Below are 54,150 nucleotides of genomic sequence, written 5' to 3' on the forward strand. Positions count from 1 at the left end.
TGGTGCCGTAGTTATCGTCGTGGCCTTGTACCGCGAGTAAAGGTTGGTTGATGGCAGCTAGTTCATCGACGATGCGCCATTCCCGGAACGCGGGATTCAACCAGATGTCGTTCCAGCCATAAAACGCGGAATCGACGTCGGCGTGATAGCGGGCTAGCTTGCTGCGTAGATCGGTGGTTTCGTACAGCTTCTTGGTCTGCGCAATGCTTTCCACAGAAACGTCTTCGACGAATACATGCGGTGCGATGGCTACCGCACCCGCCAACTCATCCGGATGCAACGCCGCATAGAGCAGCGTGATCGAACCGCCGTCGCTATGGCCGATCAGCCACATGCGCTTGCGCTCGTGCATGCCGATATCGAGCGCATCGAGCAAAGCGGGCAGGATATCGCGCGCTTGCGCGGTCATGAAATCGACCGGCCATTTGACGTCATGCTCACGCGGTGTGGACAGTCCATAGCCGGGCCGGGAATAGACGAGGCCACGCATGCCGAGGCGTTCGCACAAGACTCGCGGCCAGTCGCGCCACATTGCAATCGAACCGAGTCCTTCATGCAGGAAGACGGCGATCGGCGCATTTCCCGCAGTTTCATTCACCCAACGATATTCGATGCGCAACGGCCCATGCGAGGCCGTAGCGGGCACTTCTGCGAATTCGCTAACAACGGTTGCGGTTGCGGGGTTCTGCATGGATCACCTTACGACTGCTCGCGCAGTTTGAAGCGTTGAATCTTGCCGGTAGCGGTTTTTGGCAAATCGTCGACGAACAGGATATCGCGCGGATACTTGTGCGGCGCGAGCCGTCCCTTGACGAAAGCCTTCAATTCATCCGCGAGTATCTCAGACGGCGCGAATTCACGCTTCAACACCACGAACGCGCGGGTCTTGACGAGGCCGCCGTGATCGACGCCAACCACGGCCGCTTCCAGCACCGCGTCGTGTTGCACCAGAACCATTTCCACTTCGACGGGGGAAACATACTGACCGCTCACTTTCAGCATGTCGTCGCTGCGGCCCGCATACACATAGCAGCCATTCGGCAACCGGCAGTATTTATCGCCGCTGCGAATCCACTCGCCGAGGAACGTCGCGCGCGACTTCTCGCGATTGCTCCAGTACATGAGCGCCGCACTCGGCCCCTTGATATACAGATCGCCGACTTCGTCGTCGGGCACCGCATGTCCCGCTTCGTCGCGTAGTTCGACTTCATAGCCGGGAACGGGGCGGCCCGTGGTGCCGTATTCAACTTCACCCGCGCGATTCGACAGGAAGATATGCAGCATTTCAGTCGAGCCGATCCCGTCGAGAATGTCGCAGCCGAAGTGCGCATTGAAGCGCTCGCCAATCTCGCGCGGCAGGGCTTCGCCGGCCGACGTGCACACGCGCATCGCGACATCGGCGCGCGCAGGCAGGTTGGGTGAGACGAGCATGCTCGCGTAGAGCGTCGGCACGCCGTAGAAAATGGTCGGGCGATGCCGGACGAGGCGCGTGAAAATCGCGTCGGCGGTGGGGCGCTCGGCCATGAGTACAGCCGTAGCGCCAACCGAAAGCGGGAACGTCAACCCATTACCCAGACCATACGCAAAGAATAGCTTGGCCGCGGAGAAAACCACATCGCTTTCGACGATGCCAAGAATCGGCTTCGCATACAACTCGGCGGTCCAGTACAGATTTGCGTGCGTATGGACGGTGCCTTTCGGTTTGCCCGTCGAGCCGGACGAATAAAGCCAGAACGCGATATCGTCGCAGCCGGTCGTGGGCGCCTTGATGGCCGGCGTGGCGGCGTCGATCAGATCTTTAAGCAACGGCGCCGTCAAAGGGATGCCCTCAGGCGGCTGCGAGACGATCAACTGACAACCGTCGTGTTCGGCGGCATCCATCGCCTGCGTGACATTCGGCAGCACTGCGCCGGATGCGATCACGGCGCGCGCGTGGCTGTGCGTCAGCATGTAGACGTAATCGGCTGCGGTGAGCAGCGTGTTCGCGACGACCGGCACGACGCCCGCATAGAGCGCACCGAGAAAGGCGACCGGCAGTTCGATGGTATCGAGCATCACCAGCAGCACGCGTTCTTCCGGGTGCACGCCGAGTGTGCGCAATGCGCTTGCGAAGCGCCGGGCCCGCTCTTCGAGTTCGCCGTAAGTCGTCGTGCCGACGTCGTCGATATAGGCGGTTTTGGCGGCGCGGGCTTCATTCAGCCGGAACAGGTAGGCCGCGAAATTGAATACCGCGGGCGGCGGTTCGACAGTCGGGGCGGGCCGACTCGCCGCCGTTTCCAGCAGGGCTTCCATATGTCTCCTCCATCGGGTGGGGGGCGGTCCGGCGCTTATGTGCTCTTGATCCGCTCGATGCTTACTGTCTGATTGTCTGAGGCCTGTCTCGTGCCACTACGCTGCGGGCAAATGCGTGGCGTGCGTCAATGTATCGATTGCAGCACTCGATGCCTGAACGGCCGAGCGCCTGTGATAGAAACCCAATGCACGTAGCCCGCCGAGTTCTTCGCCCCCTCCCGCGCGGCCCGGTCCACCATGCAGCGACATCGGCATCACGTTGCCGTGGCCGGTTTGACTCTGCTGGACGGAAGGGGAGATCGCATGGACGCGCCCGTGCGAATCGGCGAGTTCCAGTGCGAGCGTGCCGAGGTGCGCGTCGTCGTTCGAATAGATCGAGGCGACGAGCGAGCCCTGGCCGCGCCGCGCGAGGGCGACGGCGTGCGCTTCGGGAAGGCCGCCATTTGCTGCGCTGGTGACGCGATAGGGCGCCACGGTTGCCACCGGTCCAAACACTTCGACGTCGTGCAGCAGCGTTGCGCGATCAGGATCATTGACCACGAATAAATGCGGCGCGACGCAAGCCGCAATTGTCGCGTCCGCATCGATAAGCGCTGCGGACGAGCCGTCGTATGCGAGCACCGCTTCCTCGCGCAACGCGGCGATGCCGGCCAGTACGTTTTCGTATTGCTCACGGCTCACGAGCGAACCCATCCGCACGGTGTCGTTGCGCGGATTGCCGATGGTGATTTTTGCGAGCTTTGCTTTGAGTGCATCGAGCACCGCTTCGAGCGAGGCCTCAGGCACGAACGCGCGCCGGATCGCCGTGCATTTCTGACCGGACTTCACGGTCATTTCGCGCACCACCTCCTTGATGAACAGTTCAAAGGCCGGCGTATCCGGTGTCGCGTCGGCACAGAGAATTGCGCTATTGAGGCTGTCGGCTTCGACATTCAGCCGTGCGCCATGTTCGACGAAAGCCGGATGCGCGCGCAGTATTGCGGCGGTTTCCGCGGAGCCGGTGAACGACACCACGTCGAATGCCTGAATCTGATCGAGCAGACCCGCGGAACCGCCGCAGATGACGGACAACGCGCCGGGCGGCAGAATGCCTGCGTCGACCACATCGGCAACCATGCGTTGTGTGAGCCATGCCGTCGCCGTGGCGGGCTTGATGATGACCGGCACGCCGGATAGCAAAGCGGGCGCGGCTTTTTCCCACAAGCCCCACGAGGGGAAATTGAACGCGTTGATGAAGAGCGCGATACCGCGCGTTGGCGTGAGCACATGCTGCACGCTGAACGATTGGTCTTTGCTCAACGATACGACGTTGCCGTCGCGCAGGGCATGCACGTCGCCGAGCGAGGCACCGAGTTTCGCGTAATACGACAGCGTGAATAGGCCGCCGTCAATGTCGACTGCCGAATCATTGCGCGTGGTGCCCGAGTTTGCAGTCGCGATCGCATAGTAGTCGTCGCGCTTCGTCTGCAGCAGTTTGACGATCTCGGCGAGCCGGGCGGCGCGCTGCGCATAGGTCAGCGCACGCAAGGCAGCACCGCCTTCCTCCCGGGCAAAACCCAATGCACGCTTGAGATCCAGGCCCTGACTCGACACGCGTACGAGCGCCTCGCCGGTGATCGGGTCGGTTAGCGTCATGCCTTCGCCGCCGCCCGCGACCCACTGGCCGGCAACGTAGTTTTTCAATAATTCGGTCATGGCGAGTCTCAGGCGGAAGGTGAAGTTGCGGTGAATTCGATCGCGCCTTGCGGCAGCAGATACAGCACCAGCGCCTGCCCGTTCGCAACAGTCGGGCGGTGCGCGCTACCGGCGCCGTATACGCACCAGCCGGCGGGATGACCGTCGAACGTGGCGCCTTCGGTGAGCGGCATGATCAGATCGATTTCGCCGTTTGGGTGAACGTGATGCGGGCCGGCAATATCTTTCATATCGACCACGTCGACGGAAAAGCCGTGGGTCTCCGGCAACGCCTTGAAGATGCGGCCATAGCGAATGCCACCGCCTTCGCGGTTGCACAGCCAGCCTTCGGCCACGCCGGTGCGGCAGGCATCGGCCAACTCGCGGAAGGCCGCGCCGTCCGCGGGATACGTGTCGTTGAGCCACGTGGCCAGCGCGCCGTCGAGCGGCCGGCCGGCGAGTTGCCCGGTCACGCCCGCAATCAGGCGTTGGAAGTCGTGTGGGGACATGCGAGCCTCCAGATCAGCACGCGCACGCACCTTAATTCATGCGTGTTGCCGCGCTGTTTCCGTGACGCTGCCGAAAAACCTCGACAGCGTTTGTTATTGGATCAATATTTGGCGAAAATTAACCGTTCACCCTGCGCCTGTCAAGCACTATAGTACATGTAACGTATTCAAGAGGCAGTTAAACATGAACCAGAATTACTCTCCCGCGCCGCTGGATGATCCGGCCGATGAGGATGCAAGCCGCGCGGGCCGGGCCGACATCGGGGCTGAGCGTGGGGCGGAGCGCGAGGAACGCGATCCTTTTCTGACCGCGATGGGCGAGCGCGTGCGCCTGCTGCGTGCGCGCCGCGGCATCACGCGCAAGACGCTGGCGACCGAAACCGGCTTGTCGGAGCGTCATCTGGCGAATCTGGAGTCGGGCGTGGGTAACGCGTCCGTGCTGGTGCTGCGGCAGATCGCGGCGACGTTGAATTGCCCGCTGGCCGAAGTGATCGGCGACGAAACCACCGCTTCCGCCGAATGGCTGCTGATTCGCGAACTGCTGCAAGGGCGCGATCAGGCGGCGCTGCAGCGCGCCCGCGTGGCGCTTGCCGAGATGTTCGCGCAAGCGCCACGCGACCCGCATCGCAAGGACCGGATCGCGTTGATCGGCCTGCGCGGAGCCGGCAAGTCGACCTTTGGACGGATGCTGGCGCAGGAGCGCAAAGTGCCGTTCGTCGAACTCACGCGCGTGATCGAGCAACTCGCCGGCTGCCCGCCGTCGGAGATTCATTCCCTCTATGGTGCGAGCGCTTATCGGCGCTATGAACACCGTGCGCTCGAAGCCGTGATTCAGGAACACGAGCGCGCCGTGATCGCCTCGCCTGGCGGACTGGTGTCGGAATCGGGCACCTTTAACGCGCTGCTGTCGCACTGCTTCACGGTGTGGCTGCAAGCCACGCCGGAAGAACATATGCGCCGCGTCGTCGCGCAAGGCGACCTGCGGCCGATGTCCGGAAACAAGGAGGCGATGGACGACCTCAAGCGCATCCTGGCGGGGCGTAGCGAACTCTACGGCCGTGCCGATATGACCTTCGACACCAGCGAGAAAACCTTGGCCGACGCCTACTTGCAGCTGCGTGACCGGCTTGCAGCAAGGCTCGCAGCAGAATCGCCGGATGACGCAGGAGTGCGCTGAAATGCAGTGCGAGTCCAGGGTTTACTAGCAAACATGCATTAAAGTGCTTTACATGGGAATGGCGATGCACTATTGTTCAAAAAACAAGTTTTGCATCGTCCAGTCAGGAGACGCCCCATGTCCACAGCAGAAACCGCCATCGCGCCGGTTGACTACCGCACCGATCCCTCGCAGTACAAGCATTGGAAGCTGAGTTTCAACGGACCCGTCGCGACCCTCGGCATCGACATCGCTGAGGACGGCGGGATCCGTGACGGCTACAAGCTGAAGCTGAATTCATACGACCTCGGCGTCGACATCGAACTGCACGACGCGATACAGCGCATCCGCTTCGAGCATCCTGAAGTCAAAACGGTGGTGCTGACGAGCCTGAAGGACCGCGTGTTCTGTTCGGGCGCAAACATCTTCATGCTGGGCCTGTCCACGCATGCGTGGAAGGTCAATTTCTGCAAGTTCACCAATGAAACGCGCAATGGTCTGGAAGACTCGTCGCGTCATTCAGGTCTGAAGTTTCTTGCCGCCGTGAACGGTGCGTGCGCCGGTGGTGGTTACGAACTCGCGCTCGCTTGCGACGAAATCTATCTGGTGGATGACCGTTCGTCGTCCGTATCGCTGCCGGAAGTGCCGTTGCTGGGCGTGCTGCCCGGCACGGGCGGCTTGACGCGCGTCACCGATAAACGCAAGGTGCGTCACGATCGTGCGGACATCTTCTGTACGGTGGTCGAAGGTATTCGCGGCGAACGGGCGAAAGCGTGGCGTCTCGTGGATGAAGTCGTAAAGCCGAATCAGTTCGATCAGACGATCCAGGCGCGCGCGCTCGAACTCGCCGAACAAAGCGGTCGCCCGTCGGACGCGCAAGGCGTGATGCTTACGCGTATCGAACGCACCGATCGCGAAGACGGCCTGACTTATAAAACGCTCGACGTCACGATCGATCGTGCGAAGCGCATTGCCACTTTCACGGCGAAAGCGCCGCACGCCGGACAACCCACGGCGATCGAGGCGATCGTCGCCGCCGGCACGAACTGGTGGCCGCTGCAGTTCGCCCGCGAACTCGACGACGCAATTCTGTCGATGCGCACCAACGAGCTCGAGGTCGGCACCTGGGTCTTCAAGACCGAAGGCGACGCGCGTAACCTGCTCGCCGCCGACGCCACGCTGATGCAGCACAAGGACCATTGGTTCGTGCGCGAGACCATCGGCCTCTTGCGCCGCACACTGGCGCGTATCGACGTGTCGTCGCGTTCGCTGTTCGCATTGATCGAGCCGGGCTCGTGCTTTGCGGGCACCTTCGCGGAACTCGCGTTTGCCTGCGACCGCAGCTATATGGCGGCACTCCCGAGCAACGAAGACGAAGAACCGGCGATCACGCTATCGGAAGTCAACTTCGGTCTCTATCCGATGGTTACGCATCAATCGCGCCTCGCTCGCCGCTTCTATGAAGAGGCGGAACCGCTCGACGCCGTGCGCTCGAAGATCGGCCAGGCAATCAAGCCCGTTGAAGCCGAACGTCTGGGTCTCGTGACCGCGTCGCCCGACGATATCGATTGGGCCGACGAAATCCGCATCGCGCTCGAAGAACGTGCGGCCATGTCGCCGGATGCATTGACCGGACTGGAAGCCAATCTGCGCTTCAACGGCCCGGAAACGATGGAGACGCGAATTTTCGGGCGTCTCACCGCATGGCAGAACTGGATCTTCAACCGGCCGAACGCAGTGGGCGAGAAGGGCGCGCTCAAGGTGTACGGCAAGGGCAGCAAGGCGCAATTCGACGTCTCGCGCGTTTGACCCTTGTCTGACCCCTCCGACGCGACGCCACTGCAAGCAACGCCGTCTGCCTGATACGCGCCTCTCATACTCAAGCACTGCAGCTTCCGACCGGGAACCGACCATGTCTACGATCAATTACAGCGAAAAGATTCCGAATAACGTCAATCTCGCCGACGACCGCGCCTTGCAACGCGCGCTCGAACAATGGCAGCCGAATTTTCTGTCGTGGTGGGGCGATATGGGCCCGGAAGGCTCGCACGGCTATGACGTGTATCTGCGCACGGCAGTGAGCGTCGACGCCGGCGGGTGGGCGCATTTCGATCACGTGAAGATGCCGGACTATCGCTGGGGTATTTTCCTCACGCCCGGCGAGCAGGACCGCAAGATTCATTTCGGCGAGCATAAGGGCGAGGCTGCGTGGCAGGACGTGCCCGGCGAGCATCGCGCGAATCTGCGCCGTATTATCGTGACGCAAGGCGATACGGAGCCGGCTTCGGTCGAGCAGCAACGGCATCTGGGTTTGACCGCGCCGTCGATGTACGACCTGCGTAACCTGTTCCAGGTGAACGTGGAAGAAGGGCGCCACCTCTGGGCGATGGTGTATCTGCTGCATCGCTACTTCGGCCGTGACGGTCGAGAGGAAGCCGAAGCATTGCTCGGCCGCCGTTCCGGCGACGAAGACAATCCGCGGATTCTCGGCGCCTTCAACGAGAAAACGCCGGACTGGCTGGCGTTTTATATGTTCACGTACTTCACCGACCGTGACGGGAAATTCCAGTTGTCGGCGCTCGCCGAGTCGGGTTTCGATCCGCTGGCGCGTACCACGAAGTTCATGTTGACCGAAGAAGCGCATCACATGTTCGTGGGTGAATCGGGTGTGTCGCGCGTGATCCAGCGCACCGCGCAAGTGATGAACGAACTGGGTACGGACGACGTCGCGAAGATTCGCGCGGGCGGCGTGATCGATCTGCCGACTATCCAGCGTTATCTGAACTTCCACTACTCGGTGACGATCGACCTGTTCGGCGCCGATCATTCCTCGAATGCGGCAACGTTCTATAGTTCGGGTCTCAAGGGCCGCTATGAAGAGAACAAGCGCGACGACGATCATCAACTGAACGGTCAAAGTTACAAACTGCTCGACGTGCAGGACGGCAAACTGGTCGAACGTGAAGTGCCGATGCTCAACGCCATGAATGAAGTGCTGCGCGACGACTACATTAAAGATTCGGTGGCGGGCGTCGGTCGCTGGAACAAGGTGCTCGAGAAGGCCGGCATCGATTTCCGCATGACAGTGCCGCATAAAGCGTTCAACCGGCAGATCGGCACGTTTGCGGGGACGCGTGTTTCGCCGGATGGTCGCGTGATCAGCGAGACCGAATGGGCTGCGAACGAAGCGAAGTGGCTCGCCACGCCGGAAGACCGCGCGTATGTCGCGTCGCTGATGGGCCGCGTCGTGGAGCCAGGCAAGTTCGCGAACTGGATTGCGCCGCCCGCAATGGGCGTGAACCGTCAGCCGATCGATTTCGAATACGTGCGCTTTAACTGAGCACGGCGATTGAAAACGCGCGGCGTGCGGCGTTGTATTCGCACGAATATCTGGTGGAGGAAGTCATGAACGGCCCAGTATCGATCGAAGTTCTCAGGCAGCATCTGATCGATCCGGAAATCTGCATTCGCTGCAATACCTGCGAAGAGACTTGCCCGATCGATGCGATCACGCACGACGAAAACAATTATGTGGTCAAGGCGGATGTCTGCAACGGCTGCATGGCGTGCGTGCCGCCGTGTCCGACCGGCGCGATCGATAACTGGCGCACCGTGCTGAAAGCCGATGCGTATTCCATCGACGAGCAGTTCAAGTGGGACGTGTTGCCTGAGCAGAATACGATGGCCGTGCCGGCTGCGGAAGAGGAATCGGTCGCGGCCGGTTCGTCGGGCGATACACCGGCGGACGCAAGCGGTATTGAAGTGGATACCGTGCGTGGGTCGGTCGTCCCGCCGTGGTCCGCGGCGAAACCGTACGTGAATCTGTATACGCACAAGACGCCGACTACCGCGACGGTGGTCGGCAACTATCGGCTGACCGACGGCTCAACCGAGAGCGACATCCATCACATCGTGCTCGATTTCGGTTCGATGCCGTTCCCGGTGCTGGAGGGGCAGTCGATCGGCATTCTGCCGCCGGGCGCGACTCCGGATGGCCGGACGCATCACGCGCGGCAGTATTCCATTGCGAGTCCACGCGATGGCGAACGGCCCGGCTATAACAACGTTTCTCTCACCGTGAAGCGGGTTTCCCAGCAGCACGGCGACGCACTCGACGGGGTCTGCTCGAATTATCTGTGCGATCTGAAGAAGGGCGACGTGGTCAGCGTGATCGGCCCGTTCGGCGGAACGTTCCTGATGCCGAATCATCCGAACTCGCATCTGCTGATGATTTGCACGGGTACTGGCTCAGCGCCGATGCGCGCAATGACCGAGTACCGCCGTCGGCGTCGTCTGAAGGGCGCGACCGGCAAGCTGATGCTGTTCTTCGGTGCGCGTACGAAAGAAGAGTTGCCGTATTTCGGGCCGCTGACAAATCTGCCCAAGGATTTTATCGACACGAACCTGGCGTTCTCGCGTACACCGGGTCAACCCAGGCGCTACGTGCAGGACGCGATGCGTGAACGCGCAGTCGACGTCGCGCAGATGCTCAAGGACGACAACACGCATATCTACGTCTGTGGGTTGAAGGGGATGGAAGACGGTGTGCTGCAGGCGCTTAAGGAAATCGGCGAACAGCATCAACTCGATTGGGACGCGTTATGGATGAAGTTGAAGCGGGAAGGGCGGCTGCATCTGGAGACGTATTGAGCCGCCAGGCCTCGAGAGAGAGCCATCACTCAACGGTATGAAGGTCCGGCTGCTTCAAAAAAACGCAGCCGGGCTTTTTTATCTCGATGGGTCCGCACCGTCTTCGTGCTGCATCGGCGACACCGCCCCGCACGCCCGAATCACCAACTGCACGACTTCCTCCGTCGTCGCCTCAAACGCCTTCTGCGTCAGCGCGCGTTTGCCTTTAAGCGCGCGAATCTGCGCGTCGAAGTCGGCGTAATGCTGGGTGGTCGCCCAGATCATGTACATCAGCGTTTGCGCATTCACCGGCGCCAGCAGCCCGCGTGCGATCCAGTCGTCGATCACCTTCACCCTGCTGTCCAGCCACGGCTTCACACGCCCCGTGAGTATGTCCTCCATATGCTCCGCGCCGTGAATGATCTCGCTCGCCCACACCTTCGAGCCCAATGGCCGGCGGCGCGACAACTCCATTTTCGCGCGTACATATCCGCCGATCGCTTCGACCGGATCGTCGCTGCATTCGAACGTATCCGCCGCGCGGTACCAGTCTTCGAACAGGTCTTCGAGCACACGCCGGTACAACGCGAGTTTTGTCGGGAAGTAGTAATGCAGGTTGGCTTTCGGTAAGCCTGCGCGTTCCGCGATCATGGCCGTGCTGGTTCCGTCGAGTCCTCGCTCCGCGAAAACCGCTTCGGCGCATGCCAATAAATGCGCTTCATTCGACTCGCGAATGTGCGCCTTGCGCCGCCGCAAAGGTGCGCGAGTTTCGTCCTGTGTCTCGTCGTTTTCCGTGATGTCGGCAGCCACGTTGTCGTCTCTCATGTTGGCCTTCGTCGGCATGTGTGCCGCGTCGCGCTTCATTCTAGTCGTTTGAGCGCGGATGGACACGCGCATTCGAGGCCGTCGAAAAATGCGTGCTGCAGTGCAATGGCACGCTTCTCGCTATGTTTTCCACCGTACGAAAGGTATTGATTTGGCGGGCTTAATCGTCTACAACCTGTCCAACTGGACAGGATTGAGAGAGCGGGAGATGCCCTGGGGTTTGCCCTCTGTATAAGAGGCGATCGAAGGCATCGAGCGTGCACCGCCGCCGTGCGGCTACGCCCCAAAAGCCGCCGCCCTTGCACCAGTTTCATGTCGGTTCACCGAAAGGAGCGAGACGAATGAACGCGGTATCCGAAGCGCTGAAGCACGCAGAACCCGCTACGTCGATCAAGGTCGACGGCAAGCGGCTGTGGGATAGCCTGATGACGATGGCGAAGATCGGCGCGACGCCCAAAGGCGGCGTCTGCCGGCTGGCGCTGACCGACCTCGACAAACAGGGGCGCGACCTGATCGTCAGTTGGGCGAAGGAAGCGGGTTGCACGGTCAGTGTCGATCAGATGGGCAATGTGTTCATGCGCCGCGCCGGGCGCAACCCCGATGCGTTGCCGGTCATGACGGGTTCGCATGCGGACTCGCAGCCGACCGGCGGCCGTTTCGACGGCATCTACGGCGTGCTCGGCGGACTCGAAGTGATCCGCAGTCTGAACGATCACGGCATCGAGACCGAGCATCCGGTTGAAGTGGTGATCTGGACCAACGAGGAGGGCTCGCGCTTTGCGCCCGCCATGGTCGCCTCGGGTGTGTTCGCCGGCGTCTTCACATTGGACTACGGCCTTTCGCGCAAGGACGTGGACGGTAAGACCATCGGCGAGGAACTCAAACGCATTGGCTATGCGGGTGACCTGCCTTGCGGCGGCCGTCCCTTGCATGCCGCATTCGAATTGCACATCGAACAAGGGCCGATTCTCGAAGCGGAGCAGAAAACCATCGGCGTGGTGACTGATGCGCAAGGTCAGCGCTGGTACGAAATCACGCTGACGGGGCAGGAGGCGCATGCGGGTCCGACGCCGATGCCGCGCCGTCGCGATGCATTGCTGGGCGCCGCACGCGTGGTCGATCTCGTCAATCGCGTCGGGCTGGACAACGCGCCGTTCGGCTGCGCGACGGTCGGCATGATGCAGGTCTATCCGAACTCACGCAATGTGATTCCCGGACGCGTGTTCTTCACCGTCGACTTCCGTCATCCGGATGACGCGGTACTCGCGAAGATGGACGCCGCGTTACGCGAGGGCGTAGCGAAAATCACGGAGACCATCGGTCTGGAAACCGAACTTGAGCAGATCTTTTACTACGCGCCCGTCGCTTTCGACGAAGCCTGCGTGAAGTCGGTACGCGCCGCGGCCGAACGCTTCGGCTATCCGCATCGCAACATGGTGTCCGGTGCGGGACACGATGCCTGCTATCTGTCGCAAGTCGCGCCGACTTCGATGGTGTTCGTGCCGTGCGTCGACGGGATCAGTCACAACGAGATCGAGGACGCCACCTTCGAATGGATCGAAGCGGGCGCGAACGTCTTGTTGCATGCCATGCTCGGACGAGCGTGCGAGCCGGTTTCATAACGCTTTGACGGTAGCAGGTTGGGGTTGTAGTTGATTCTTTAGCCTCACCGTAGTGCCCATAAAACAAGCCGTCCCGGCTCCGCTTCAGCGCAGCCGGCAGGACAGGCTACGTCCTCACATCGAAGAAGGAACGTGTATGGCCATCAAGCAAACCGGCGATATTGCGGCTCAACGCCTATCGGCCGATCAACTCTCGTGCGAGTTTTCCGACATTGCGCCATTGCTCGACGCGAGTGCCGCGGCCGCCGCGGCAAGCCGCTGTCATTACTGTTACGACGCGCCGTGTGTGAATGCGTGTCCGACGCAGATCGACATTCCCAGTTTCATCCGCAAGATCAGCAACGGCAATCTGAAGGGCGCGGCCGTCGATATTCTCTCGGCGAATCCGCTGGGTGGTATGTGCGCGCGCGTTTGCCCCACCGAGATTCTGTGCGAGGGGGCTTGCGTGCGTAACCATCAGGATGCGAAGCCGGTGGCCATCGGTGCGCTGCAACGTCATGCGACGGATTGGGCGATGGCGCGCGGCGAGGCGTTGTTCAAGCGCGCGGCCGAAACGGGCCGCCATGTCGCGATGGTGGGTGCAGGACCAGCCGGACTTGCGTGCGCGCATCGGCTTGCATTGGCCGGCCATCACGTGACGATCTACGACGCCCATGAGAAGGCGAGTGGTTTGAACGAATACGGCATCGCTGCCTACAAAACCGTCGACGATTTTGCGCAGCGTGAAGTGGCGTGGCTGTGCTCGATCGGCGGCATCGAGATCAAACACGGCGTAGCGCTAGGACGCGACGTGGATCTCGACACGCTGCGCAAACAGCATGATGCGGTGTTCCTCGCGATCGGCCTCGCGGGCGTGCGCGCGTTGGCGATGGAAGGCGAGGACCTGAGCGGCGTGATGAACGCAGTGGATTTCATCGAACAGGTGCGCACCGCGAGTGACTTAGGCACGGTGCCGGTGGGCCGGCGAGTTGTCGTGATCGGTGGCGGCAATACGGCAGTGGATGCCGCCGTGCAAAGCCGCAAGCTCGGGGCAACGTCGGTCACGATGGTGTATCGGCGCGGCGTCGAGTCGATGAGCGCGACGTGGGCCGAGCGCGATTTCGCGCAGACCAACGGCGTCACGCTCGTCACGCACGCAACACCGATGCGTTTGATCGGAGAAGACGGGGTGGTCACAGGCGTCGAATTCGAACGCACGTCGAGCGACGGCAATCAGGAGCGCTTCGTGGTCGAAGCCGATATGGTGCTCAAGGCCATCGGGCAGACGCTGGTGCCTGTCGGCATCGAGCGCGAACTGCTGACGCTGGACGGCAGCCGTATCGCGGTCGATGCAAACGGACAAACCTCGCTGCCAGGCGTGTGGGCGGGTGGCGACTGCGCGGCGACAGGCGGAATCGATCTGACGGTACAAGCGGTCCAGGACGGCAAGATCGCCGCCGCCGCGATTGACGCCCAGTTCGCCCGCACAGTAGTTAAAGCCGCTTAAGACTACATAAAGCCGCGTGAGCTAACGCATTACACCAAGATAAAACAGCAGTCCCCAAGGAGCCGAACATGGCCGATCTGCGCTGTACGATTGCCGGCATCACGTCGCCGAATCCTTTCTGGCTCGCCTCCGCGCCGCCGACCGACAAAGCCTATAACGTGAACCGCGCGTTTGAGGCGGGTTGGGGCGGAGTCGTGTGGAAGACGCTGGGCCTCGACCCGCATGTCGTGAACGTCAGCTCGCGCTATGGCGCGGTGCAATGGAATGGCCAGCGTATCGCGGGCCTCAACAACATCGAGTTGATCACCGACCGACCGCTCGACGTCAATCTGAAGGAAATCGCCCAGGTCAAACGCGACTGGCCGGACCGCGCGATGATCGTCTCGCTGATGGTGCCGTGCAACGAACGCGACTGGAAGTGGATTTTGCCGCTCGTCGAAGACACCGGCGCCGATGCGGTCGAACTGAATTTCGGCTGCCCGCATGGCATGAGCGAGCGCGGCATGGGGGCCGCCGTGGGCCAGGTGCCCGAGTACATCGAGATGGTCACGCGTTGGGTCAAGGAAGGCTCGCAGCTGCCGTGTCTCGTCAAACTCACGCCGAATATCAGTGACATCCGGCTCGGTTCGCGCGCGGCCTATAAAGGCGGCGCGGACGGTGTATCGCTGATCAACACCATCAATTCGATCGTCGCAGTAGACCTCGACGCGATGTCGCCGTTACCGATGGTCGACGGCAAAGGCACGCACGGCGGCTATTGCGGTCCCGCAGTGAAGCCGATCGCGTTGAACATGGTGGCCGAAATCGCGCGCGACGTGGAAACGCCGAACCTGCCGATCTCCGGCATCGGCGGCATTTCGACGTGGCGCGATGCGGCCGAATTCATGGTGCTCGGCGCGGGCAGCGTGCAGGTCTGCACGGCGGCGATGCACTACGGATTTCGCATCGTCTCCGATCTCGCGGATGGTCTCTCGAACTGGATGGACGAAAAAGGCTACGCGACGCTCGACGACATTCGCGGTCGCGCCGTGCCGAACGTCACCGACTGGAAATACCTGAACCTCAAGTACGACATCAAGGCGCGTATCGATCAAGACAAGTGCATCCAGTGCGGCCTCTGCCATATCGCGTGTGAAGACACGGCTCACCAGGCGATCATGAAAGAAAAAGATGGCGTTCGGCATTTTGAAGTGATGGACTCCGAATGTGTCGGCTGCAATCTGTGCATGCATGTGTGTCCGGTCGAGCAGTGCATCACGATGGAGCGGGTGGACAGCGGCGAGTACGCGAACTGGACCACGCATCCGAACAACCCTGCACGGGTGAATGCCGGAGAAAGCAAGAAGTCGGACGCCATTGAAACCGCTGGGCATGAGCATGCTCACGCTGCAAAAGCGGCCTGAAACGTGAGCGTCCTATGGCAAACGAAGCGCTTGTACTGAACCTGTAATTTTCCCTCAAGGCCTGACGCGCCAGCAGAAGCCGCGCAGGCCTCAACGATCAGTGGAGATCTTTCGATGAAGCAGACAGCGCAACCCGTCGATCCGCAGTTCGCGGCCGGCGCGCAGGGCAGCAGTCTTTACAACGACGACCTTGCGCCGACCGGCGTCGCGCAGCGCACGTGGCGGTGGTATCACTTCGCCGCGCTGTGGGTGGGGATGGTGATGAACATCGCGTCGTACATGCTCGCGGCCGGGTTGACGGAAGAGGGCATGTCGCCGTGGCAGGCGGTGGCAACCGTACTGCTCGGCAATCTCATCGTACTGGTGCCGATGCTGCTGATCGGTCACGCGGGTGCGAAGCACGGCATTCCGTATGCGGTGCTGGTGCGTTCTTCCTTCGGCACGCAGGGTGCGAAATTGCCGGCGATGCTGCGGGCGATTGTCGCGTGTGGCTGGTACGGCATTCAGACATGGCTCGGCGGCAGTGCGATCTACACGCTGTTGAACATTCTGACCGGCAACGCGCTGCACGGCGCGGCGTTGCCGTTCCTCGACATCTCGCTCGCGCAGCTCGCGTGTTTCCTCGTGTTCTGGGCGCTGCAGATCTACTTCATCGTGCACGGCACCGATTCGATTCGCTGGCTCGAGAGCTGGTCCGCGCCGATCAAGGTGGTGATGTGTATCGCGCTGGTCTGGTGGGCCACCTCGAAGGCGGGTGGTCTCGGCTCGATGTTGTCGGCGCCGTCGCAGTTCGTGCCGGGCGGCAAGAAGGAGGGCCTGTTCTGGGTGACGTTCTGGCCCGGCCTCACGGCGATGGTGGGTTTCTGGGCGACGCTCGCGCTGAATATCCCCGACTTCACGCGCTTTGCCAGAACGCAGCGCGACCAGATCATCGGGCAGTCGATTGGTTTGCCGGTGCCGATGGCCTTGCTTTCGGTGATTTCCGTCGTCGTCACGTCGGCGACCGTGGTGATCTACGGCAAGGCGATCTGGGACCCGATCGATCTGACGAGCCGCATGACCGGCATCGGCGTCGGCCTTGCGTTGATCATCCTCACGCTGGATACGATGTGCTGCAATCTCGCGGCGAATCTCGTCGGGCCGGCTTATGACTTTTCGAGCCTCTGGCCGAAGGGGATTTCGTATCGTGTCGGCGGCATGATTACCGCGACCATCGCCATTGTGATGATGCCGTGGAAGATTCTCGCCACCACGCAGGGCTATATCTTCACATGGCTGGTTGGATATTCGGCATTGCTCGGTCCAGTGGCTGGCATTCTGATGGTCGATTACTTTTTGATTCGCGGCACGCGGCTGGACCCGCGCGAACTGTTCGACGAGCATGGCGAGTACAGCTATACCGGCGGCTGGAATATCGGCGCGGTGGTGGCGCTGGTGATCGGCGTGCTGCCGAATCTGCCGGGCTTTTTGCACACCGCCTTTCCGGCCTCGTTCCCGAATGTGCCGGCGATTTTCAACACGCTCTATACGTATGCCTGGTTTGTCGGACTCGCGTTGGCGTCGATCGTATACAGCGCATGGATGAAGCTGAGCAAAGGACCGAGTGCGCGCGTGGCGAGCGCCTGAAGGTGTCCGTGAACCACGCACGAAGCGAATGAAGTACGTAGCACCGAAACCAGCAGTTCATAAGGAGGCGGCAACATGACGACCCTGATTCGTGGCGGCACGATTATCGACGCGGAGAACACGTATCGTGCGGACGTGTTGTGCGCCGATCCGCAGGACGGTGGCACGATCCTGCAGATCGGCGCGGACCTGGCGGCGCCGGCCGGCGCGACGATCGTCGATGCGGGCGGGCAGTATGTGATGCCCGGCGGTATCGATCCGCATACGCATATGGAATTGCCGTTCATGGGCACCACGGCCAGCGACGATTTCTACACCGGTACGGCCGCGGGGCTATCCGGCGGCACGACCAGCATCATCGACTTCGTGATTCCAAGTCCAAAGCAACCGTTGATGGAGGCCTTCAACGAGTGGCGCGGTTGGGCCGAGAAGGCTTCGGCGGACTATGGCTTTCACGTTGCGGTGACGTGGTGGGACGATTCGGTCTATCGCGACATGGGCACGCTGGTGCACGAACACGGCGTGTCGAGTTTCAAGCATTTCATGGCCTACAAGAACGCGATCATGGCCGACGACGAAGTGCTGGTGAACAGCTTCTCGCGCTCGCTCGAACTCGGCGCGCTGCCTACCGTGCATGCGGAAAACGGCGAACTGGTGTTTCAGCTGCAGCGTCAGTTGCTTGCGAAGGGCTTTACGGGACCGGAGGCGCATCCCTTGTCGCGGCCGCCTGAAGTGGAGGGCGAGGCCGCCAATCGGGCGATCCGGATTGCACAGGTGCTGGGCGTGCCGGTGTATATCGTCCACGTGTCCGCGAAAGATGCGGTCGACGCGATTGCGCGCGCCCGCAGCGAAGGCCTTCGGGTGTTCGGTGAAGTGTTGCCGGGCCATCTGGTGATCGATGAGGCGGTGTATCGCGATCCCGACTGGACCCGCGCCGCAGCGCACGTGATGAGCCCGCCGTTCCGCTCGGCGGAGCATCGCGAAGCATTGTGGCGGGGTCTGCAAGCGGGTCAGTTGCACACCACCGCGACCGATCACTGCGTGTTCTGCGCGTCGCAGAAGGCAATGGGCCGCGAGGACTTTACGAAGATCCCGAACGGCTGTGGCGGCGTGGAAGATCGTATGGCGGTGCTCTGGCATCACGGCGTGAATTCGGGGCGCCTCACGCCGAATGAGTTCGTGCGCATCACCTCGACTAATGCGGCGCAGATTTTCAACCTCTATCCGCGTAAAGGCGCGGTGCGGGTAGGCGCGGATGCTGACCTCGTCGTGTGGGATCCGAAGGCCAGCAAAACGATTTCGGTGAAGACGCATCATCAGAAAGTCGACTTCAACGTGTTCGAAGGGATGACGGTGCAGGGCGTAGCGATGCATACGCTCACGCGCGGCGCGCTCGCATGGACCGATGGCGAGCTGCGGGCAGTGCGCGGCGCGGGGCGGTATCTGAAGCGTCCGCCGAATCCGGCTTACTTCGACGCGATCCGGGTTGCCAATCAACGCAAGGAGCCGCATCCGGTGGAGCGGTAAGCCGCTTTCAAACTGACGGGCGGCACTCGGAGTGCCGCCCGTGCCGTCTGTTTTTCAACGCCGTGCATTCGCCACGGCGACACCCCTCCCGCGTTTTCCCTGATGGCGCCCGGCGCGCGTTCCGTGGTGCGATGCATGCCGATCTCCCATATCTGCTGTAAAGTCGAGTCCGGCGCTATATGAGACGTTCTGGCTGCCCGCTTAGCACGCAAGCGCATATTGATCGGAAACCTGATCCTTTGTAAAAATGCAGACCGTTTGCTACAGTCCGCCCACTCTGCCGGGTTTGAGCGCCCGCGGAATGCCGTACACAAAACCATGCAACTGACGTAGCAAACCTTACGGAGCCACCTGATGAAGTCGATTCGTTCCATTCTACTGATCGCACTGCTGCAAGCGGTGACCCTGAGCCCGGCATTCGCCGCTGATGAGCTCGCGCAGATCAAGTCCGCAGGCGTGTTCAAGATCGGCACCGAAGGCACTTATGCACCGTTCACGTACCACGACGAATCCGGCAAGTTGACCGGCTTCGACGTCGAGATCGGCACGGCGATCGCGCAGCGCCTGGGCGTCAAGCCGCAATTCGTCGAAGGCAAATGGGACGGTCTGATCGCCGGTCTCGATGTGAATCGCTACGACGCCGTGATCAACGAAGTCGCCGTCACCGACGCCCGCAAGGCGAAATACGATTTCTCCGACCCGTACATCACCTCGCACGCCGCGCTGATCGTGGCGTCGAACAACACCACGATCAAGACCTTCGACGACCTGAAGGGCAAGAAGTCGGCGAATACGCTGACCAGCAACTTCGGCAAGATCGCGGCCGCGCACGGCGCCGAGGTCATCCCTGTACAAGGCTTCAATGAATCGATCGACCTGTTGACTTCGGGCCGCGTCGACGCGACCGTCAACGATTCGCTGTCGTTCCTCGACTTCAAGAAACACAAGCCGGACGCGAAGGTGAAGATCGCCGCGCTCGATACGTCGGCCGACAGCAGCGACAAGTCCGCGGTGCTGATCCGCAAGGGCAGCCCGGAGCTGCAGGCAGCCATTAACAAGGCGCTCGCCGACATCAGGAAAGACGGCACTTACGCGAAGATTTCGCAGAAGTACTTCGGTAAAGACGTTTCCCAATAAGCGTCATCTGCGAGTCTGAATCATGCCGGCATGGTTGCATCTGATGGCGCAGTCGCTGTGGCCCCTCCTGTATGCGGGGCTTGTCTTTACTGTGCCGCTCACGCTGGCATCGTTCGCGATCGGGATCGCGCTGGCGTTTCTCGTCGCGCTGGTCCGCCTGTTCGGGCCGCGATGGGCGGTCGCGTGCGTGCGCTTCTACGTGTGGCTATTTCGCGGTTCACCGTTGCTGGTGCAACTGTTCGTGATTTTCTACGGATTGCCGAACGTGGGCATCGTGCTCGATCCGTTGACGGCGGCCATCATCGGTTTTTCGCTTAATGTCGGCGCGTATAACTCCGAAGTGATACGCGGCGTGATCGAGTCGATTCCGAAGGGTCAGTGGGAAGCGGCGTACTCGATGGGTATGACGCGTGAGCAGGCGCTGCGCCGCGCGATCTTGCCGCAAGCGGCGCGTGTCGCGTTGCCGCCGCTGTCGAACTCGTTCATTGCATTGGTGAAGGACACCTCGCTCGCCGCGGTGCTGACCGTCCCTGAGGTGTTTCAGGCGGCGCAGCGGATCGCGTCGGTCACTTATGAACCGTTGATTCTCTACACGGAGGCGGCGCTGGTTTATCTCGTGTTCAGTTCGGTATTGTCGTCGGCGCAAGTCCGGCTCGAGCGCAAGTTCGGCCGTCACGCCCTTTTCCATGCGGGTAACTGATGATTCGACTGGAAAAAATCGACAAGTACTTCGGCGAGAACCGGGTGTTGAATTCGGTGGACCTGCGCCTCGCCTCAGGTAACGTCACGGCACTGATTGGCCCATCTGGCAGCGGCAAGAGTACGCTTCTGCGCTGCGTGAATCTGCTGGAAATCCCGGAGGCCGGCTCGCTTGAGCTTGGCGATCAGCGCCTCGAATTCAGCCGCGATCGCAAGCCATCGCGCGAGGCGGTGCTGACGATTCGCCGCCGCACCGGCATGGTATTTCAGAATTTCCAGTTGTTTCCGCATTTGACGGTACGACAGAACGTGATGGAAGGCCTGCTGACCGTCCAGAAGTGGGACAAGGAAAAAGCGCGCGTACGTGCGGACGAATTGCTGGAGAAAGTCGGCATCGCGCAGAAAGCGGACGCATGGCCCTCGACACTGTCAGGTGGCCAGCAGCAACGCGTAGCCATAGCCCGGGCGTTGGCTCCATCACCGGAAGTATTGTTGTGCGACGAGCCCACCTCTGCACTCGATCCCGGATTGGCAGCGGAGGTCGTAGACGTCCTCAAGCAGCTTGCGACGGAAGGCATGACGATGTTGATGGCGACGCATGATTTGCGTTTAGCCGCGACGATTGCGCGAGACGTGGTGTTTCTGAACAACGGCGTGGTGGTCGAAGCGGGCCCATCGCGAGACATTTTCATGAATCCGCGCCAACCAGAAACCGAGCGCTTCGTATCGACGCTGACGCACAGCTTGCCGGACACATGGACAGAGCGGAGCTGACAAGGAGAGGGTAAGGCGAAAGCAGGAATTTGCCTATCCATCTCCAGAGGCGCAAAAAAGAGGGGCGCCGCAGCGCCCCCAAGAAAAATGTAGAACAGCCCAAAACTTCCCCACTGGTTTTCCAGCAAGCTCTTCCGACGAGCACGCAGTGCGAGTCGGGAGGTATGACACCCTTGTCACTAGCGCTAAATGTGCGAGGGCACAGATTCCAGATGCACCACTACCCATTGCAGGCCGCGATCCCCGCTTAGCATTAGCGGTGTGAGCTGCTTTCTCTTGCCTACTTCTCTTTGCAGCGGTGTATGGACCGGAGACATAGGTAACAGGTGTGCGGGGACAGGGGCAACACTAATAAACCACTACCAATTCAAGGAAACCCCAAAAGAGCCGACCCTCGAAAAAAAGCAAAAACTCTCAAACCACCACCCGCTCCGCGTCATCGCTGAATGCAACCTCAAAAAACCGCTCTTGAGCCTCACCCCCAACCCGCCCATAAGCCCGATTAACCCCACTAATAACAGCCCGAATAGACGCAGTCACCAAATTAGCATCAATCCCCACCCCAAACGCACTCCCAGCCACATCCGCCCCCGCCATTTCAGCGACAGCAACAGCCCGCGCATCCGCACCCTGAGCCAGCGCCCGCTCCTCATAGTGCTGAATCCGCACCGGCACCTCCAAAGCATGCATCAACGCATCGAGCGGCCCATTCCCTTCACCACTCAACACGCGCCGCGAGCCATTAATCTCAACAGTCAGCTTGATATGTTCCCGATCGCCCCGCTCGGAGAGACTATGCCCAACATAGCGAATCGGCTCAGCACTCTGCACATACTCCTGCTGGAACAACTCCCAGATCTGCGACGGCGTCACTTCCTGCCCGCTATCATCGGTAAAGCGCTGCACAGCCGAGCTGAAATCGACCTGCAGACGGCGCGGCAAAACAACCCCATAACCCTGCTCGAGCAGGTAAGCAATACCCCCCTTGCCGGACTGGCTATTCACCCGAATCACTGAGTCATAGGTGCGCCCGAGATCGCTCGGATCGATCGGCATATAAGGCACCTCCCATACCGCATCCGGTTTCTGCACGGCAAAACCCTTCTTGATCGCATCCTGATGCGAACCGGAGAACGCGGTGAACACGAGATCGCCGACATACGGATGACGCGGATGCACCGGCAACTGCGTGCATTCCTCCGCGGTACGCGCGACTTCGTTGATATTCGAAAAATCGAGTTCAGGATCGACACCTTGCGTGTACAGATTCAACGCGAGCGTCACGAGGTCCACATTGCCGGTACGTTCGCCATTGCCGAACAAACACCCTTCGACACGATCCGCGCCCGCCATCACCGCCAGTTCCGCGGCAGCCACGGCCGTGCCCCGGTCGTTATGCGGATGCACGGAAACGATCAACGAATCGCGCCGCGCGAGATTGCGATGCATCCATTCGATCTGGTCCGCGTAGACATTCGGCGTCGCCATTTCGACGGTAGCGGGCAGGTTGACGATGGCTTTGTGCTCGGGTGTCGGTTGCCAGATGTCGAACACGGCGTCGCAGACTTCCTTGGCGAATTCGAGTTCAGTGCCGCTGAATACTTCCGGGCTGTATTGCAGCGTGAAGTGCGTTTCCGGCGTGGCGTCGGCGAGACGCTTCATCGTACGCGCGGCGTTTTGCGCGAGTTCCTTGACACCGCTCTTTTCGAGGCCAAACACGATGCGGCGGAATTCCGGCGCGGTGGCGTTGTACAGATGAACGATAGCGCGCGGTGCGCCACGCAAGGATTCGAAGGTGCGTTCGATCAGGTCGTCGCGTGCTTGCGTCAACACTTCGATAGTGACGTCGTCGGGAATGTGCCCGCCTTCAATCAACTCACGCACGAAATTGAAGTCGGTCTGCGAGGCAGACGGGAAGGCGACTTCAATTTCCTTGAAGCCGATCTGCACCAGCGTCTTGAACATGCGCATCTTGCGTTGCGCGTTCATCGGCTCGAACAGCGCCTGGTTGCCGTCGCGCAGGTCGGTACTCATCCAGATCGGCGCACGCGTGATGACGCGCGACGGCCACTGGCGGTCCGTCAAATTGATGGGCTTGAACGAGTGGTACTTGGTAGCAGGGTTCTTCAACATTTTCATCATCCTTGGGATCGATCAACCTGGGTGTCGACCGGACGACAAAAAGATAAAGCATGGCCGCCGGTCGGAAACCGGGGCTGGGTCAGTTACTGGGGAATTGAGCGGTGCTTCGGGTGTATCAGATGGAAGCGCGCAGCAGCAGACCTAGCCCGGTAGAGCGGGCTAGTAGTAGCGATAGGATGGTCTGGGCGCGGTACATAGTGCGCAATAGGAACATATTATTGAGACCGCGTCAAGCGCGGTGCGGCGAAGCACGCACCGGCCGGATGCGCTTATCCCGACCGGCGCGTGCGGGAACCCCGGCCGGTTAAGCCCGTCACCGGGGTTTCACGAAGCGCAAGGTCATGCGATCCGATTCGCCGATCGCCGCGTATTTCGCCCGATCGACGTCGTGGCCTTCATACGTGGGCGGCAGCGACCACACGCCGTGCGGATAGTTTTTCGTGTCGCGCGGATTGCTGTTCACCTCGCTTTGGCCGGCCAATTCGAAACCTGCGGCGCGCGCGTGTTCGATGACATAGGCTTCGGTGACATAGCCGCTGTCGATGGTCTGCTGCAAGGAAGTGCCCGGCGCCGCGCGATGTTCCTCGACACCGAGGATGCCGCCCGGCTTAAGTGCCGCGTAAAAGGCGCGCAGATTCGCGTCGATCTGGCCATCCTTGATCCAGTTGTGGATATTGCGGAAGGTCAGCACCTGGTCGACGCTGCCATTGGCCGGAAAACCGCTGAACTGACCCGCTCGAAGCGTGCCGACCACCACATTGCCGTAGACAGCCGGCGTAGCCGCCAGCTTGCGCGCGAATGACCCCCGGCCAGCCTGCTCTTCTGCCGCCGACGCAGCGTCCGGGCTGTCATACTGTGCCTCGTACAGCGTGCCGTGATCGTGCAGATAGGGCGCGAGTATCTCCGTGTACCAGCCGCCGCCGGGCGCGATCTCCAGCACGGTTTGCGACGACGTTACGCCGAAGAATTGCAGCGTTTCCTTCGGATGGCGGTAGACGTCGCGTGCGCGGTTCCTGTCGCTACGCTGCGGTCCGGAAATAGCGGCATCGAGCGAGGCGGAATCTGCCGCCGTGGAAGAGGTCGACGCCGTCGGGGCGGCGCAGGCGGCCAGCAGCAGCGCCGCGCTCAGTGCCGCGAGCGTGGAACGCAGCGCGCGGGCTTGGGGAGTGGGGTGGGTGTTCATGGCGCCTATTATCGGGCGCGATCCGCCTGGAAAGAAATCGCCAATCGGTATAACGATATGCGCCTGTGGTATTTGCCGTGCCTCTGCGGCTTCAGTCAGCTCCCGGTGTGCGCCAGTTCAGCCCTTGTGCAGCCCCTGTGTGACGGGCGCGCAGAGCTAGCCGAATCCGAAGGACGAAGTAGCGCGTATAAATGGTGTGATCAGCGTCCGCCGTGCGCACCGTGCGCCTGTATTGGAACTGCGGACATGATCGCCTTTCAATTCACTTTGCCGGAGGCTGGTATGAAACGAGCATCGAGGACGTCGAGAGTAGTGGGGGGCTTGCTGTGCGTGGTCGCGTGCAGCGTCGCCGCGCAGGCTGGCGCTCAGGGCCTGAGCGTGCAGGACGACATCAACGCGCCGCAAAACAGTACCCGCGTGATGCCGAACGCGGCGCGCGGCAGCGAATATCCGACGCACGGCAACCAGCAGGCGGGCGAGTTGAATCTGAACCCGACCGATCCGCGCGCACAACTGGTCAATGGATTGCCGAATAACACCCAGGCGGGTGGCTACGGTTCGCCGCTCGCCGGTCTGCGCACCTACGTGCAGCCGCAAATGCCGTCGAATTGAGTGTTCGCGCGGGTGATGGACGGTCGTGCTGCATCGCGCGCTGATAGCAGCGCATCCCGGCATGGGCTGTAGCGTTTTCTTTTTGGGTGCTGGCTTTCGGGCTCTGGGCCGCCTTCTCATGCGCACATCCCATTACTCGTTGACCGGATCGCCGGCTCCGCGTTTGTCTCAGAGACCGAACACGATCCGCAAGGTATCGTTCTGCACGATCACCGAGATGCCAATGATCAACAGAACCAGCGGCAGCAACGCGGTCCCGTAGCGCCGGATCGGCGCACCCAGCAACGGATGCTCGACCAGCCACGCCGCGCCCGCACACCAGAGGCCGATCATGACGACGAACACCAGCGAAATGAGCATGCCCTCACTATGCGAATGACTGGCGTACAAGGGCACGTAGATGGCGAGATTGTCCGAGCCGTTGGCGACCGCCACGCAGGCGACTGTCCACCATGACGAACCTGCGGCGGCTGTAGCCGGCGTGGCTGGTGAACGCGTGTGGGCCGGGGTGTGTGCCGTTTGATCCTGATCGGTGTTGCTGGTGTTGCCGGCATCGCTTGGGTTGTCGGGACGAAAGCGCGTCGATGCTTTGCTCAAGCCTACGCCGATCGGCAAGATGCCGAGCAGGCCGACATAGCCGGCGGGTAGTCGTGTCAATAGCGCGGCGAGCAGAATCGACCCCACGATCAAGGTCACCGAACCGGCAAACTGCCCCGCGATCACGCGACGCCGCTGGCCGCCCGCTTCCGCAAGAAAGGCGAGCAGCACGAAAAGGTTGTCGATATTGGTGGCGGCGTAAGCCGCGACGGCGAGCAGGGCAACGCTGAACATGCGGGAAAACCGGTCGATGCGCAGTGGGGAAACGGGCCCGCACCCATGAAGTGGGTACAGCTGAAAAGGCGCCGCACGGCAGGCAGGGCGGCCGGTCAACACGATGCCGATGCAAGGCGTCCAGGTCAAGCAGTCTCTTTGTATTGGGCGGTGTGCGGTTTGGAACGTTCTGGTGCGGTGGCGTCTTGCTTCGGTCTCGGTGTCTCTGTCTCTGCCTCTGCTTCAGTCCCGGTCTCTAATCCAATCTTTGTCTCAGTTCTGGTTCCAGTTCCACGGTCCTTGGTCCCAGTGCCAGTGCGAGTGCGAATGCCAATGCCTGCGGTCGGCGGCGATGCCGATCCATCAGCCCGTAAGCTACAATTGCCGACGGCTTGCAAAACGGAACATCAATGAAGATTCGGATTCTCTCTATCGCCTGTGTCACGACCGCTGTCGCGCTGCTGGCGGCCTGCACGGCCGTCTACAAGAACTCGGATGCATGCGAGCAGTTGATGCGAAGCAAGCTGGCTGCAACGTCGCCGGATACGCTGAAGATCGCTCATACGGGCGCCGGCATCGATGGCTCGCGGGTGGTCGTTGAAGGATCGATCGAGCATGTAATGACGGCGTCGGAGGTTGCGGCCGCCTCGGCGGCTTCCGCCGCGCGACTGGCGAATGCGCCTCATCCGGCTTCGGGCGTGCGCGTGGCGTCCGCGGTGCAGGGGGCGTCGGCCGCTGCGGCTGCCTCAGGCGTGACGGCTTCGGCTTCGGGTGCGATGGTCGCCTCGGCCAGCCTTGCTGCTTCCGGGGCCGATGCAGCGTCGCTCAAACCGGCGAAGCCGAAGAAGATCAACACCGCGGCGGCGGCCGAATGCGTGTTCCACGGGTCCTCACTGAGCGTATTCAGCTGGTTGGCGCCGGCAAAGCTCGCCACGCCGGCCGATGGCGCGGCCAGCGAAGCCGCCGAGTAAAACCGCGCCGGCAACTAATTCAGCCGGCTTTCGCTAGCGTATCCTCAGCCGCAAGCCGCAAGCCGCAAGCCGCAAGCCGCAAGCCGCAAGCCGCAAGCCGCAAGCCGCAAGCCGCAAGCCGCAAGCAGCTAACGCCCGAAGCCCGAAGCCCGAAGCCCGAAGCACAACGCCCAAAGCCAACCGCCAAAGCCAACCGCCAAAAGCGAATCACAAACCTCAAGCCGCCCCATCCGCGAGGCGGCTTTTATCTTCGCGCATCAATTTCAGCACGCTTTCGCCGAAGGCCTGCGGCCGTCCCTCAAAGCAGCGTTGCACCGCCTGCGTATCGATCAGGCGCTGTCGCAGCGCTACGCGCTCGTCATGCTCGTCGATCATTCGCACAGCCGCTGTGATATACGCCCCGACGCTGTCCGTGGTGGTCCACGACGGCATGCCCACGCGCTCGAACAACGCGCCGTCGATCTGCTCGAACACTTCCGGCCCGCGCTTGCATACGCCGGGCAAACCGAGCGTCAAGGCGTCGACGATGCCGTTGGTATTACCGAACGGAAACGGACTGAGGAACAGATCGGACTGGTTGACGCGCGCCAGGTACGCGGCATAGTCGTGAAAATCGTGCACGACGGCGCCCGGCACCGCACGCGTGACGGCGTCGCGCAGCGTGTCGAATGGCAGACCGGACGGTACGCCGCTCATGAAGTGAAACTCGACCGGCGCCGAGGCGCGTGCGCCGATCTCGCGGCACGCATCGAGAAAGCCGGGATTGAGTTTCATCGCGCTGGCGGTGATGACGACCTGCAGCGTCTCGCGCAGCGAGGGAATCTGCGCGACGATGTCGGGCAGCGCGACGGACGGGCGGTACGGTTGCCCGTCTTTCGGCAGCTTCATCAGCCGTTCGCTGAAGCAGGCCGGATCGCCGACATAGTCTTCTTCGACGCTGATGTAGTCGATTCTGTCGGAATGCGTGGTGGCGGGGTGGCCGAGCGCCGCGATCTGCAGCGGCGCGATGCGCAGGTTGGACATGAACACCGTCAGCACGAACATGCCGACGCTCGGCATGTACAACACGTCCGGCTGCTCGGCCTCGGCAAAGTCGCGAATCGTCTTCAGACATTCGCCGATGTATTCCGGCCGCTCCAGTTCAATGAAGCGGTCGAAGATGTTCCGCCCCACTTCGTCGACGGCGTAACCGAAGCCGAAGCCCACGATCTCGAAATGTTCGCGCGCGGCTTCGAGCGTACGCGAGTGCGTGCGGTAGATCGAATGGGCGCCGCTGAACCACTCCAGCACGACCACCATCAAGGGTTTCTTGCCGTGCCGGCGTTTGCCGCTGACCGGTGCGGGTTTCGGCGCGGGCAGGTCGGTCAGGCCGAGCTGCTTCAGCTTACGGCGCACCAGCACATTGATGTCCTGTTTGATCGCATGCCGCCGCGGCGTGTCGGCGTAGCTGCAGAACATATAGGCGTTGTGCAGCACGGCCGACGGCAGATCGTCGAGGTCGTCGATTTGCTGCAGCTTGCCCGGCAGCCACTCCAGCAGCGCCTCACGCTTGAGATGCGCGCTCGGCGAGCCCTTGAACACCGGCGCCAGCAAAACGAGCGCGAGACAGGCGGCGATGGTTTTGTCGTAGGCCCAGAGCGCGGCGAGGTCGAGTTCCAGTTCGGATTCGGTCGAGTAGAGCAAACAGAGCTTCTCGATGAAGCTGTCTCCCGGCAGAAACTGTGCGTCTGCGGGGCCGCGGGGATTCAGATGACGCGCGATGTGGTCCGCATTGCCGAGTGGCGTGGCCGAGAACAGCATGCCGAACCATTCATGGAGCGTGAGAAATAGTTTGAAGCACTCGGTGAGTGGCCGGAAATCCGGGTCGGCGAACAACGTCGACATGGCGCTTGTCAGGCGGGTGCAGAAACGCAGGCGTTGCTCTGCGGGAGAAAGGCCGGTCATGCCCGAAGCCAGGAAGTTCGCGTCGAGCTCGCCGCGCGTTTGATGGAGAAGCGCCAGGGCGGAGACAAGCTGGAGGGAAGCCTGGGTATGCTGCCGCGCATAGACGAGTTGCTCGAAATCGTCGAGCGAAAAGGTGACTTCCATCGTTTGGCTAGTGTTAGATATGCAGGACTAACGATATCGAGACGTCGCCAGCCGGAAACGACGATTATTACAGTCAGGGCGTATCAAATAAGCCCGGGATGAGCGTTTCGGAATTTTCCGTGCGGGAAATTCGAATCGGCCTGTCGGCGTTGTTCTGTTTCGGTGCGGGAGTTTGGCAGTGGTAGAGGGCCGCTCGAACACTCGATCGAACCCGCCCAGCGCCACAGTTCGCGGCAGGCGGATTCCGGCATCGAGCACTCAGAACGCGTAATACGGGCCTGGCCCGGCCGACGTCACGCGCGACGCGATCGCCGTATAGACCCGCCGTCCAAAAAAGAACGGCAAGCCCCAGCCAAAGCTGTTACCGGAAATGCCCGCCAGATTGTTGAACGCATTATTCGACGACGCGAATAACGTGGTCGCATTGCCGATCGAGAACGACACTGTGCTGGTCGCGCCATTGGTGCCCACGATGGAGGCGCTTGCTGTTTGCGTGGCGCTCGGGCAGTACCAGTAACCGCATTGCGGCAACTGAGTATTGTTGAAAAACAAGGCGTTCGAGCCGCTGTCGATGTAGCTCTGCGAATAAGTCTGGCCGGCGCTGCTGGTGACCACATACCCGGTGACCTGATTCGTCTTGACTACACTTGCGCCGCCGAGCGTGTTGTTCGCCTGGGTGCCGATGCCGAAGATCAGCGAGCCTGACACGCTGGCCGCGCCGGCATCGGCGATGGCCGGCAGGTCGATCACCACGCCGTTGTTGTCGAGTGCGAAGCGGCTGACCGGATTGCTCACCTGCTGTGCAAGCGCCTGCGTACTCGCGAGGCAGGCGCCGCTGGCGTCGCAGCTGTAGTACCACCGGGGCAGCGCGGTATTGACGCAGCCGCTGCCGCAGTCGGCGGCGAACAGGCCGACGCCGAGAATACCGTTGGCGCGCAGGCTCGCGACAGTCAGCATCGACGGACCGGCGCCGGCGCAGTCGGTGGGCACATCGGGCAGCGCGGGGTCGGCGATCAGCTGGATCGGAATCGAGGCGGCCAGTTGGCCGGCCATGCGCACGTCCGCGCTGCGCACCGCGCCCCACGTGTAGCCGCCGCCGAATACCGCGCATTCGCCCGTCACGCCGCTGCCCGAGCCCACCGCCGCGAGCGGGAGGCTGGCCGGTAACGCAGACGCGAGAATCCGCAGCCCGTTCGAGCCTGTGTCGACCTGAATATTGTCGATCGTCGCGCAGTTGCTGCTGCCGGTCTGGCAGACGGTGACGCTGGTCGTCAGCATGTTGCGCGTCAGGCCCGGCGCGGTGCTGACCGTGATCGGCTGGACGTTCGGTGTGTTCGATTGCGGCACGGAGGTGGCTGTGCTGGAGACGGCGTCCCCGGATGGTGCGCTGGCGCCTGATGGGCTTGCGGCGCTCGGACTGCTGGCCTGGCTGGCTGCCCCTGCCTGTGACGAGTCACCGTTACCGCCGCCGCAACCGGCGAGCGCCGCGCAGACGAGGAGCAGGGCAGGGAAATGAGAGGAAATCTTCATGAGCTTGTCGGCAATCGATCGTCGAGGCGCTGTTCTGCTGGCGTGCGCGTGGCGTCAGTGGAAATCAGCGGCTGTGACACCGGGCGGCAACGCCGCTGGCAGCCACGCGCGCCCTGCATAGCCGCGCATCGGACCGCCGGATTCCACGATCACGTCCGGGCGAACCACCCGCGAGGCATGCAGATTGCCGTCCGGCGCCGACGCGGCAGCACCCGCCCAGTAGGAGTCGGCGTACTTTCCCAGCAGCGCGCGCAGGTCCGGCATGGTCGGGCCCTGCCACGTGTAAGCGATGATCTGGCCGCTATTCGTCGCGTATTCGTTGAGGGTGGTGTTGCCCGCGTCGGTCAGCGTGCGCAGGCGTAAGGCACCGTTCAACAGGATGCGGGGCGCCGCAGCCGTCGAATTCGCCTGGCTGGGCATCGTGCCGCCCAATTCGGCGCGCACGCCGCCACTGGCGCACAGCACAGAAGCCACCACGGCTGGGACAGCGAAGGCCGATAAGAAAGAAGGATTTGGCATGGCAACCTGGCTCGTAGTTGGCGCGCTCAATCTTTATTGAGACGTCCAATTCAAGATAACACTCGGGTTTCCCGATCGTTGTCAGGCGCGGCGTCCGGCGCTTCAGGGAATCTCGAAAATAGCCTGTGACGAAGGCGAAAAGTGTCTTTTAAAACAATGGTCTGACAATGAAGTAGGACACGCCTGACGAGCGCTTGGGAAGTGTTGTGAACTGTTAAATCTGTCGAGGAAGGAGACGATCGCTGCCGCAAAACGACGTGCTTTTCGGCAACGAGAAGCGCGTCGAGCCGGCGCGGTTCAGCGGCTTGGCCGCGCGCCAACGCACCCGCGTTTTGCCATCCGCGCGCGACTTAATTCACGGGCAAACCCCGGTTTTTGCACATGTCCCGCCGGGATCGGTAAAATGTTGGGTTGATCCACGGAAACTTGCCGTGGCGTAGCGGAAGGATTCCCCGAACATGACTGATCTTCGTCTTACCAAGCGGTTTGCAGTAATGCTGATGGCAGGCGGTCTGGTCGCCGGCTGCGGTACCTCGTCGCCGACCAAAATCGACTACAAAAGCGACTCGAAGTCGAAGCAGGTGTCACTTGCTGTACCGCCGAACATGATCGATGAGACGTCCGATCAGCGTTCGTTGCCCCCGCAAGGCGGCGAAACCTCGCTGTCCACGCTCAAGCAGGTCCAGGCGCAAGCACCGGCCGCCAACACGCTGACGGTGGTGCCGGCGGTGAACGGCATGCACATCCAGCGCGACGGTACGGAAAGCTGGCTCGTAATCGACAACAAGGCGCCCGACCAGGCATGGGCGCAGATCCGCCGTTTCTGGCAGGAACAGGGCTTCCTGCTGGTGGTCGACCAGCGCGACAAGGGCGTGATGGAAACGGACTGGAATGAAACGCACGCGCAGATCAACGACGGCCTGATCCGCGACACGTTGTCCAAGGCAATGGGCAACAGCTACGTGAGTTCCGAGCGCAACAAGTACCGCACGCGTCTCGAAGCGGCGCCGAACGGCGGCACCTACGTGTTCATCAGCCAGAAGGGCATGCGCGAGGCGATCACCGGCACGAACAACGATTCGACCAAGTGGGAAGCCAAGCCCAATGATCCGGGTCTCGAACAGGAGTACCTGAAGCGGTTGATGGCAGCCCTGGCGTTGGCCGATTCGCGCAATACGCAAACGGCCGAGCTTTCGCCGGCGGGGGCGCAAACGGCGCCGAACGCGGCAACGGCAGGTGCGAAGTCGGCGGCTGCGGCAACGGCGGCGCAAAACGTGGCGCTGTCGGCACAAGCGCCCATGCCGGATGACGCGGCAAACACCACGTCGGCACAGTTCTCGTCCACCGAGCTGACGCTCAGCGAGCCGTATGACCGTGCGTGGCTGCGCGTGGGCCTCGCGCTCGACCGCAGCAACTTCACGGTCGACGATCGCGATGCAACCCGCGGTTTGTACTTTGTGCGCTATGTTGATCCGAAGGATCTGACGTCGGCGGAGCAAGGCTTCTGGAGCCAGGTGTTCCATGGCAAGAAGGAAAAGATCGCCAAGCAGTATCTGGTGAACGTGCGCGCGGTGACGCCTGACCAGACCCGTGTGGCGGTGGTCGACGACAAGGGCTCTATCGATCAGAGCCCGCAGGCCAAGCAGATCATGGGTCTGATGGTCGACCAGTTGCACTGAAACACTGAACGAAGCCGTAGCCAGGCATCGAACGTTGTCAGAAAACCCGCCCGGAGGCAGTCCGGGCGGGTTTTTTTACGCCCTTGATTTGTCCTTGGCGCGGCAAGCCTTTGACCGCTGCTGCGGCTTGCACGTCTTTTGCTTGCCGTCTGAAACACCGGTATGAACCGGCGCTCAACGGGAGATGGCCATGTTCGACGTGATTCCTTACTGGATGTGGGCGGCGAGCTTGCTCGTCCTGGCACTCATCTGTGGCGCGGCCCTGGCGCCGCGTGAGACGCGGCGGCCAACGGGTTTGCGACTCCGGCATACCGGTGCGCAACGCACGAAATGGCCGGTGCGCTGACGGTCGACTCGCTTCAAACGCATGAAGCGAGTCCCCCGCGATCGTCGCTGTGCGGTCGCATGTAACGTGACGTTACCCCGGTGACGTAACTCGCGAATCCCCTTTTTTAGATCCTTTCAATATCCTTTCGGTGATAAAAAATATGATAAAAATCAACGATTTGCGAACATTTTCTTGCAAATCGCTATAACTGGCACGCAAGCTGCTTTTAAAGACTCATGGGGCCGGATTTGTAACATCCGACATGAGGTTGCGGCAAGTTTCCAATCGGCGATTCCCAGACCCTTTCAGCACCGGCGAATGAACCGGTGCTTAGCCCGATGATGGCCTGCGCGCGTGGCGCGCGGCCTCGGTGGCCCCGTCGCCTATCCTCGTAGGGCGACGGTTTCGCCCGCACTCCAAACGGAGTGCGGGCTATTTTTTTGGATTTTGAAATTGATTGTCATGCCGCCGGCGAGACGGCTGGTGCCGGAAGAATAAGCGGCGACGCTGAAGGAAGCGTCGCGCGAAGGAAGGGTGTTAGTGACTGGCGCGGCCTTCGCCGGGGCGAGAAGCGGGTCGCCCCGAACGGATCGCGCGAGGCGGCTCGAGGCGGCTTTCAGGTATCGGCGCGGCGCGGACCGACCCACGGCAGACGTTTGATGACGCCGGTGGCAAGCGCGGTGCCGACGAGAATCACGCCGCAGCCTTCGAGCATGCCCGGCGATACGGTTTCGCCGAGAAACAAGGCGCCCCACAGAATGCCAAAGATCGGAATCACGAAGGTCACCGTAATCGCGCGTGCCGGCCCGGCGACCGCGATCAGATGGAAGAACAGCATGTAAGCGACGCCGGTACACGCGATACCCAGCGCGATGACCGCGCCCCATGCGTGCAGCGAGATCGGCGCGGCCGGCCAGTAGATCACGGCGAGCGGCAGCAGCACGAGGGTCGCACCGGTCATCGTGCCGGTCGCGACGGTCAAGGCGTCGACGCCGGTCAGGTGGCGCTTCGTGTAGTTGGCGGCGATGCCGTAAAGCAGCGTAGCGCCGAGGGCGGCGGCCGCCGCGAGTGCGGTAGTCAACGGCGTGGCGGCGGAGCCGTCCGGTGTGGCAATCTGATCCCACACCAGCATCAGGACGCCGAGAAAACCGATCACAAGCCCGAGTGTGCGCAGCGCGCTCAGACGGTCGCGCAGCCACAGGAAGCCGACGAGCGCGCCCCATAGCGGCGTAGTCGCATTGATCACGGACGTCACGCCCGCCGACAGCGTCAGCTCGGCATACGCAAACAGGCAGAACGGCGCCGCCGAGTTCAGGATACCGACCACCAGCAGCGGAAAGGCGCGTGTGCGCAGAATCGTGGCGGACTGGCGCAGCGGCCGCCGTGTGACCAGCACGATCGCCAGAAAGGCAGCGCCAATGCCAACGCGCAACGCCATCAGCGGCGCGACGCCGAAGTCGGTCACGCCTACACGGATAAACAGAAACGAGGCGCCCCATAGGGCGGCGAGGATCAGCAATTGCAGCAGGTTTTTGGCGTTCATTATCGTGGCATCCCGCGCGGTTGAGTCGAGACGCCAATGCATCCTAGCAGCGCGATTGCGCGAAACGTTTCAGGGTGGAATGAAACGGCAAGATCCGGGAGATGAGGGGCGTCTGATAGTCGTCATCGTAAGCGCAGCCGGGTCGGCTGCAAAACGAGCAATTCTCACGCTAATGTGAGAAAAATTACGATGAGATTGGCGGTGTGAGGACGCAGTTGCAGGCCCGGCGGGGCCGGCAACTGCAGGGCGTGAATTATATTGCGGCAGCGCACCGGTAATCAGGCCCATCGACATAACGGCGCGCGCAAGCGGCCGCTGCGAGGAAGGAGCCAGTGCGCGCCGTTACGTCGATGGGCCCGGAATGCGTCAGTGCGGGATCATCCCCTGCAGGAAGTTTTGCTGCACCCACACCAGCACGCCGAGGATCACCGTCAGCAGAATCGAATGCTTGAAGGTCCTGGCGAACACGACACCCTCCTTGCCCTTGAGGTCCGTCGTCGCCACGCCGGTCGAGATGTTTTGCGGCGAGATCATCTTGCCCATCACGCCGCCTGACGAATTGGTCGCCGCCATCAGGATCGGGTTCAGGTTCAGCTGATGGGCTGCAACCACCTGCAGGTTGCCGAACAGCGCGTTGCCCGAGGTGTCGCTGCCGGACAGGAACACCGCGACCCAGCCAAGGAACGCCGACACCAGCGGAAAGAACGGTCCGACCGACGCGGCGCCGAGACCGAGCGTATAGGTGAGCCCCGAATAGTTCATCAGATAGGCGAGCGCGACGATGGTCGCCACTGTCAGAATGGCGATGCGCGTCTGGACCCACGTGTCGGCAATGGCCTTGCCGAATTCGCGTGCGCCCAGACCCGTCACGAGCGCCGTGATGATGGCGGCCACCAGAATCGCCGTGCCGGTAGCGAGCGGCTGGAAGTCCCACACCGCACCGTACGGCGTGTTGTACAGCGTGATGAACACGGCCTTGTCGAGGCCCGGCCACGCGACCTTGACGTCGCCGATCAGGAAGATTTTGGCGATGGTCCAGACGATCACCACCGCCGAGACGATGATCCACGGGTACCAGCCCTGGCCGCCGCTGATCTTGCCGCGCACCTCGCCCACGCGATCGATGTTGATCGCGAACTTCGGATCGACGGCGGGTTTCCAGACCCGCAGGAACGCGATGGTGAGAATCAGCGACACCATCGACGACAACACGTCGGTCAGGCTGTAGTTCACGTAATTCGACGCGACGAACTGTGTCAGCGCGAAGCTCGCACCCGACACGAGCAGGACCGGCCACACGCGCAACATGTTACGAAAGCCCGCATAGACGCCGATCACATAGAACGGCAGGAGAAAGGCAAAGAACGGCAACTGGCGGCCGACCATCTTGGCGAGCGAATCGGCTGGCAGGTGCGTGACCGCGCCGAGCACGGTAATCGGTACGCCGAGCGCGCCGAACGCGACCGGCGCGGTGTTGAAGATGAGTGTGAAGGTGAGCGCTTCGAGGGTGGGAAAACCGAGCAGGATCAGCAACGAACTGGTGATGGCGACCGGCGTGCCGAAGCCGGAAATCCCTTCGAGCAGCGCGCCGAACGAAAAGCCGATCACGACCAGCACGACGCGGCGATCGTTCGGCAGGTTATCGATCATCCACATGCGGAAGGCCGCGAAGCGGCCCGAGCGCTGCGAGATGTTGTAGAGCAGGATCGCGGCGAACACGATCCACATCACCGGCCAGCACGCGAATACCGCGCCGTTGGCGACCGAAGCGGCCGCGAGTCCGACCGGAAACTGCCAGACGAAGATCGCGACAATCAGCCCGACGACGAGGCCCGCCAGCGACGCCTCCCAGGCCGGCCGGCGCGCCCAGCCGAGCAACAGCAACACGACAATGATCGGTAAGGCAGCGACGAGGAACGAGAGCAATAGCGAATTGCCGACTGGAGTGAGTAGTTGGTGAAACATCACGTCTCCTTCGTTGTTGTTCGATTCGACGCGGGACTACGCACTACGGGGCGCGTCGCTCTGGCAGGACGGATGGGCGCCGGCGGCGCGTCGAAGACGTGCCGGGTCGCTTATTTAAACGGGTACTGCGTGTGGCTTTCCCAAGCATAGGGCCCGGTTGGCGCGCGTCAAGAAGGGAAAGTACGGGCGCAGGGGAGAAGGGAGCGCCGCGTCCTGTGTGCCGGCATCGTCGCGGCATGATTCGGCGGCGAGATTCAGTGCCAGTGGCCATGGCCACCCCAGCCGCCGTGGCCGCCTCCCCAATAGCCGCCGAAACCGAAGCCGATCGAGACCGATGGCCCGTACCAGCCCGGGTAGCCGTAATAAGCGGGATAGGCCGGATAGACCGGCGGTGGATAGTAGGCGGGATAGGCCGGTGCAACGTACACGGGCGGGGGTGGCTGAGCGACCGCGTAGGACGGCGGCTGGGATTGCGAATTGGCTCGCGCCTGCTGTGCCGCTTCAGCTTGCGCCTGCTGCTGTTGCGAGCTGGCCGAATCGCCGGCCGTCCCAACGGGGACATCCTGCTGAACGCCATTGGCCGGGACCGTGCCATAGGCGTAATACGGGTAGTAGCCTGGATAGTAGCCGTAAGGGTAGTAGCAGCCCGACAGCGTCAGTACGCAGGCCGCGCCGGCTAGCGCGATGCCGGTTTGAGAAAGACGCGGCAAGCCGCGCGGCAGACGCTGGCTGATTGCGCGAAGAGAGTTGATGACGGGGGACTTCATGACGCGCTCCTGTTTACATCGGACGCCGCCATCCGGGGCGTAATGCTTGAGCTTACCCCGCCATGGCGCCAGCAGGATTGCAAAACCGTAACGGCTTATTTCACCTTATTGCAGCGCTTTTGCGGGGTGACCGGCGTCGTGCCGGTCGTCTCCGCAGCTGCTTCATTTACCGGTCGATTCGTCATGTTTGCAAGGGGTGTCCGGCATTAAATACGTCACCCCGTCCGCGGAAACGCAAAAGCCCGCCAGTGGCAGGCTTGGGTGCTGCAATGCCGTGATGCAGAAGGCTCGAATGGCGGACGCATTTTCATGCGCCCGCGATCGTTACCTTACTGCCGCTGATAAATCTCAGCGCCTTTCTTCATGAACTCGATCGACTTCACTTCCATGCCTTTCTTCAGCGCGTCGTCGTCGGAGAGGCCTTGTTGGGCGGCGAATTCGCGCACGTCCTGGGTGATTTTCATCGAGCAGAAGTGCGGGCCGCACATCGAACAGAAGTGCGCGACCTTGGCCGAATCCTTCGGCAGGGTTTCGTCGTGGAATTCGCGTGCCTTGTCCGGGTCGAGACCGAGATTGAACTGGTCTTCCCAACGGAATTCGAAACGCGCCTTCGACAAGGCGTTGTCACGCACCTGCGCGCCCGGATGGCCCTTCGCCAGATCGGCGGCGTGCGCGGCGAGCTTGTACGTGATGATGCCGGTCTTGACGTCGTCCTTGTTCGGCAGCCCAAGGTGTTCCTTCGGCGTGACGTAGCAGAGCATCGCCGTGCCAAACCAGCCGATCATTGCTGCGCCAATGCCCGACGTGATGTGGTCGTAGCCCGGTGCGATGTCGGTGGTCAACGGTCCCAGCGTGTAGAACGGCGCTTCGTCACACCATTCCAGTTGCAGATCCATGTTCTCCTTGATCAGTTGCATCGGCACGTGGCCCGGGCCTTCGATCATCGTTTGCACGTCGTGCTTCCACGCGATCTGCGTGAGTTCGCCGAGCGTCTTCAGTTCGCCGAGTTGCGCTTCGTCGTTCGCATCGTAGATCGAGCCGGGACGCAGACCGTCGCCGAGCGAGAAGGCCACGTCATACGCCTTCATGATTTCGCAGATGTCTTCGAAGTGCTCGAACAGGAAGCTTTCCTTGTGGTGCGCGAGGCACCACTTCGCCATGATCGAGCCGCCGCGCGAGACGATACCGGTCATGCGCTTGGCCGTCAGCGGCACGTATTGCAAACGCACGCCCGCGTGAATCGTGAAGTAGTCGACGCCTTGCTCGGCCTGTTCGATCAGCGTGTCGCGGAAGATTTCCCACGTCAGGTCTTCAGCCTTGCCGTTGACCTTTTCCAGCGCCTGGTAAATCGGCACTGTGCCGATCGGCACCGGCGAATTGCGGATGATCCACTCGCGCGTTTCGTGAATGTGCTTGCCGGTGGAGAGATCCATCACCGTGTCGCCGCCCCAGCGGATCGCCCACGTCATCTTGTCGACTTCTTCGCCGATGGAGGACGTCACCGCCGAATTGCCGATGTTCGCATTCACCTTCACGAGGAAGTTACGGCCGATGATCATCGGCTCGCTTTCCGGGTGGTTGATGTTGTTCGGGATGATCGCGCGGCCACGGGCGACTTCTTCGCGCACGAATTCCGCGGTGATTTCCTTCAGGCCGTCGGGACCGAATGCGCTCGCGCCGAACGCCTGGCCCGGATGCTGGCGGCCCATCATCGCGGCGAGCTTTTCGCCGTTCGGGCCGCTCGTCTTCAGCGTCTCCAGATACGCGGCGCGTTGCTGATTCTCGCGAATCGCGATGTACTCCATTTCCGGCGTGACGATGCCTTTGCGCGCGTAGTGCATCTGCGAGACGTTTTTGCCGGCGATTGCGCGGCGCGGCGTGCGGTGCAGGCCCTGAAAACGCAGATCGGCGGTGGCGGTGTCGGCGGCGCGTTCGCGGCTGAAGTCGCTCGACAGGCCCGTCAGTGCTTCGGTATCGCCGCGTTCTTCGATCCAGGCTTGACGCAGCGCGGGCAGACCGGCGCGGATGTCGATTTTGGCTTCCGGATCGGAGTACGGGCCCGACGTATCGTAGACGAAGACCGGTGGATTCTTCTCGCCGCCAAAGCTATCCGGCGTATCCGCCTGGGTAATTTCGCGCATCGGCACACGAATATCGGGCCGCGAGCCGGTCACGTAGACCTTGCGGGAATTCGGCAGCGGCGCAACAGCGGCGGCATCGACGTGGGCGTCGGCGGAAAGAAACTTCGGGTTGGCGTTCATGCGTTATCTCCTCTGTCGACCGGAGTGGGCGCTTTAGCGCCTTACTCCAGTCCCATGCAACGTGTTGCGGTCGACGAGAGCGGGTGCCAAGCACTCACTCCGGTCCCAGTGTGGGGCCGCTAAGCAGGAGACGAGACGGAAGTTGTCGGAATTCGCGAGAGATGAAACGGTAGACCAGGTGCGAAATCCGTACGCTTCCCTGCGCTGGCATTATCCAGATCAGGTTCAAAGGGTATTTCTCACCCACGCAACACGGACCTCCAACCTCCGTGCTACGCAGGACCCCCGCGTTAGCAGCGCACACGATACACCGCCCGGGCGCTGCTTGGCAACCCGTCTTGAAAAAGTCGGATGTCGGAGATAACACCCGTCAGCCGCGCACTATTCTTGATGTGATAGGGCTGCCGGGGTTGATGCGGCGCAGCGTTCTGCGTCGCGAATGGCTTCGGCTTACAGCGTGAAATCGTCGGCGGCTTCGGGCTGAAACAGGATCTTGTCGAGCTTCAGCACTTTCTCCGTACCGCTCGGCGGCGTGAAGCGGATGCGGTCGCCGCGTTTGGCGCCGAGCAGCGCAAGACCGGCCGGCGAAAACACATTCAGCCGGCCCTGCGCGAAGTCGGCGTTGGGCGGATAAACAACCGTCCAGGTCATCTGCTCGCCGCTGGTTTCATCGACCAGGGTGGCCTGCGAATTCATCGTGACGATGTTCGCGGGGATGTCGCGCGATTCGACGATCACGGCGCGTTCCAGGACGTCGTCGAGCATGTCTTGCAATTTGGCGTCGGCGCCCGGCGCGGCCGCGTGCTTTTCAAGGCGGGCGACGTCGAGTTCGGTGAGGTAACAGGTTTTCGTCTTTTTCATGACGGGTTCTCCAATTCGATCTGCATGTAAGGGGACAGCGTGCGGATGAGATCGGCCCGGAGCCCGACGACGCGGCCCCGGCAATGGAGGGGAGCTGCGTTAGATCGGGCGCCGGGCGGCGGGAAGCGGGAGCGTTCGGGACGGCTGGCCGGCGTGGGGCGTCGCGATGTCCGCGCGCGCACAGCCGGTTGCGCGGCGGGGGCGCAAGCGGGTGAGGGCTCGGAAGAACGGAACGCGCATTGGGGTAGCCGGAAGCGTGCGAGAGGTTTGGGTGGGCGTCGAAAAGAAAGCTAAATCGACGCAATCGAAAGGTGAATGTTAGCACGGCCAGGTGCTGCTTTCGCCGCAGCCGGACGGTGCCGTGGATACGCGCTGCGGCGCGCGGATATTGCATCGAGTCGTTTGAGTCGTTCAAGGCCGTCGCGGCGCTGCCGTTAATCCGCCTGTAGGGGCGGCCGTTGCCCAGTCGAGGATCGGCGATGGGCAGCGCGTCAATGGCGCGATGCGGTTTGAGACGGCTTAAGGAGATGTGCTGATGAAAACGGGAACAGGGCAGTTTGGGGCACTCGGCGCGGTAGCTGCGATGGCAATGCTGGTCGCGCTGGTTGCAGCGCCCATGCCGGCGGTGGCCGCGAATGGTGGAACGATCAGTTTTTCGGGGGCGATCGTGGCGCCGCAACTGGCGATTTCGGTGGCGCCGGCCGGGGCGCGTGTCGATGCCAGGGGCGCGCGGTTCGAGCAGTCGGGTTCAGCGGTCACGCTGACCTTTAGCGCTGCGCCGGGCGTAGCGACGGGCGCCGATGTCGCGCTTCAGGTGAACAGCGGCGCGACGGCGCATAGCGGTGATGCGCGCGGAGATGCGCTGGCCGAGCGCTTTGTCGACAGCCGTGGGCGTGTGTTTCGTGCTGCCAGCGATGGCCACTACCGGCTTGGCCGCGATGGCGGGGTGTTGTCGCTTGCACCGAAGAATACCGGGCAGGATACCCGGGTGACGGTTGTCGTGAGTTACGACTGAGGCACGCTTTACGGGGCGCTTTGGGGTGTGCTTTGGGGTGGCCCACCCGCAAGCGTACAGACACCCCGCGTCCCGCGGGAATAAACAGCATGGAACGGTCTCGACCGTAAGCGAACAATCCGGACAAAAATAAAAAATCAGAATCGGCTGTCATAAGCGGTCTTGTGGTTCGACAAACGTGCAGATCCTGATGGAGCACGCCATGCAAACCGCACGAACCCGCCGAGACGATCGGTATGTCACTCGCGCAATCGCGCTAGCCGTAGCGCTAACAACCCTCTCTGCCAGCGGCCTTGCAAGCGCGGCCGGCGCCGTGTGCGCGTCGCACAGCCCGGCGCACCGCGTGGCGCTGGTCGAGCTCTACAGCAGCGAAGGCTGCAACAGCTGCCCGCCCGCGGACAACTGGCTGAGCCAGTGGAAAAACAGGGGTGCAACCCAGAGCATCGTGCCATTGGCGCTGCATGTGGACTACTGGAATAGCCTCGGCTGGACCGACCGCTTCTCGCAACATCGCTTTACCGAGCGTCAGCAAGCTCTTACTGATCTTGCCGGCGGCCACACCATCTACACGCCCGAGATCTTCGTATCGGGCCGCGAACTGCGCAGCTGGTCGCAACGCGAAAGTTTCCAGAGCCGCATCGGCCAGGTCGTTGCGGAACCGGCGCAGGCGAACGTGGCGCTTGAACTGAAACCGCAGGCGAAGGGCGCCTTCAATGTCGATGCGCAATTCACCAGCAAGGCGGCCGACACCACGACCCCACTGAATGCCTACGTCGCCGTCTACCAGAACGCGTTGAACTCGCAGGTCAGGGCGGGGGAAAACAGCGGCGCAATGCTGCATCACGAGCGCGTCGTGCGGCAATGGATCGGCCCTGTGCCGCTGGTTGCCGGCAATGCGCAAATCCGCCGGGATATCCGTATCGACGATGCGGATGCGAACGCTCCGGCGGACCACTTCGGCGTCGTCGCCTTCGTTGAAAACGCGGCGACCGGCGACGTGCTGCAAGTGGGCGAACTTGCTGCCTGCAACTGATCGCGCGACGACCTCGCAGCGCTTCCTGTTTCATCGGAGATTCTCATGGCTACCCCTCATGCACTTGGCGAAACCGCTCCGCCTGCCACGCCGGAGAGCGGCACGATTCATCCGGTGTGGGTACGCGTCACGCACTGGCTCAACGCACTCGCGGCCATCCTCATGATGCTGTCCGGCTGGCGCATCTATGACGCCTCGCCGATCTTCAAAGGCTTCACGTTTCCGCCGGCGATCACGCTCGGCGGCTGGCTGGGCGGCGCGCTGCAATGGCACTTCGCGGCGATGTGGCTGCTGGTCTTCAATGGGCTGCTGTATCTCGCGCTGAATCTGGCCAGCGGGCGCTTCATGCGCAAGTTCCTGCCGGTCTCGCCGCGCGCTGTGTTGCACGACTTCATCGCCGCGCTGACCGGCAAGCTCTCGCACGCCGATCTGCGGATCTACAACGCGGTGCAGAAATTCGCTTATCTGTTTGTCGTCTGCGATCTGATCGTGCTGGTGCTCTCGGGCCTCGCGATCTGGAAATCGGTGCAGTTTCCGCTGCTGCGCGAACTGATGGGCGGCTACGACAACGCACGCATCGTGCACTTTTGCGCCATGTCGCTGATGGCTGCGTTCATTGCCGTGCATCTGGTGATGGTGGCCCTCGTGCCGCGCTCGCTGCTGGCGATGCTGCGCGGACGTTAAACGGCCGAGGCACGGATACGCAAAGCCTAAGGATATCGAATCATGACCCGACCCGACGCACAACCCGATACACAACCCGATCGAAAACTTGCCGCCATGCCCGACAATAAGCTCGACCGCGACTCGATCCTGATCGACGCCCGGCGTGAACTCGCGATGCCGTCACGGCGTCTGTTCGGCAAGCGGCTTCTGACGCTCGGCGGCCTGTCGATGCTGACGGGCTGCTCGCTCACGGACAACGACTCGGTCAACGCATTCCTGACGGCCGTATCGCACCTGAACGACCGCGCGCAAGCCGCGTTGTTCGATCCGAAGCAACTCGCGCCGACCTACACCGAAGCGCAGATCACGCGGCCATTTCCATTCAACGCGTTCTACGGCATCGACGACGTGCCGGAGGTGAACGCCGCCGGCTACAAACTGAAGATCAGCGGCCTCGTCACCGGTCAGCGTGTCTGGACCTTGCCCGAGTTGTACGCGCTGCCGCATGCCGAGCAGATCACGCGGCATATCTGCGTGGAAGGGTGGAGCGCGATCGGCCGCTGGGGCGGTACGCCGTTTGCCGATTTTCTGCGGCGCATCGGCGCGGACACGAGCGCGAAGTACGTCGGCTTCAAATGTGCCGACGACTACTACGAAAGCATCGACATGCCTACCGCACTGCATCCGCAAACGCTGCTCACGTTCTCGTACGACGGCGAGCGTCTGCCCGCGAAATACGGCTTCCCGATGAAGCTGCGCATGCCGACCAAGCTCGGCTACAAGAATCCGAAGCACATCGTCGAGATGTTCGTCACCAACACGTTCCCCGGCGGCTATTGGGTCGACCAGGGCTACAACTGGTTCGGAGGCTCCTGACGCGCGCGGGTCGCCGCGTGTCGGACGACAGGCGCGACCCCGGGCGGCAGAAGCTTCGGAAGTACCCCGGCATCCGAGAGATGCCGGTTCAGATCGATCCATAACTAAACGGAGTTTTCCCATGAAGAAGTTCGCAATCGCAGCAATCGCCGTCGCCCTCCTGACCAGCGGCGGCGCCGCGTTCGCGCAGGCAAGCGGCGCAATGTCCAACGATGCGATGTCCAAGGACACGATGTCGAAGGATGCAATGTCCAAAGACACCATGTCGAAGGACAGCATGAAAAAGGACACCATGAAGCACGACAAGATGAAAAAGGGCAGCGACGCAATGGGCATGAAGCACGAGGCATCGGGCGCCATGGCCAACTGAGCGTCGCTGGCGATGCCGGTTGCATAGCTTGAGCGCCGGTGTCACGGATGAGCCCAAAGCCGGGGATCGATCCCCGGCTTTTCTGTTGCAAGTACGCAAAAAAGTTACGATTCTTTCAGCCGGCGCGGTGGGCGCTTACTGCATAATGCGATGCGCGCCGAACATTTGGCGTGTGTCAGCCGTGGCCCGATTTCCGTCGATCGCCGCGGCGTTGTGGCCCCTTTGGCCATCTATCGTCCTTCCGTTCCACCAACATGTCCGCCAGCCTCGCCCGTCAGACCGCATCGCCGATGCGGTGTCCGCCATCCCGATACCGGGTTTTCAGCGGGGGCGCAGCACCTCGAGCGGCACGGGCGGGTTGAACGCATGGCGCCGCAACTTCCCAGCCGTTTTCTCCGTGGTTTTCCCATTCGTTTGCCGCAGTCCCGCAATGGACAGATCGCGCTTGCACTCGCCGTCGTCTATCTCGTATGGGGTTCGACGTATCTCGCCGTGCATGTCGCGCTGGGTTCGTTTCCGCCGTTGCTGCTCTCCGGATTGCGCAATCTGTTTGCCGGGATAGGGCTCTTCATCTTCGCGGCGCGCCGCACGCCGGTCTGGCCGAGTGCAGGGGAAATCCGCAATGCCGGCCTGGTCGGCACGATGCTGGTGGGGCTGTCGAGCGGCATGCTCGCCTACGGCATGCGCACGGTCGGCACCGGCACCGCGGCCGTGATGGTCGCGACCGTGCCGCTGTTCGCGACGGTGATCGCGGCGGTAGCAGGGCGCAAGATTGGCCGCGGCGAATGGTTCGCGGTCGGCCTTGGGCTGGTGGGCATCGCGATCCTGAGTCATGGCGACAGTGCGCCGGGATCGGCGGGCGGCAGCCTGGCGATCCTGTGCGGTGCGCTTTTCTGGGCCGGCGGCGCGCATCTGGCCGGGCGTCTGAAGCTGCCGTCGGACCTGTTTCTCTCGACGTCGTTGCAGATCGGCCTGGGTGGCGCGATGTCGACGATGGTCGCCTGGGTATCCGGCGAGCGGATGATGGACGTGCATTTTCTGCCGGTGCTGGCCTTCGTCTACCTGATGCTGATCGGGACGATGGCCGCCTACGTCGCGTACGGTTTCCTGATCCGGCATACGAGTCCGATTATCGCCAGTAGCTGCATGTACGTGAATCCGGTGGTGGCGGTGGCGCTCGGTGCATTGTTGCTCGGCGAACCGGTCACGCATTCGACGGTCATCGCGACCATCGTGATTCTGGCGAGTGTGGGTCTGTCTTTCTGGTTCGATTACAGGAAGAAGCGGCTCGCCTGAGTGGACGGCGGATGGCGAACGGCGACTGCTGCCGGCTGCTGCGCGACGCCAGTTCACCGTTCTCCGCGTTGTGTTGCTTCCGAGCGTGGCGACCCCTTCCGCCTGCTTTTGCCATAGAGCGCCGAGGTTCACGCCTGCTCCCCGCTACTCCAGAGCGGAGTGACGGCGACCTCGATACTCCGCCGCTTCAGAGTGCCGCCGCCACTTCCGCACCTTCGCGAATCGCGCGTTTTGCATCCAGCTCGGTTGCCACCTTTGCGCCGCCGATCACGTGATAGCGCGGAGCCTTCGCGCCATTCGCGCCATTCGAGCCATTCACACCGTCGCCCCCATTCGCACCGTTTGACCTATCCGCAGCACGCGCGGCCGATTCCGGAAGCAGATCACGCAGCGACTCCTGCCCCGCGCACACGACGATCGTGTCGACTTCGAGCCATTCCTCGACACCTTCACGCGCGATTTTCAAACCGCGTTCGCTGATCTCCCGATACGACACGCCACCGAGCATCTTCACCCCGTTTCTTGCCAGCGTCGCGCGATGCACCCAGCCGGAGGTCTTGCCGAGCCCCATGCCGAGCTTGCCCGTCTTGCGCTGCAGCAACCAGATCTCGCGGGCCGGTTGCGCCGGCGCCGGCGGTTTCAAACCACCGCGTTCCCGCACCGCCAGGTCGACACCCCATTCGTCGAGCCATGCATCGCGTGGTATGGGCAAAGGATCGCCGGAACGATGCAGCAGAAACTCGCTGACATCGAAGCCGATCCCGCCCGCGCCGATCACCGCGACGCGGCGCCCCACCGGCGCCCCGCGTAAAACGTCTACGTAAGACAGCACGTTCGGCCCGTCGATGCCGGCGATCGCCGGGCTGCGCGGCACGATGCCCGTGGCGATGATCACATCGTCGTAACCGCCTGCCGCGAGCAGTGCAGGATCGACGCGCGTCTCGAGCCGTACGTCGACGTGATGCCGTTGCAACTGGCTCTGAAAATAGCGGATCGTTTCGCTGAATTCTTCCTTGCCCGGCACGCGCATCGCCAGATTGAACTGGCCGCCGATGGTTGCGCTCGCATCGAACAACGTCACGCGATGTCCGCGCGACGCCGCAACCGTCGCTGCGGAAAGTCCCGCCGGACCCGCACCGACTACCGCGACCGAGCGCGCTGTCTGCGCGTCCGCGATCGGGCGATAGATCAGCTCGGTCTCGCGTCCCGCACGGGGATTCACGAGGCAGCTTGCGCGCTGGTTCTTGAATGTGTGATCGAGGCAGGCCTGATTGCAGGCGATACAGGTGTTGATTTCGTGCGTGCGTCCTTCGGCCGTCTTCAGCACGAACTCGGGGTCGGCGAGGAGCGGCCTCGCCATCGACACCAGATCGCCCGCGCCCTCGGCGAGCAGTTGTTCGGCGACCTCGGGCGTGTTGATGCGGTTCGACACGATCACCGGCACCTTGACCGCCGCCTTCAGCCGCGCGCTCAGCGCTGCAAAAGCAGCCCGCGGCACCGAGGTCACGATGGTGGGCACGCGCGCTTCATGCCAGCCGATTCCCGTGTTGAACATCGTGACGCCGGCGGCTTCGAGCGCCTGGGCCACCTGCACTGTTTCTTCCCACGTATTGCCGCCTTCGACCAGGTCGATCAGCGAGAGCCGGTACACCACGATAAAGCGTTCGCCGCACACCGCGCGGACCCGCTCGACGATCTCGCGCGCAAGCCGCATGCGGTTCTCGATGCTGCCGCCGTAGCGGTCCGTACGCCGGTTCGTGCGCGGGCACAGGAACTGATTGAGCAGATAGCCTTCGCTGCCCATGATCTCGATGCCGTCGTAACCGGCGCGCTGGGCGAGGCGCGCGCAGCGTGCGTAGTCGCGCACGGTGCGGGCAATGCCGGCTTCGGTGAGCGCGCGCGGTTTGAACTTCGAGATCGGCGACTTGAGCGCCGACGCCGAGACGACAAAAGGCTGATAGCCGTAGCGGCCGGCATGCAGGATCTGCAGCGCGATCTTGCCGCCTTCGGCATGCACGGCCTCGGTCAGCAAGCGGTGATTGTGCAGATCGAGCACCGAGTTCAGCGTGCCACCGAAGGGCAGCAGCCAGCCTTGCCGGTTCGGCGAGATGCCGCCTGTGACGATCAAACCGACGCCGCCTTTCGCGCGTTCACGGAAATACGCGGCCAGTTTCGGGTAATTCCAGAAGCGATCCTCCATGCCGGTGTGCATCGAACCCATCACCACGCGATTGCGCAAACGGGTGAAGCCGAGGTCGAGTTCAGCGAGTAAGTGTTGGTAAGACATGCAGGGGACCGTGTAAGTATGGGTTGTGCGCGAACAATACACCGCGGAACGTGCCAACCCTCCGAGGAAAAATTCTAATCCTCGCAACGCGTTGCTCCGTAAGACATTCGTCTGGTGCCAGAAGCCATATCGAACCCGCGGCACAGGCATTGCTGAATGCAGGCGTCCATCGACACGGACCGCGCCGCTCACCAGTACGGGCGCGATGTGCAGCAGGCGATGTGCAGCAGGAAGAGGGAGGGGGCTGCTTCGTTTCGGAGAGCCGGCCGGGAACCGTTCCAACGACCAATGAACAAGGTTTCCAGACGGCGCGATATCCGGGAATGGAGCGCTCGCAGATTAACGGGTCGAGAGCCCAACATCGATATAGGTGAACACAATGAAAATGATCCGAACCATGGTGGCTATGGCCGCTGTTGCAGCCGTTCTGAGCGCATGCGGTGGCGGCGGCAGCAGCGACGTAGGCAAGGAACTCGGGCTGACGAATCCGGAGATCCATTTTATCCACGCCATTCCTGGCGGGCCGGCAGTCGACTTTCTCGTGAACGGCACCGCGCCCTCGGGACAGACGAATATCAGCTATAAGGGCGTGACGAACTTCACCAACATCAACACGGGTTCGACCACCGTCGCGTATTCGGCCACCGGTACCACGACCGCGTTGGCGAGCGGTAACTTCCCGGATGTGGCGAAGGGCCACGAATACACGGTGCTGGCTTTGCCGGGTGCGGCCGCGCCGGATATCGGCCTGATCGACGACCCGTTCGACAAGGGACTGCTCTCGAATAGCGCGCGTCTGCGCGGCTTCAACGCATCGGCTAATGCGACCAATCTCGACCTGTATCTGGTTCAGGCAACCAGCACGGATATCACCAACGCCAGCCCGACCATGGCGGGTGTGTCGTTCAAGAACGCGGTGCCGGCCAGCGGCCAGGATTCGATCTATGTGTCCGGCGGCCAATATGTGCTGATCGCGACAGTGGCAGGCAGCAAGACGCCGATCTTCCAGTCGCAGTCCTTCTCGCTGTCGAACAATGCCGACTGGCTGGTGACGTCGGTGCCGATCGCCGGTACGCTGAGCCAGCTTGTGCCGGGGCAGATCCATTTGCTGATTGCACAGAACGGCAACACCAGCACACCGAGCGTCGAGTTGTCGAACACACTGACGGGTCAATAAGCGGGTAATAAGCTCGCGAATCCGCATGCGTGTGCATGGCATGCGGCACGAACGATAGGCGATAGTCGCAGGGAGGGCATAGCGGCGGTCCACATACGTGGATCGCCGTTTTGCTTGCCGGTCTGACTATGGAAAAAGCCCGCCGCGGTTTCCCGCGACGGGCTCTGGTGTTTCTGCATGGCAAGGCGCCACGAGGCGCCGGCCATTCGACGAGTTGCCGCTAGCTTACTTGGCTTGCTCGGCCGAATTCGTGATGGCGTTGCCGCCCTTCGAAATGTCCTGCCCAGCGCCAGCCATCGTGTTGCAACCCGCGAGCGCAGCCGTCCCTGCAATGAGAAGCAAAGCGATCAGTCGATTCATGAAAGTTCTCCTTGTCGAGGATGCATCGGTTGACGTGCCCATGTTTTACAGCACGCGCTAGCCTGGCTAGCTGTCGTTCGACCGGGGCTTACGCCAGTCGAGCCGGTCTGATTGCATGGTAAAAAAAGGGCGGGGGCGGCGCTGTCGGCTGCGCTGCGATTTTGTTGTAGGCGTGCTCCGGTGTTTGCGTCGGTGCACTCCTACACGCGCTGCGTCAACGTAGCGCAAAGCCTGGCTACACGGGCGTTCGGGTCGGCGTCGACGGCGGCAGATCTATAGACGGTGTGGCCGTGCTGACACTCGGCATGACCACGTGGATGTCGGTGCCGTTCGGCACGCCGCGCTGAATATCGAAGCGCCCGCCGTGCGCGGCGACCCGCTGGCGCATGCCGAGCAGCCCATGCGTGTGCGTGCGCTTCAGATCGGCGGGCGTGATGCCGACACCATTGTCCGCGATATGCAGCGCGACCTCGCCGTCGCTGACCCGCAAGGCGATCGACACCTTCGAGGCTCGTGCGTACTTGGCGGCGTTCGTGAGCGACTCCTGGGCGACGCGAAAGAGCGCGATTTCTGTTTGCTCGTCGAGCTGGATATCGTCGGCGGGCAAGTGCGATTCGAGCGTCCAGTTGTTGCGCTGCGCAGCTTCGTCGGCAAGCGTGCGCAGCGCGGTGACGAGCCCGAAGTTCGCCAGCACAGTGGGCCGCATGTCTTCGATGATGCGGCGCTTCAGCGCAATACCCTGGTCGAGATTGGCGAGTGCGCGCTTGAGTTTCTCGGAGACATCGGGGTCACTGTCCTTCAGTTTGCGGTTGGCCCAGGCCACATCCATTTTGCTCGCGGTCAGAATAGCGCCGAGCTCGTCATGCAGCTCACGCGCGAGTTGCGTCTTTTCATTTTCGCTGACGGCCTGCAAGTGCCAGCCCAGCGCTTCGAGCTGCCGCGTGCGTTCGTTGACGAGTTGGTCGAGCTCTTCCTGTTGCGTGATCAGTTGACGCTGCACGCGCGCCTGCCGATCCATCTGGATGCCGAGATTGCGAAACAGCAGAATGAACAGCACGATATTCAACGCGGACAGCCCCGCCGCGCACAGCGTGGAGATGCGCTGGTCGGCGCGGCTTGCGTCGAGCGCGTGCTGTGCACGGCGCTCTTCGTTGTCGCGCAACAGTGTGAGCGTGCTGTCGACCAGCGTCGCATCGGCGGGATTGGCCTCGCTTGCACTGCCGCAGGTAGACAGATCGAGCGGGCGAGGTGTCGCGCGTTGCAATGCAGCAGCGCCCGCGCCGATGCGTGCTTCGATCAGCGCGACGATCTGGGTGAAACTCGCGAGCTCGGCGCTGTCTGCCTTGCCGCCGCGGTAGAACCTGCCCAACTGTTGTTCGCTCTGCCGTATCCGCACGGCGGTCGTGCAAAAGCCTTGAACGGACCCGTCCTGCTTCGTCAGAAGAAACTCGCTTTGATGGGCGCTGAGGCGGGAGAGCTGGCTTGCGAGCGTGCTCAGTTGCACTGTGACGTCGCGCGCTTCGAGTGCTGTTTCGTACTCCGCGGCAATGCGTTCGCGCGCGGTTTCGAGAATCACGAGCCCGCCCACGGTGATGACGATCGCCACGGTCATCGCGATAGCCCAACTGCGATTGCGCATCCAGTCGCTCAGTCGCACGGCGGCCCCTGATTTTTGCGTGTTCGACACGTTTAGCCCTTTCGGCTCGTGAGGTGGGCATCAGTGTAACGCCCGCAGCACTCGACGATGTGAGTGCATCGTCTCCTGATTCACCCACCGTGTGCGGCTGGAGAATCGATGCAGGCGGCGTAACGCTGCCGTAATCCCATGTAAGCGGATTCTCACACGAAAAACGGAGCCCGTCGGAATGCGCCCACCGCCGACGATCGATAGGATGAACCTGATCGTTCATTGACTGATTCTGGAGGAAGCCATCATGTTGAAATGGGCATTGTTTTTCGCCGTCGTGGCGGTGATCGCCGGCCTTCTTGGCTTTACCGGCGTCGCTGCGGGCGCGGCGGCGATCGCGAAGTTCCTGTTTGTCGTGTTCGTGATTCTGTGCGTGGTGTTTCTCGTACTCGGCTTCGTTGTAACGAAGAAAATCGTCGATTAGCGCCGCTCAACGAGGTGGTTGCGTGCTGTTTCCCGCGGTTGTGAGGGAGCAGTTCGCTTCGGATTTGCCTCAGGGTCTCTTTACGCAGATACCAACAAGGAGAGTCACCATGCTTCACTATGCCATCGTGTTTTTCGTGATTGCGATCATTGCAGCCGTGTTCGGTTTTACCGGAATCGCCGCAGGTGCGGCTGAAATCGCGAAGATCCTGTTCTATATCTTCCTTGTCGTGTTCGTGGTCACGCTGTTGCTCGGCGTATTCCGAACGTAGACGAATACTCCATCCTTAAACCGGCGTATCAGGCGCGATTCGTGCGGGATACGCAGTTCCCCCATACCGGATAAAGGAGAATCTCAATGGCGAAGTCTTCTGGCGCCCCAGGCGCAGTATCTCAATCCAGCGGTGCGTTCGTGATGGACATCAAAAAGATCCGCGAAGACGCGCGCAAGCATATGTCGGACGGTCCGGTCACGCAAAGCTACGGCGCGGACCGTGAGACCGTGCTGAAACTGCTCAACGACTCGCTGGCCACCGAAATCGTCTGTGTGCTGCGCTACAAGCGGCATCATTTCATGGCCAAAGGTATCAATTCCGAGGCTGTCGCAACGGAATTCGCGGAGCATGCGGCGGAAGAGCAGGAGCATGCCGACCGCATCGCCGAGCGTATCGTCCAGCTTGGCGGCGAGCCGGATTTTGCACCGGACGGCCTGAAGACGCGCTCGCATTCGGAGTACCAGGAAGGCGACAATCTGACGGACATGATTCGTGAGAACCTGATCGCCGAACGTATTGCGATCGATACGTACCGTGAGATCGTGCACTATCTCGGCGAGAAGGATGTGACGACGCGCCGTCTGTTTGAAGAAATCCTCGCGGTCGAAGAAGAGCATGCCGATGATATGGCGGACCTGCTCGAGGGCCGCGAGTAACAATGCCGCAAGGCGCAGCCGATAAGCGGACGTCGACAGGCGTCCGCGGGCAGCGGTGCGAATTGACGCTTCGGCGGTCGTGTCTGCTCGGACGACACGCACCGGCGCGGGAGGGTCTGGATGGTTTCCCGCGCCGGCATCATTTGAAGCACCGCTACGGCGTGTAAATGGGTCTGCGGCAAAGACGGCGCCGGAGGTCATTACAATGTCTGCTTTGGAGCAATCCTGTTGCACGGACACCAGACCGATGATTCGAGTGCTGATAGCTGACGACCATGCGATCGTCCGAGGCGGTTTCAGGCAGTTCGTCGCTGACGAGCCGGATATGTGCGTCGCGGCGGAAGCCGCAACCGGCGACGAAACCATCAGACTCGTGCGCGAACAGGTATTCGACGTGGTGCTGCTCGACATCGCGATGCCGGACAAGAACGGCATCGATACGTTACGCGTGATCAAGCAGGTGCGGCCGGATCAGGGCGTGCTGATTCTGTCGGGCTACCCGGAGAGCCAATACGCGATCAACCTGCTGCGCGCGGGGGCCAACGGTTACCTCAACAAAGACTGCGAGCCCGACGAGATTGTGCGGGCGATCCGCGCGGTGGCGCGCGGGCATCGTTATCTGTCGGAGGCCGTGGCCGATACGCTGGCCAATAACCTTGACAAACCCGCTACGGGGCGGCCGCACGAAACGTTATCCGAACGCGAGTTTCAGATATTCTGCAAGCTTGCGGCGGGACAGATTCCGACTGACATTGCGGAGGAATTGCATTTGTCGGTGAAGACCGTGAGTACTTACCGGGCTCGCGTGTTGGAGAAGATGCGGTTGGCGAACAATGCCGATCTGACTTATTACGCGATCAAGAATGGCTTGATCGAATAATGGACGATCGAGATACACCGATGAACAGCGAACCGAACAATGTTGCCGAACCAGTTAGCCGCGCGCCGTTGCGCGTGCTGCTGATCGAGGATTCGCCGCTGATCCGCAGGAGTCTTGTCGAGGCGATCGATGCATCGGGTTTGCTGCGGGTGGCTGCGTATGCGGAGTCTGCTGATCAGGCGATTGCTTTGTTGAGCGATGAGGTTTTTGACGCGGTGATTGTGGATTTGCAACTGAAGCAGGGGTCAGGGGTGCCGGTGCTGGCTTACTTGCAGCGCGAAGGAATGATTGATTCGGTTTTTGCTGCTGTGTTGACGAATCATGCGTTGCCGGCTTATCGGGAGCGATGTGAACAGTATGGTGTTCGGCATTTTTATGATAAGTCGTTTGAGTTTGATCGGGTGATTGATGCGTTGCATGAGTATGTGTTTGCGCGGGGTGATGGGTGATGGGTGATGGGTGATGGGGGTTTTTTTGTGGGGTCTGGTTTGGCTGTTTGCTTATGGTGTTGGCCTTTCCTTGAATTGTTAT

General features: G+C 61.9%; 47 protein-coding genes and 1 riboswitch (1 of these 48 only partly in view). Of the genes, 28 read left to right on the forward strand and 19 right to left on the reverse strand.

Annotated elements, in window-relative coordinates:
- The 4 genes from PQQ95_RS31215 to PQQ95_RS31230 all read right to left on the reverse strand — a co-directional run.
- Positions 1-691, reverse strand: the 5' portion of a protein-coding gene (locus tag PQQ95_RS31215; RefSeq protein WP_408444763.1) for an alpha/beta fold hydrolase. Its footprint begins 140 nt before the window's first position; only the first 691 of its 831 coding nucleotides appear in the window; the start codon lies at positions 689-691; the stop codon falls past the left edge of the window.
- 8 nt (positions 692-699) lie between these two features.
- Positions 700-2,292, reverse strand: a complete 1,593-nt coding sequence (locus PQQ95_RS31220; RefSeq protein WP_408444765.1) for a benzoate-CoA ligase family protein — start codon at positions 2,290-2,292, stop codon at positions 700-702.
- Between the two features lie 96 nt (positions 2,293-2,388).
- The gene (locus tag PQQ95_RS31225) at positions 2,389-3,987 is read right to left on the reverse strand and encodes a 3,4-dehydroadipyl-CoA semialdehyde dehydrogenase (RefSeq protein ID WP_408444768.1); all 1,599 of its coding nucleotides are present in this window, start codon (positions 3,985-3,987) and stop codon (positions 2,389-2,391) included.
- A gap of 8 nt (positions 3,988-3,995) precedes the next feature.
- Positions 3,996-4,475, reverse strand: coding sequence for a DUF4863 family protein (locus PQQ95_RS31230; protein WP_408444771.1), 480 nt, complete (start codon positions 4,473-4,475; stop codon positions 3,996-3,998).
- Between the two features lie 184 nt (positions 4,476-4,659).
- Between PQQ95_RS31230 and PQQ95_RS31235 the strand changes: the two genes are divergently transcribed.
- From PQQ95_RS31235 to boxA, 4 genes are all read left to right on the forward strand, one after another.
- Positions 4,660-5,652: a helix-turn-helix transcriptional regulator gene (locus PQQ95_RS31235; protein ID WP_408444773.1), complete on the forward strand. Its 993-nt coding sequence runs from the start codon at positions 4,660-4,662 to the stop codon at positions 5,650-5,652.
- A gap of 117 nt (positions 5,653-5,769) precedes the next feature.
- A complete protein-coding gene (boxC, locus tag PQQ95_RS31240) occupies positions 5,770-7,440 on the forward strand; it encodes a 2,3-epoxybenzoyl-CoA dihydrolase (protein ID WP_408444776.1) in 1,671 nt (556 codons plus the stop codon).
- Between the two features lie 103 nt (positions 7,441-7,543).
- Complete coding sequence (gene boxB / locus PQQ95_RS31245; RefSeq protein WP_408444778.1) at positions 7,544-8,971, forward strand: benzoyl-CoA 2,3-epoxidase subunit BoxB; 1,428 nt, start codon at positions 7,544-7,546, stop codon at positions 8,969-8,971.
- A gap of 65 nt (positions 8,972-9,036) precedes the next feature.
- Entirely contained in the window at positions 9,037-10,281 is a 1,245-nt protein-coding gene (boxA, locus tag PQQ95_RS31250; protein WP_408444780.1) for a benzoyl-CoA 2,3-epoxidase subunit BoxA, read from the forward strand.
- A 78-nt stretch (positions 10,282-10,359) separates the two neighbouring features.
- Here the strand turns inward: boxA and PQQ95_RS31255 are convergent, their stop codons facing one another.
- Positions 10,360-11,124, reverse strand: a complete 765-nt coding sequence (locus PQQ95_RS31255; RefSeq protein ID WP_408444783.1) for a TetR/AcrR family transcriptional regulator — start codon at positions 11,122-11,124, stop codon at positions 10,360-10,362.
- 302 nt (positions 11,125-11,426) lie between these two features.
- On the opposite strand from PQQ95_RS31255, the gene PQQ95_RS31260 reads away from it, so the two are divergent.
- The 8 genes from PQQ95_RS31260 (at position 11,427) to PQQ95_RS31295 (ending at position 21,359) form a co-directional block, all read left to right on the forward strand.
- A complete protein-coding gene (locus PQQ95_RS31260; RefSeq protein WP_408444785.1) occupies positions 11,427-12,707 on the forward strand; it encodes a Zn-dependent hydrolase in 1,281 nt (426 codons plus the stop codon).
- A 136-nt stretch (positions 12,708-12,843) separates the two neighbouring features.
- Positions 12,844-14,193: an NAD(P)-dependent oxidoreductase gene (locus PQQ95_RS31265; protein ID WP_408444788.1), complete on the forward strand. Its 1,350-nt coding sequence runs from the start codon at positions 12,844-12,846 to the stop codon at positions 14,191-14,193.
- A gap of 68 nt (positions 14,194-14,261) precedes the next feature.
- Positions 14,262-15,596: an NAD-dependent dihydropyrimidine dehydrogenase subunit PreA gene (gene preA / locus PQQ95_RS31270; RefSeq protein WP_408444789.1), complete on the forward strand. Its 1,335-nt coding sequence runs from the start codon at positions 14,262-14,264 to the stop codon at positions 15,594-15,596.
- Positions 15,597-15,710: 114 nt separating this feature from the next.
- Positions 15,711-17,222 carry an NCS1 family nucleobase:cation symporter-1 gene (locus PQQ95_RS31275; protein ID WP_408444792.1) on the forward strand — a complete coding sequence of 504 codons (1,512 nt, stop codon included), beginning with the start codon at positions 15,711-15,713 and terminating at the stop codon, positions 17,220-17,222.
- A 75-nt stretch (positions 17,223-17,297) separates the two neighbouring features.
- A complete protein-coding gene (gene hydA, locus PQQ95_RS31280) occupies positions 17,298-18,749 on the forward strand; it encodes a dihydropyrimidinase (RefSeq protein ID WP_408444794.1) in 1,452 nt (483 codons plus the stop codon).
- A gap of 354 nt (positions 18,750-19,103) precedes the next feature.
- The gene (locus PQQ95_RS31285; RefSeq protein WP_408444797.1) at positions 19,104-19,886 is read left to right on the forward strand and encodes an amino acid ABC transporter substrate-binding protein; all 783 of its coding nucleotides are present in this window, start codon (positions 19,104-19,106) and stop codon (positions 19,884-19,886) included.
- A 22-nt stretch (positions 19,887-19,908) separates the two neighbouring features.
- Positions 19,909-20,586, forward strand: coding sequence for an amino acid ABC transporter permease (locus PQQ95_RS31290; protein WP_408444799.1), 678 nt, complete (start codon positions 19,909-19,911; stop codon positions 20,584-20,586).
- Positions 20,586-21,359, forward strand: coding sequence for an amino acid ABC transporter ATP-binding protein (locus PQQ95_RS31295; RefSeq protein ID WP_408444801.1), 774 nt, complete (start codon positions 20,586-20,588; stop codon positions 21,357-21,359). The genes PQQ95_RS31290 and PQQ95_RS31295 overlap by 1 nt, the downstream gene beginning before the upstream one ends.
- Before the next feature lie 414 nt (positions 21,360-21,773).
- On the opposite strand, the gene leuA is transcribed toward PQQ95_RS31295, so the two are convergent.
- Together leuA and PQQ95_RS31305 are read right to left on the reverse strand one after the other, a co-directional pair.
- Complete coding sequence (leuA, locus tag PQQ95_RS31300) at positions 21,774-23,492, reverse strand: 2-isopropylmalate synthase (protein ID WP_408444802.1); 1,719 nt, start codon at positions 23,490-23,492, stop codon at positions 21,774-21,776.
- Positions 23,493-23,814: 322 nt separating this feature from the next.
- A complete protein-coding gene (locus tag PQQ95_RS31305; RefSeq protein ID WP_408444805.1) occupies positions 23,815-24,684 on the reverse strand; it encodes a class I SAM-dependent methyltransferase in 870 nt (289 codons plus the stop codon).
- 282 nt (positions 24,685-24,966) lie between these two features.
- Here PQQ95_RS31305 and PQQ95_RS31310 point away from each other — a divergent pair, with 282 nt between their 5' ends.
- Positions 24,967-25,296 carry a hypothetical protein gene (locus PQQ95_RS31310; RefSeq protein WP_408444807.1) on the forward strand — a complete coding sequence of 110 codons (330 nt, stop codon included), beginning with the start codon at positions 24,967-24,969 and terminating at the stop codon, positions 25,294-25,296.
- Positions 25,297-25,464: 168 nt separating this feature from the next.
- Here the strand turns inward: PQQ95_RS31310 and PQQ95_RS31315 are convergent, their stop codons facing one another.
- Positions 25,465-26,127 carry a cadmium resistance transporter gene (locus PQQ95_RS31315; RefSeq protein ID WP_408444809.1) on the reverse strand — a complete coding sequence of 221 codons (663 nt, stop codon included), beginning with the start codon at positions 26,125-26,127 and terminating at the stop codon, positions 25,465-25,467.
- A gap of 389 nt (positions 26,128-26,516) precedes the next feature.
- Between PQQ95_RS31315 and PQQ95_RS31320 the strand changes: the two genes are divergently transcribed.
- Entirely contained in the window at positions 26,517-27,077 is a 561-nt protein-coding gene (locus tag PQQ95_RS31320; RefSeq protein WP_408444811.1) for a hypothetical protein, read from the forward strand.
- Between the two features lie 216 nt (positions 27,078-27,293).
- On the opposite strand, the gene PQQ95_RS31325 is transcribed toward PQQ95_RS31320, so the two are convergent.
- The 3 genes from PQQ95_RS31325 to PQQ95_RS31335 all read right to left on the reverse strand — a co-directional run bounded on the left by PQQ95_RS31325 (position 27,294) and on the right by PQQ95_RS31335 (position 31,214).
- A complete protein-coding gene (locus tag PQQ95_RS31325) occupies positions 27,294-29,165 on the reverse strand; it encodes a glycosyl transferase family 1 (RefSeq protein ID WP_408444814.1) in 1,872 nt (623 codons plus the stop codon).
- A gap of 258 nt (positions 29,166-29,423) precedes the next feature.
- Positions 29,424-30,695, reverse strand: a complete 1,272-nt coding sequence (locus PQQ95_RS31330; protein WP_408444817.1) for a DUF3443 domain-containing protein — start codon at positions 30,693-30,695, stop codon at positions 29,424-29,426.
- Positions 30,696-30,749: 54 nt separating this feature from the next.
- The gene (locus PQQ95_RS31335; protein WP_408444820.1) at positions 30,750-31,214 is read right to left on the reverse strand and encodes a DUF2844 domain-containing protein; all 465 of its coding nucleotides are present in this window, start codon (positions 31,212-31,214) and stop codon (positions 30,750-30,752) included.
- A 458-nt stretch (positions 31,215-31,672) separates the two neighbouring features.
- On the opposite strand from PQQ95_RS31335, the gene bamC reads away from it, so the two are divergent.
- Positions 31,673-32,893 carry an NlpB/DapX family lipoprotein gene (gene bamC / locus PQQ95_RS31340; protein WP_408444822.1) on the forward strand — a complete coding sequence of 407 codons (1,221 nt, stop codon included), beginning with the start codon at positions 31,673-31,675 and terminating at the stop codon, positions 32,891-32,893.
- A 190-nt stretch (positions 32,894-33,083) separates the two neighbouring features.
- A complete protein-coding gene (locus tag PQQ95_RS31345; protein ID WP_408444825.1) occupies positions 33,084-33,239 on the forward strand; it encodes a hypothetical protein in 156 nt (51 codons plus the stop codon).
- Positions 33,240-33,837: 598 nt separating this feature from the next.
- On the opposite strand, the gene PQQ95_RS31350 is transcribed toward PQQ95_RS31345, so the two are convergent.
- The 5 genes from PQQ95_RS31350 to PQQ95_RS31370 all read right to left on the reverse strand — a co-directional run bounded on the left by PQQ95_RS31350 (position 33,838) and on the right by PQQ95_RS31370 (position 40,618).
- On the reverse strand, positions 33,838-34,764 hold the full coding sequence (locus tag PQQ95_RS31350; protein ID WP_408444827.1) for a DMT family transporter: 927 nt from the start codon (positions 34,762-34,764) through the stop codon (positions 33,838-33,840).
- A gap of 366 nt (positions 34,765-35,130) precedes the next feature.
- Positions 35,131-36,729: an L-lactate permease gene (locus PQQ95_RS31355; RefSeq protein WP_408444830.1), complete on the reverse strand. Its 1,599-nt coding sequence runs from the start codon at positions 36,727-36,729 to the stop codon at positions 35,131-35,133.
- Between the two features lie 254 nt (positions 36,730-36,983).
- Positions 36,984-37,496: a hypothetical protein gene (locus PQQ95_RS31360; RefSeq protein ID WP_408444832.1), complete on the reverse strand. Its 513-nt coding sequence runs from the start codon at positions 37,494-37,496 to the stop codon at positions 36,984-36,986.
- 329 nt (positions 37,497-37,825) lie between these two features.
- Positions 37,826-39,757, reverse strand: a complete 1,932-nt coding sequence (gene thiC, locus PQQ95_RS31365; protein WP_408444834.1) for a phosphomethylpyrimidine synthase ThiC — start codon at positions 39,755-39,757, stop codon at positions 37,826-37,828.
- A 178-nt stretch (positions 39,758-39,935) separates the two neighbouring features.
- A riboswitch (TPP riboswitch) is annotated at positions 39,936-40,054 on the reverse strand.
- Between the two features lie 153 nt (positions 40,055-40,207).
- Entirely contained in the window at positions 40,208-40,618 is a 411-nt protein-coding gene (locus PQQ95_RS31370; RefSeq protein WP_408444836.1) for a GreA/GreB family elongation factor, read from the reverse strand.
- Positions 40,619-41,153: 535 nt separating this feature from the next.
- On the opposite strand from PQQ95_RS31370, the gene PQQ95_RS31375 reads away from it, so the two are divergent.
- From PQQ95_RS31375 to PQQ95_RS31400, 6 genes are all read left to right on the forward strand, one after another.
- A complete protein-coding gene (locus tag PQQ95_RS31375; protein ID WP_408444838.1) occupies positions 41,154-41,633 on the forward strand; it encodes a hypothetical protein in 480 nt (159 codons plus the stop codon).
- 202 nt (positions 41,634-41,835) lie between these two features.
- Entirely contained in the window at positions 41,836-42,666 is an 831-nt protein-coding gene (locus PQQ95_RS31380; protein ID WP_408444841.1) for a DUF1223 domain-containing protein, read from the forward strand.
- A gap of 45 nt (positions 42,667-42,711) precedes the next feature.
- A complete protein-coding gene (locus PQQ95_RS31385; RefSeq protein ID WP_408444844.1) occupies positions 42,712-43,350 on the forward strand; it encodes a cytochrome b/b6 domain-containing protein in 639 nt (212 codons plus the stop codon).
- A gap of 96 nt (positions 43,351-43,446) precedes the next feature.
- Positions 43,447-44,208, forward strand: a complete 762-nt coding sequence (locus PQQ95_RS31390; protein WP_408444873.1) for a molybdopterin-dependent oxidoreductase — start codon at positions 43,447-43,449, stop codon at positions 44,206-44,208.
- 121 nt (positions 44,209-44,329) lie between these two features.
- Complete coding sequence (locus PQQ95_RS31395) at positions 44,330-44,578, forward strand: pentapeptide MXKDX repeat protein (RefSeq protein WP_408444846.1); 249 nt, start codon at positions 44,330-44,332, stop codon at positions 44,576-44,578.
- 366 nt (positions 44,579-44,944) lie between these two features.
- The gene (locus PQQ95_RS31400; protein ID WP_408444849.1) at positions 44,945-45,874 is read left to right on the forward strand and encodes an EamA family transporter; all 930 of its coding nucleotides are present in this window, start codon (positions 44,945-44,947) and stop codon (positions 45,872-45,874) included.
- A 187-nt stretch (positions 45,875-46,061) separates the two neighbouring features.
- Here PQQ95_RS31400 and PQQ95_RS31405 read toward each other — a convergent pair whose 3' ends face one another.
- Entirely contained in the window at positions 46,062-48,161 is a 2,100-nt protein-coding gene (locus tag PQQ95_RS31405) for an oxidoreductase (RefSeq protein ID WP_408444850.1), read from the reverse strand.
- 379 nt (positions 48,162-48,540) lie between these two features.
- Here PQQ95_RS31405 and PQQ95_RS31410 point away from each other — a divergent pair, with 379 nt between their 5' ends.
- Positions 48,541-49,338, forward strand: coding sequence for a DUF4397 domain-containing protein (locus PQQ95_RS31410; protein ID WP_408444852.1), 798 nt, complete (start codon positions 48,541-48,543; stop codon positions 49,336-49,338).
- 225 nt (positions 49,339-49,563) lie between these two features.
- Here PQQ95_RS31410 and PQQ95_RS31415 read toward each other — a convergent pair whose 3' ends face one another.
- Complete coding sequence (locus PQQ95_RS31415) at positions 49,564-49,698, reverse strand: entericidin A/B family lipoprotein (protein WP_012433647.1); 135 nt, start codon at positions 49,696-49,698, stop codon at positions 49,564-49,566.
- 235 nt (positions 49,699-49,933) lie between these two features.
- On the reverse strand, positions 49,934-51,385 hold the full coding sequence (locus PQQ95_RS31420) for a sensor histidine kinase (RefSeq protein ID WP_408444855.1): 1,452 nt from the start codon (positions 51,383-51,385) through the stop codon (positions 49,934-49,936).
- Between the two features lie 247 nt (positions 51,386-51,632).
- Between PQQ95_RS31420 and PQQ95_RS31425 the strand changes: the two genes are divergently transcribed.
- The 5 genes from PQQ95_RS31425 to PQQ95_RS31445 all read left to right on the forward strand — a co-directional run bounded on the left by PQQ95_RS31425 (position 51,633) and on the right by PQQ95_RS31445 (position 54,068).
- On the forward strand, positions 51,633-51,809 hold the full coding sequence (locus PQQ95_RS31425; RefSeq protein WP_095418798.1) for a DUF1328 domain-containing protein: 177 nt from the start codon (positions 51,633-51,635) through the stop codon (positions 51,807-51,809).
- A gap of 109 nt (positions 51,810-51,918) precedes the next feature.
- Positions 51,919-52,080 carry a DUF1328 domain-containing protein gene (locus PQQ95_RS31430; RefSeq protein WP_006052455.1) on the forward strand — a complete coding sequence of 54 codons (162 nt, stop codon included), beginning with the start codon at positions 51,919-51,921 and terminating at the stop codon, positions 52,078-52,080.
- An 86-nt stretch (positions 52,081-52,166) separates the two neighbouring features.
- On the forward strand, positions 52,167-52,739 hold the full coding sequence (locus tag PQQ95_RS31435) for a ferritin-like domain-containing protein (protein WP_408444857.1): 573 nt from the start codon (positions 52,167-52,169) through the stop codon (positions 52,737-52,739).
- A gap of 247 nt (positions 52,740-52,986) precedes the next feature.
- Complete coding sequence (locus PQQ95_RS31440; protein WP_408444859.1) at positions 52,987-53,619, forward strand: response regulator; 633 nt, start codon at positions 52,987-52,989, stop codon at positions 53,617-53,619.
- Positions 53,620-53,639: 20 nt separating this feature from the next.
- On the forward strand, positions 53,640-54,068 hold the full coding sequence (locus tag PQQ95_RS31445; RefSeq protein ID WP_408444860.1) for a response regulator: 429 nt from the start codon (positions 53,640-53,642) through the stop codon (positions 54,066-54,068).
- Positions 54,069-54,150 lie beyond the last annotated feature (82 nt).

The sequence above is a fragment of the Paraburkholderia caffeinilytica genome, assembly GCF_046030355.1.
Classification (GTDB): Bacteria; Pseudomonadota; Gammaproteobacteria; order Burkholderiales; family Burkholderiaceae; genus Paraburkholderia; species Paraburkholderia caffeinilytica_B.

What these genes read in the sequence shown, in the direction of transcription:
- PQQ95_RS31220 (WP_408444765.1), bottom strand. Translation starts at nt 2,292, where the DNA reads ATGGAAGCCCTGCTGGAAACGGCGGCGAGTCGGCCCGCCCCGACTGTC.
- PQQ95_RS31225 (WP_408444768.1), bottom strand. Translation starts at nt 3,987, where the DNA reads ATGACCGAATTATTGAAAAACTACGTTGCCGGCCAGTGGGTCGCGGGC.
- PQQ95_RS31230 (WP_408444771.1), bottom strand. Translation starts at nt 4,475, where the DNA reads ATGTCCCCACACGACTTCCAACGCCTGATTGCGGGCGTGACCGGGCAA.
- PQQ95_RS31235 (WP_408444773.1), top strand. Translation starts at nt 4,660, where the DNA reads ATGAACCAGAATTACTCTCCCGCGCCGCTGGATGATCCGGCCGATGAG.
- boxC (WP_408444776.1), top strand. Translation starts at nt 5,770, where the DNA reads ATGTCCACAGCAGAAACCGCCATCGCGCCGGTTGACTACCGCACCGAT.
- boxB (WP_408444778.1), top strand. Translation starts at nt 7,544, where the DNA reads ATGTCTACGATCAATTACAGCGAAAAGATTCCGAATAACGTCAATCTC.
- boxA (WP_408444780.1), top strand. Translation starts at nt 9,037, where the DNA reads ATGAACGGCCCAGTATCGATCGAAGTTCTCAGGCAGCATCTGATCGAT.
- PQQ95_RS31255 (WP_408444783.1), bottom strand. Translation starts at nt 11,124, where the DNA reads ATGAAGCGCGACGCGGCACACATGCCGACGAAGGCCAACATGAGAGAC.
- PQQ95_RS31260 (WP_408444785.1), top strand. Translation starts at nt 11,427, where the DNA reads ATGAACGCGGTATCCGAAGCGCTGAAGCACGCAGAACCCGCTACGTCG.
- PQQ95_RS31265 (WP_408444788.1), top strand. Translation starts at nt 12,844, where the DNA reads ATGGCCATCAAGCAAACCGGCGATATTGCGGCTCAACGCCTATCGGCC.
- preA (WP_408444789.1), top strand. Translation starts at nt 14,262, where the DNA reads ATGGCCGATCTGCGCTGTACGATTGCCGGCATCACGTCGCCGAATCCT.
- PQQ95_RS31275 (WP_408444792.1), top strand. Translation starts at nt 15,711, where the DNA reads ATGAAGCAGACAGCGCAACCCGTCGATCCGCAGTTCGCGGCCGGCGCG.
- hydA (WP_408444794.1), top strand. Translation starts at nt 17,298, where the DNA reads ATGACGACCCTGATTCGTGGCGGCACGATTATCGACGCGGAGAACACG.
- PQQ95_RS31285 (WP_408444797.1), top strand. Translation starts at nt 19,104, where the DNA reads ATGAAGTCGATTCGTTCCATTCTACTGATCGCACTGCTGCAAGCGGTG.
- PQQ95_RS31290 (WP_408444799.1), top strand. Translation starts at nt 19,909, where the DNA reads ATGCCGGCATGGTTGCATCTGATGGCGCAGTCGCTGTGGCCCCTCCTG.
- PQQ95_RS31295 (WP_408444801.1), top strand. Translation starts at nt 20,586, where the DNA reads ATGATTCGACTGGAAAAAATCGACAAGTACTTCGGCGAGAACCGGGTG.
- leuA (WP_408444802.1), bottom strand. Translation starts at nt 23,492, where the DNA reads ATGTTGAAGAACCCTGCTACCAAGTACCACTCGTTCAAGCCCATCAAT.
- PQQ95_RS31305 (WP_408444805.1), bottom strand. Translation starts at nt 24,684, where the DNA reads ATGAACACCCACCCCACTCCCCAAGCCCGCGCGCTGCGTTCCACGCTC.
- PQQ95_RS31310 (WP_408444807.1), top strand. Translation starts at nt 24,967, where the DNA reads ATGAAACGAGCATCGAGGACGTCGAGAGTAGTGGGGGGCTTGCTGTGC.
- PQQ95_RS31315 (WP_408444809.1), bottom strand. Translation starts at nt 26,127, where the DNA reads ATGTTCAGCGTTGCCCTGCTCGCCGTCGCGGCTTACGCCGCCACCAAT.
- PQQ95_RS31320 (WP_408444811.1), top strand. Translation starts at nt 26,517, where the DNA reads ATGAAGATTCGGATTCTCTCTATCGCCTGTGTCACGACCGCTGTCGCG.
- PQQ95_RS31325 (WP_408444814.1), bottom strand. Translation starts at nt 29,165, where the DNA reads ATGGAAGTCACCTTTTCGCTCGACGATTTCGAGCAACTCGTCTATGCG.
- PQQ95_RS31330 (WP_408444817.1), bottom strand. Translation starts at nt 30,695, where the DNA reads ATGAAGATTTCCTCTCATTTCCCTGCCCTGCTCCTCGTCTGCGCGGCG.
- PQQ95_RS31335 (WP_408444820.1), bottom strand. Translation starts at nt 31,214, where the DNA reads ATGCCAAATCCTTCTTTCTTATCGGCCTTCGCTGTCCCAGCCGTGGTG.
- bamC (WP_408444822.1), top strand. Translation starts at nt 31,673, where the DNA reads ATGACTGATCTTCGTCTTACCAAGCGGTTTGCAGTAATGCTGATGGCA.
- PQQ95_RS31345 (WP_408444825.1), top strand. Translation starts at nt 33,084, where the DNA reads ATGTTCGACGTGATTCCTTACTGGATGTGGGCGGCGAGCTTGCTCGTC.
- PQQ95_RS31350 (WP_408444827.1), bottom strand. Translation starts at nt 34,764, where the DNA reads ATGAACGCCAAAAACCTGCTGCAATTGCTGATCCTCGCCGCCCTATGG.
- PQQ95_RS31355 (WP_408444830.1), bottom strand. Translation starts at nt 36,729, where the DNA reads ATGTTTCACCAACTACTCACTCCAGTCGGCAATTCGCTATTGCTCTCG.
- PQQ95_RS31360 (WP_408444832.1), bottom strand. Translation starts at nt 37,496, where the DNA reads ATGAAGTCCCCCGTCATCAACTCTCTTCGCGCAATCAGCCAGCGTCTG.
- thiC (WP_408444834.1), bottom strand. Translation starts at nt 39,757, where the DNA reads ATGAACGCCAACCCGAAGTTTCTTTCCGCCGACGCCCACGTCGATGCC.
- PQQ95_RS31370 (WP_408444836.1), bottom strand. Translation starts at nt 40,618, where the DNA reads ATGAAAAAGACGAAAACCTGTTACCTCACCGAACTCGACGTCGCCCGC.
- PQQ95_RS31375 (WP_408444838.1), top strand. Translation starts at nt 41,154, where the DNA reads ATGAAAACGGGAACAGGGCAGTTTGGGGCACTCGGCGCGGTAGCTGCG.
- PQQ95_RS31380 (WP_408444841.1), top strand. Translation starts at nt 41,836, where the DNA reads ATGCAAACCGCACGAACCCGCCGAGACGATCGGTATGTCACTCGCGCA.
- PQQ95_RS31385 (WP_408444844.1), top strand. Translation starts at nt 42,712, where the DNA reads ATGGCTACCCCTCATGCACTTGGCGAAACCGCTCCGCCTGCCACGCCG.
- PQQ95_RS31390 (WP_408444873.1), top strand. Translation starts at nt 43,447, where the DNA reads ATGCCCGACAATAAGCTCGACCGCGACTCGATCCTGATCGACGCCCGG.
- PQQ95_RS31395 (WP_408444846.1), top strand. Translation starts at nt 44,330, where the DNA reads ATGAAGAAGTTCGCAATCGCAGCAATCGCCGTCGCCCTCCTGACCAGC.
- PQQ95_RS31400 (WP_408444849.1), top strand. Translation starts at nt 44,945, where the DNA reads ATGGCGCCGCAACTTCCCAGCCGTTTTCTCCGTGGTTTTCCCATTCGT.
- PQQ95_RS31405 (WP_408444850.1), bottom strand. Translation starts at nt 48,161, where the DNA reads ATGTCTTACCAACACTTACTCGCTGAACTCGACCTCGGCTTCACCCGT.
- PQQ95_RS31410 (WP_408444852.1), top strand. Translation starts at nt 48,541, where the DNA reads ATGAAAATGATCCGAACCATGGTGGCTATGGCCGCTGTTGCAGCCGTT.
- PQQ95_RS31415 (WP_012433647.1), bottom strand. Translation starts at nt 49,698, where the DNA reads ATGAATCGACTGATCGCTTTGCTTCTCATTGCAGGGACGGCTGCGCTC.
- PQQ95_RS31425 (WP_095418798.1), top strand. Translation starts at nt 51,633, where the DNA reads ATGTTGAAATGGGCATTGTTTTTCGCCGTCGTGGCGGTGATCGCCGGC.
- PQQ95_RS31430 (WP_006052455.1), top strand. Translation starts at nt 51,919, where the DNA reads ATGCTTCACTATGCCATCGTGTTTTTCGTGATTGCGATCATTGCAGCC.
- PQQ95_RS31435 (WP_408444857.1), top strand. Translation starts at nt 52,167, where the DNA reads ATGGCGAAGTCTTCTGGCGCCCCAGGCGCAGTATCTCAATCCAGCGGT.
- PQQ95_RS31440 (WP_408444859.1), top strand. Translation starts at nt 52,987, where the DNA reads ATGATTCGAGTGCTGATAGCTGACGACCATGCGATCGTCCGAGGCGGT.
- PQQ95_RS31445 (WP_408444860.1), top strand. Translation starts at nt 53,640, where the DNA reads ATGAACAGCGAACCGAACAATGTTGCCGAACCAGTTAGCCGCGCGCCG.